Here is a 53,904-nt window from a genome sequence, read left to right on the forward strand (position 1 = left end):
CTGTTGTGGAGAGTTCACCCTGTTCAATCTCGAAAACAATCTGATGTTTAAGGGATAAGGAATAGTCCTTTTGGGTACGCTTTTGGTAACCCGAACTTATAATAATTGTCATAACGATTTATTTTTGTATCGCTATTTCAGGACTAGACATATTTAACATAAAAAAAGCCCCGACTTTTAATCGGGGCTTTGATTTTTTTTCTTTTGATGTTATAACTCTGGTTTTGGTGGATCTACCGGGCCAACCACTTTACCTTTATTTCTTAATACTGAATTTCCTTTACCATAGAAGAAATAAATCGCTATTCCAAGCGCCATCCAGATGGCTAACCTGATCCAAGCTTCAAGAGGTAAGGATGACATCAGGTAAACACAAACGATTATGCCCATAATTGGTACGAAAGGAACTAAAGGCGTTTTGAAAGGACGTGGCCTGTCAGGATCTGTTTTACGTAATAACATTACACCAATACAAACTAAAGAGAATGCAAACAACGTACCAATAGAAACCATATGGCCTAAATCGGTAACCGGAACGAAACCAGCAAAGATGCTTACAAAAAACATGAAGAAAATATTGGTTTTGAAAGGCGTTCTAAATTTAGAATGGATACTGCTGAAGAATTTTGGTAGCAATCCGTCTTTAGACATGGTATAGAATACCCTTGATTGGCCCATTAACATCACTAATATTACAGAGGTATAGCCCGCTAGAATGGCGATGATTAAGCCCATTTGCAACCAGCTGTATCCGGTTACTTTAAAAGCTGTAGCAGCAGGAGAAGCATCACCTTTGAAAATAGAGTAAGGTACCAAACCTGTCATCACGTGCGCAAACAACACATATAATATTGTACAAACCACTAAAGAACCCAATATACCGATTGGCATGCCTTTTTGTGGATTTTTAGCTTCCTGAGCTGCTGTAGAAACCGCATCAAAACCAATAAATGCGAAAAACACTAACGCTGCACCCGCTGCAATACCAGAAATACCAAACTCTCCTTTAACACCTGTGTTTGCAGGGATATAAGGTGTGTGGTTAGCCGGGTTAATGAATTTCCATCCTAGCGCGATGAAAATGATTACTACAGCTACTTTTACAATTACTAAAATATTGTTAAGGCTTGCAGATTCTTTAGTACCGCGGATTAACATTAATGAAAGTAAAGAAACGATTACTACGGCAGGAAGGTTAATTCCTCCTCCATCTACTTCTGCAAATGATTTAGTTAAGAAGAGCGGCATTTCGAGCCCAAACTCATGCAATAGTTTATTAAAGTATCCAGACCATGAAACACCCACGGTTGCGGCCCCTAAAGCATATTCAAGAACAAGATCCCAGCCGATAACCCATGCCATAAACTCGCCCATGGTAGCATACGAATAGGTATAAGCACTTCCTGCTACCGGTATCATCGATGCAAATTCAGCGTAACATAATCCGGCAAAAGCACAGCCAACTGCGGCTAATACAAATGATAAGGTTACAGCAGGTCCAGCATGATCAGCAGCTGCAATACCAGTTAACGAAAATAAGCCTGCACCAATAATAGCTCCAATGCCCAACGCAACAAGGCTCGTACTGCTCAGTGTCCGTTTCAGCGTGCCTTCACCGCTTTCAGCAGATTCTGCTATAAGCACATCAATAGGCTTTTTTAGATTCATAAGTTGTTTAGTCTTTTATGTTTGTTGATTTTTATGATAATAAGCAGTAAACCTAAATAAAAATTACCAAAAAGAAAAAGGGATTGTGTTAAAATCCCTTTTATTGATGTTTATATCTATGTTTTTACAACTAACGGCTTAATGTATCAGTCGTATTTATTAAAGTGTCTGTTTTTGTGTTGCCCGAAGCATCGGTTTTTTGTTCAATTCGGATTTCTTTCCGAACTTCCTGTCTGTGTTCACCTGCAATTGCCTTAACTGCGATATAAGGAGCAATAACCAGTGATACGATAGACATTAATTTGATCAAAATATTCATCGAAGGGCCAGAAGTATCTTTAAAAGGATCGCCAACAGTATCTCCTGTTACTGAAGCTTTATGCGGTTCTGATTTTTTGTAGTACATTTCGCCATTGATCAGTACACCCTGTTCGAAAGACTTTTTTGCATTATCCCAGGCACCGCCAGCATTACTCTGGAAAATACCCATCAATACGCCCGTTACGGTAACGCCAGCCAATAATCCACCTAAAACCTCCGGCCCAAAAGTAAAGCCTACAATTACAGGAGTGATTAAAGCAATAGCGCCGGGCATCATCATCTCGCGGATAGAGGCTTTGGTAGAAATGGCCACACATTTTTCATATTCCGGTTTGGCTTTGTATTCCATAATGCCTGGTATTTCACGGAATTGTCTGCGCACTTCCTGTACCATATCCATTGCGGCTTTACCAACCGCCTGTATGCATAAAGCGGAGAAAATAAAAGGAATCATGCCGCCAACGAATAATCCCGCCAATACAGGTGCTTTATAGATATCTATCGCAGAGATGCCGGCAATACCCACGAATGCGGCAAATAAAGCTAATGAAGTAAGCGCAGCAGAGGCAATGGCAAAACCTTTTCCTGTGGCTGCGGTGGTATTACCCACAGCATCTAAATTATCGGTGCGTTCACGTACTTCTGGAGGTAACTGGCTCATTTCTGCAATACCACCAGCATTATCCGCAATGGGTCCGAAAGCATCAATAGCCAATTGCATGGCTGTAGTAGCCATCATTCCGGCGGCGGCAATGGCAACCCCATATAGGCCTGCAAAATGGTAAGATGCCATAATTCCTCCAGCTAATACCAGAATAGGGATTACGGTAGATTTCATCCCTACAGATAAACCTGCAATAATATTGGTGGCGTGCCCGGTAGATGATTGTTGAATAATTGAATTTACAGGACCCTTCCCCATTGCTGTGAAATATTCTGTAACAACACTCATAATGGTACCTACTACCAGGCCTACTATAATGGCATAAAATACGTTGATGCTGGAGAATTCATATCCACGTAGTTCAAGCGTTTCGGGCAACATCCATTTTACAATAAAGAAAGAAGCTACAGCAGTGATTACAATGGACGACCAGTTACCCAGATTCAACGCATTCTGTACATTCGATTTTTCATCTTTAATGGTTACAAACCAGGTTCCGATAATCGAAAATATAATACCCAGCCCACAGATGACCATAGGTAAAAGAATGGGAGACATTCCTCCAAAATTATCTTTCACATCAATCTCCTGTCCTAAAACCATGGTTGCTAAAATGGTCGCAACATACGAACCGAATAAATCAGCTCCCATCCCGGCAACATCACCAACATTATCGCCCACGTTATCGGCAATGGTAGCCGGGTTGCGCACATCATCTTCAGGAATACCAGCCTCTACCTTTCCCACTAAATCTGCACCAACATCGGCAGCTTTGGTATAGATACCACCGCCAACACGGGCAAACAGGGCAATAGATTCGGCACCCAATGAAAATCCGGTTAAAACTTCAATTGCGGTTTTCATTTCCACACTATTAACCGAAACAACATTAAAATGCTTGAGAAATACAATAAATAAGCCACCTAAACCTAAAACAGCTAGCCCGGCAACGCCCAGGCCCATTACTGTACCTCCGGTAAATGATACTTTTAAGGCTTGTTTTAAACTCGTTCTGGCCGCCTGTGTGGTTCTTACATTGGCTTTTGTGGCCGATTTCATACCAATGTAGCCTGCTGTAGCAGAGAATACCGCTCCGATAATGAATGAGATAGAGATAATCCAGCTCGAGTGCATCGGAATACCTTTAATTTCGGTAATCGTTCCGGAATAGGCCAGGAGTGCTGCTGTAAAAACAGCAAAAATACTGAGCACCCTCCATTCCGCTTTTAAGAAAGCCATAGCACCATCGGCTATATAGCCTGCAAGTTCCTGCATGTTCTTATCGCCTGCATCTTGCTTGTTTACCCAGGCGCTTTTAATCATCATAACTATAATGCCGACAAGCCCCAGCGCCGGAATACAGTAAATTAAATTGTTTTGTAAAAAGTTCATAGTTAATAATTGGTTTTTATATTTGGTTAGTGGTTATTTAATTGGTTAACTGTATGAATCCGTTAATTGTTTAGCTGTTTCCTCGGCAGCAATTACCTACGCTAAACTTCAAACCTGGCCAATCCATTAGTTCACTGTGTACTCCGTAATCCATCCTTCGGACTTATACTTAGCAAGTTAATAAAATATTCTTTTTGTGATTAAAATTTTCAATGCCTTGGTGAAAAATTTTTATTCAATTAAAATAATACATGCGAAGCGCACCGATTCTCTTTTTTTTAAATAAATTAGCCACAAACTAAACCAGACTAAAAAATGAAAATGGAGAAAGAAGATGGATCTTCTAAAAGAAAATTAAGCCTTTTTGATGCCACCATGTTGGTGATGGGCTCAATGATCGGGAGCGGTATCTTTATTGTAAGTGCCGATATCATGCGTAATTTAGGTTCTGGTTATTGGTTAATTGTAGTATGGATCATAACAGCGGTAATGACTGTTGCAGCAGCAATTTCTTATGGTGAGCTTTCTTCAATGTTTCCTAAAGCGGGCGGGCAATACACTTATCTAAAAGAGATTTTTGGTAAAATGATGGGTTTTCTTTATGGTTGGGGTCTTTTTACCGTTATCCAGACCGGTACGATTGCAGCTGTTGCAGTGGCTTTTGGTAAATTTACGGCCTACCTTATTCCTGCTTTAAATAATGCCGCGCCAATTTTTCAAAGTGGTGGATATAAAATTACCTGGATCCAGATTTTAGCTATCGGCGTTATTCTGCTATTAACTTATATCAATACAAAAGGTGTTGAGGGCGGTAAAATACTGCAGAATATTTTTACAGGTTCTAAAATCGTCGCTTTAATCGGTCTGATTATTCTGGGTTTTCTCTTGGTGAAAAACAGTTTCTGGACAGGAAATATGAGTTTTGGCTGGAATGCTTTTAATAATCTTAAAACAGACCCAAGCGGTAATTTCCTGAAATCGGGATGGGAATCTATCTCAGGAATGACCATAATGGGCGGAATTGCAGCAGCAATGGTGGGTTCTGTATTTTCTAGTGTGGCCTGGGAAAACGTAACCTTCGTTTCCGGAGAAATCGAAAACCCAAAAAAAAATGTAGTGCGTTCGATGGTTTTAGGCACCTCGGCCGTAATGATTCTTTATTTATTGGTTAATTTTGTCTATCTCAACACGCTAGATAGAGATAGTATTGCTTTCGCCCTTAATGATCGGGTTGCGGTTGCCGCTTCGGAGCAGATTTTTGGCAGTGGTGTTGGTACAGTAATTATCGCATTGCTGGTGATGATTTCTACTTTTGGTTGTGTTAACGGAATCGTATTGGCAGGGGCAAGGGTTTTTCAAACCATGGCACAAGACGGCATGTTTTTTAAAGCGGCGCTTAAGAACAATAAAAACGGCGTTCCCGAAAGGTCGCTCTGGATGCAGGGCATTTGGGCAGCCGCTTTATGCTTAAGTGGTCAATATGGTAATCTTTTAGATATGATTTCCTTTGTTATCGTGCTCTTTTATATGATCACTGTTTTTGGTGTAATTTACTTGCGGATAAAAAAACCTGGAATAGAGAGGCCTTACAAAACCTGGTTGTATCCAATCACACCGATTATTTACCTGTTAATCGGCGCAGCATTTTGCATTCTGCTTTTAATTTACAAACAACAATATACCTGGCCTGGACTTATCATTGTTTTGCTCGGCGTACCTGTTTATTTTCTGATCAATAAAAAAGAGCAAGAGGTTTAGTTATGCTCCATTGCTAATCCTATAGCTATCAGATTTATTTTAAAGGTAGATACAGTGTTTTTAATTGCCTGGTATCGATATGGCCAGCATCTTAATTGCAGGGTAGGCCCTGGAATAAGTTGCCTGTAAAACTGTTGCACCCCAAGCCCAAACCGCTAACCGCTCTCAAATCTCGCATCTGATGTCCGAAATCTCAAAACTCACTCCACGTCTCAAACAAAAAGCGTATTTTTGTAAATAATGGGAACACTAGTAGATTCAGGGATAAAGGGTTATAAAAATTACGGAACTTACCTGCGCGAAAAGTACAAAGGACAGCGCGTGTTTAAAGTAATTGTAGATGGTGGTTTTACCTGTCCCAACCGGGATGGAAGCAAGGGGTTTGGCGGCTGTACTTATTGTAATGTAGATTCATTTACGCCAGAGCCTTCGCGTCAAAATCCGAATATTAAAGATCAGCTGGCCGAAGGGATGCTCAGGGCTAGAACCTCTTATAAGGCCGATAAATACATTGTTTATTTTCAGCCCAATACCAATACCTATGCGCCTGTACATTATTTAAAGATGATGTATGATGAAGCCTTATCTATCAATACTGAAGATATTGTGGGTTTTGCAGTGGGTACCCGGCCAGATTGTATCGATGCCGAAAAAGTAGCATTGTTAGAAAGTTATACTGATCGTTTCGATGTAGATTTGGAAATGGGTATGGAATCTATCTATGATGAAACCCTCGATCAGATTAACAGAGGTTGCAGTCATGGCGAATTTGTGGCTGCAGTAGAACTTTTAAAAGACAGTAAACTCGATCTTTGTGTACACACTATTTTTGGTTTCCCCTGGGAAACGAGAGAGCAGATGTATGGTTACATTCACGAAATTAACCGTTTTCCGCAGATCAAGTTTGTAAAGTTTCACCACCTTCATGTGGTAGAAGGGTCGATAATGGGTGCTAAGTATAAAAAAGAACCCTTCAAATTATTTTCGCTCGAAGAATATACTGATTTGCTTTGTGAGTTAATCCCTTTATTGCGTCCGGATATTGTTATCCAACGGCTGTTTGGTATTTCGGATTGGGATTTGTTGATTGCGCCTAACTGGGGGCTTAATAAATCGGCAATTCAGACCTATATGGATAAAGAAATTGAAAAAAGAGGCGTTGTTCAGGGGTCTGCATATTTTGATAGATAAATCGAATTTTTAGATATTTTTATTAAAAATCCGTGAATTTTCATGGGTTTTTTGGTTTTTAATCATTTTTTGAATTGATTATTGACAAATTTTTGGTAAAATAATGTCAAATAGGGTTAATATTTGATTTTATTTTTCTTAAAAACTCGTATTGAAAACACTCGTATTTTTCGTTATTTTTATTTTAAAGGTTGTTTTTTGTTTTGTTTTATAAAAATTTATCATTTTTATTAAAAAAATTCAATTGAATAGTGCATAAAAATACAATATGTCGTATTTTTATGAAATGAATCAAGCATATTTTTAATTATTTAAATATTACAAACAAATTAACCTAAAAACTATGAGTAAATTCTCCTTTAAACAGTATGCGCCCTTTGCGATATTGATGATTGTCGCAATTTTCGCTCTATTTATTCCACTTCTTCCTAATTTTGATGAAGGAAAATATAGTGGGCCAGACATTGCATTTATTTTAATCGCAGCTGCGCTTGTGTTTTTAATGACTCCGGGCCTTGCATTCTTTTATGGTGGAATGGTTCATCGTAAAAATGTATTGTCTACCATGATTAAAAGTGTGGTAGCAGCAGGCGTAATTACCGTGTTATGGACAGTAGTGGGTTTTAGCTTGGCTTTCGGAGATACTATTGGTGGTTTTATCGGAAACCCATCAACGTTTTTGTTTTTTAAAGGTGTAAATTCCGGAGCACCACATCTTCAGGGAGGAGCAGACTTAACTATTCCGCTATCTTTATTTGCTGTGTTTCAATTAATGTTTGCCATCATTACACCAGGTTTAGTAGTTGGTGCTGTGGCAGAGCGTATCCGCTTTACCTCTTATATTTTGTTTATTGTCTTATTCGCCATATTTGTTTATTCACCATTAGCACACTGGACATGGCATCCACAAGGTTTCTTGTTAAAAATGGGTGTATTGGATTTTGCAGGTGGAACAGTGGTACACATTTCTGCAGGTATGGCTGCTCTGGCAGGTGCTTTGGTACTGAAACGTAGAAAATCCCACTTAGAGCACAAAGAAGTTCCGCCAGCTAATATCCCTTACGTATTAATTGGTACTGGGTTATTATGGTTTGGGTGGTTCGGTTTTAATGCCGGTTCTGCATTAAGTGCTGGTAGTTTAGCTGTTTCTGCATTTTTAACAACAAATACCGCTGCAGGCGCTGCAGGTTTGTCGTGGATGTTCTTTGATGTTGCAAGAGGCAAAAAACCATCTGTATTAGGTTTTTGTATTGGAGCAGTAGTTGGTTTGGTAGCCATTACGCCAGGTGCAGGTTTTGTAAGTATTTCATCAAGTGTATTTATTGGTGCCATTGCCGCAGTTATTTCCAATTTAGTGGTGTCATGGAAACAAAAAACCAGTTTAGATGATACATTAGACGTTTTTCCTTGCCATGGTGTTGGTGGTATTGTAGGTATGCTTTTGACTGGTGTTTTTGCAACCAAAACCGTTAACGCTGCCGGTGCAGATGGCTTGTTTTACGGCAACCCAGCTTTTTTTGTAACCCAATTAAAAGGTGCTTTAATTGTAATTGCATTCAGTTTTATTGTATCATTCGTAATTTTCAAATTGGTAAATCTGATTAATCCAATCAGGGTTTCTGAAGAAGAAGAAGAACTTGGTCTTGATGCTTCTCAGCATGACGAGAAATACTCTCAAGGTACCTTACTGGTAGAGGAGCGGGCCATTTACATCGAAAGAAACAGTGCAATAACAGAACCAATTTCTTAAAGACTTTATATATCTAAACTCAAATCAAGCTCAAACATGAAGAAACTTTTAACCGCTATTTTTACAATGGCAAGCACTACGTGTGCCCTCGCTCAAGAGGTTGCATCATCTCCACTTGAAATTTCAGGATCGGTAGATACCTATTTTAAATATGATTTCGCGAAAAATCCTTTAAATGCCAAAACATCTTTTGTAACCGATCACAACTCTGTTTCCCTTGGAATGATTGATATTGCATTGAAGAAAAAAACAGGTAAGGCCTCATTTGTAGGCGAACTTTCTTTTGGTCCAAGAGGACAATCGCAATCTATACCGGATGCCGCGGCTGGTGGTTCATCCTTTAATATCCAAAACTTGTACGTTAACTATGATTTTACTGATGAATTTAGTATGACGGCTGGTTATATGGGTACATTTATCGGATATGAAGTAATCTCACCGGTTGGAAACTTCAACTACTCTACCTCTTATTTATTCACCAATGGTCCATTCCAAAATGCGGGTATTAAAGCAACCTATAAGTTTTCTGATAAAGTGAGTTTAATGGCGGGTGTATTTAATGATTGGAATGTTTATAGTGCAACACGTGGTGTATCTGCAGTGGGCGGGCAGTTAATGGTTGCGCCGGTAGAGGGCTGGACTGCTTACATCAATGCCTTATCAGGTGCTGGTTTTGGCGGATACGGCACTATTGTAGATTTAACTACTTCATATCAAATTACGGAGAAATTTAAATTGGGTTTGAATGCGGCCAATTACGATATTAAGGATAGTTCGGTGCCGGGAAGTTATGCGGGCGCAGCATTGTATCCTCAATATGCAGTGGCTGATGCTGTTACAATAGGTTTAAGGGGCGAATATTTTAAAGTTAAAGAAGCAGGGGCAGTTCCGGAAACAGCTTTCACTGCAGTTACGCTTACTGCGAACATTAAATCTGGCGGTTTAACTTTTATCCCGGAAGTTAGGTTAGATCATAATAGCGACAAACCTTTCTTTAACAAAAGCGGAGCAGCTGCACCAAATGGTGGTCAGTTTTCGCTGGCAGCAGTTTACGCTTTTTAAGAAAATAAAGTTGAAAAATAGGAAGCCGTCCTGGGGTAAAATCAGGATGGCTTTTTTTATCTTTAACATTTAGTTTATCTTTTAGATCCTATTCATGAAATACATTCTTTTTGGCTTTCTTGCCATTTTTTCAGTTAAATTATCTGCACAGCAAAAACAGTTTTCTAAAGATGATAACGGAAAATTTATCTATTATCAGGTGGTAGATTCGCAATTGGTGAGCAAAGATACTTTACTGCAAAGAGCCAGATCTTTTGTTAATGTGGTTTATAAAAAATCAATGAAACCAGAAGGTAGCACTGACTCTTCCGTTTTAGCTAAAGGAACAATGGTAATCGATAAGACTATTTTGGTTGCCAGCCACCCTAGCGGGGAGGTAAGCTATAATTTTGTTTTCGAGGCCCGTCAGGGAAAATATAGGTTTTGGTTAACTGATATGTTGTTTATTCCTTATCAGAGAGATCGCTATGGTAATTTTGTACCTGCCACAACAATTGGTGTACCTTTAGAGCGTACACCTGGTAAACTCGGTGCTGGTGCATGGAAAGACATTTTAAACAGTACCTACAATAAAGTCGAAAAATTCGGTGATGAATTTAAAAAATATTTAGCCACGAATAGGGTAGAGAAAACCAAAAAGAATGCCGAAACCATTTCAACTAAAAAGTGGTAAGTAAAGCTAAAACCTGCCAAATAATTCTTCAACCTTTTGATAACGGAATTTAAAAATTTCGTTTATTTTGTTGTTCACCAACATTGCATTTGCAATAGCACCAATTGGTCCCCAGCCAATGCTATAATGTAAAACATCGCGCATAAATACACCGCCATCTATTTTTTCGAAATGATGTTGATGGTGCCAAAACGCAAAAGGACCAAAGCGCTGTTCATCGATAAAATATGCCTTATCCTGAACATGCGTAATCTCTGTTACCCAATTCAATTTAATTCCAAATAAAGGTGAAACTTTATAGGTGATGATTAAACCCGGATACATTTTGGTGTTGGCCATATTTGGCGAGGTCACATCAAAAGTCATATCTTTTGGGGTTATTTCGGCCAGGTTCATTGGCGAAGAAAAAAAGTCCCATGCAGTATCCAGATCGATAGGCAATGTTTGGGTGAATTCTAATCTGTACGTTTTCAATTTGTTATTTTAAAGCACAACAACAAAGATGCGGTTTTGTTGGGGATATTTTAGGTTTAACCGCAAAGTTCGCAGCGTGAAGGCAGAGATCCCAGCGTTGGATGTGCTAATCTATTTTACATTTTCCTCTTTTTTAGCACGAAGGCCACAAAGATAAAGAGTAAGTTTTATTCGTCATCAAAAGGTGCGAAGCAATCTTATTACTATGGGATACCAATAAACATTAAAGTATAGCGAAAGCATTAGGGATTTCTCTGTGTGAAATAAAAAAGAACTGCCCTAAAAACGATCTGTCAACGCATCGATTATCAGCCTAATTCACAGATTTCTCGACTGCGCTGCGCTTCGCTCGAAATGACGATTATTCGAAAGGATGGCTTAGGCTCGTGACTTCCGACCCCAGACTTCCGGATTAAACCATCATCCTCTTCCATCCCCACATCTTCCGCCCTAATGCACCATTTTATCAGCACAGGTAGAGCTGGCAAATGCTTCGGGTTTGGCTTTGAAAATAAAGCCCATGCTTAAAATATAACCCATAGCATCATTGAGCGCTTTATTGGATTTAAATGATGGATTAGTATTGATATCGGCATGTACTTCCAATGCTACATCGTAAATATCGAGTAAATCGCAAATGGAATAGGCAGTTTCAATAGATTTCTGCACTTCCATCAACATTCTTTCTTTGATGCTTACCTGCTGCGTACTTTTTTCCTGGTGGATGTACATAAAACCGCCATGATGTTCTCTTAAAAGTACAATTACCGTTGCAAAATCAGTTATTGCACCTTTTACCTGCGAATCGGTACCGATGCAGACCTTAAGTTTAAAGCCTTTTTCGCTTTCTCTGATAATTGCATTTTCTATTTCTTCAAGGATTGAAGACTGAATAATTTCGCCACTAAATTTTTTCCACGTCATACACTGTGTTTTTTGAGGTTAACGAATGGTAATCAGGTTTTTATAAAAATAAGCGCTAAAAATTAAATAAATGTTAAGTCATGATTGTTTATTTGCTAACAAAGTTAGTTATCAACAAGTTAGTCAAAATAATTTAGATGAAATCGAATTAGGTGAAACAAATCATTATTCGGTCCGTTAATATTTATACATTCATTAAAATTTGTTAATTATGAGAGCAGAATTAATTCAAGAGCTCCAGTTATTACAAAATAGCAGAGCGAATAAAATTGTAGATGAACTAACTGACAGAATCTTATCTTCAGTTGATGCCGTTAACGAAAAGGTATTATCTTCTATGTCTAAACGTGGTAAGATGTTAATGTTGCTGGATAAAAGGCTCAATTTTTCTACGCTCCGTAAACTGCGGAGAAAATTTTTCAAGGCCTAACAAAGGGTGTCGTTTTTGCCCTGAAGAGAAATGATTACCTTTATGGCGGAATGATAGAAAATGCCTTAAAAAAATTAAACATTTCTGCACTGAACGAAATGCAGGAGTCTTCTGTAAAAGCAGCCAAGACCGGTAAAGATGTCATATTAATAGCGCCAACGGGTTCAGGGAAAACGTTGGCCTTTTTGTTGCCATTACTATCCAATTTAAAGAGCGGGGTGAATGGCGTGCAAGCTTTGGTTTTAGTCCCATCAAGAGAACTTGCCTTGCAAATTGAGCAGGTTTTTAAGCAAATGGGCACTTCATTCAAAGTAAATTGCTGTTACGGTGGGCATGCGGTAAGGATAGAAAAAAATAACCTTGCACATCCACCAGCCATCCTGATCGGAACACCCGGTAGAATTGCTTATCATTTAGAGCATCAAAACTTTGATGAATCTTTTATCGAAACCTTAGTTTTAGATGAATTTGATAAAGCACTCGAGTTTGGTTTTGAAAGTGATATGTCGTACATTATTGGCAAATTGCTATCACTAAAACAGCGCATACTTACTTCTGCTACTAAAATGGAAGAAATTCCGGCTTTTGTAAAGTTAGATGCCCCCATTGAAGTTGATTTTTCAAAAAATATCGAAGTAAAACCAGATTTAAAACTCAAAAAAATAACAGCACCTGCAGCTGATAAGTTAGATTACCTGTTCAGGTTACTCAGTAAAATAGGCAATAAAAATACATTGGTTTTCTGCAACCATAGAGAAACGGTAGATCGGATTAGTGATTTGCTTTTCGAAAATGGTTTAGGTCACGATGTTTTTCATGGTGGAATGGAGCAGTTCGATCGCGAAAAGGCGTTACTAAAATTTAGAAATGGGAGCCATCGGATTTTAATTACAACAGATCTGGCTGCCAGGGGACTTGATATACCCGAAGTGGAGCATATTGTACATTATCAATTGCCCTATACCGAAGACGCCTATGTTCACCGGAATGGCCGCACTGCACGTATGCATGCAAAAGGAACAGCATATGCCATTTTAACCACAGAAGAAAACTACAAATATCTGCCCGATGATATTGAGGAAGAAGTTTTAGAAGACCGGTATGCCTTACCCGAGGCGAGCGATTGGGTAACCTTATACCTGGCGCATGGTAAGAAAGATAAAATTAATAAAATTGACATTGTTGGTTTGTTTTTACAAAAAGGGGATTTAACGAAGGATGATTTAGGATTGATAGAAGTTAAAGATTCAACCAGCTATATAGCAGTAAAAAGAAACAAGATAACCCAATTGTTAAAAAAACTAAATGGTGAGAAAATTAAAGGAAAGAAACTTAAATTAGAAGTGGCCAGTTAGAAGATGAGTCCGGAGTCTGAATAGCTAAATCAAAAATTTTCAGCATTTTACAACATTAAAACATTCCACCATTATAATCCTTACAATTAGCAAATGAGTAATAACGATATATTAAAGAAACTTAGAGTAGCCCTATCCCTTAAAACAGAAGATATTATAACCATTTGCGACCTTGTCGGATTTAAGGTAACCAAGGCAGAGCTTGGCGATATTTTTAGAAATGAAGACCATGAGAATTTTAAACTTTGCGGCGATCAGATTCTGCGTAATTTTTTAAATGGTCTTGTCATTTACAAAAGGGGTCCGAGGGATGAGAAAAAGCAATAATTTATGCTTTTTATTATTTTTTATACTGATCATATTTTCCTTTAACGCTCTCGCACAGTCTTCGTCTAAAATAAGTGGTCATGTAATCGATTCTTTGAAGAAACCTATTGAAGGTGCAAGCATCCGATTGATCAACGGCCACGATACCCTCCGAACTAACGCTGATGCGAAGGGAAACTTTGCATTCTTAAAAGTAACCCGAAATAAGTTTTATATTACCATTACTGCATTGGGCTACAAGCCTTTTACTACTATTTACGAAATTGAATCTTCGAAAAAAAATATTGTTTTAGATCCTGTTGTGCTCCAGATCGAAACCATCCGCCTGGAGGACGTGCAGGTTAAAGTAAAAGTAGATCCCATTAAAATCAAAAAAGATACCATCGAATATAATGCAGGCGCTTATACGGTGAGGGAAAACGATAAAGTGGAAGACCTGCTAAGGCAACTGCAAGGGATTGAGATTGATGAAAAAGGTGCTGTTACTGCTATGGGGAAAAAAATGACCAAGCTGCGGGTAAATGGTGAAGATTTTTTCACTAACAATGTAGAGGATTATATTAGACAGTTGCCTGCAGATATTATTGCCAAAATACAGGTTATTGAAGATTATGGTGACGAAGCCAATTTTACAGGTATCAAAACGGGTACACCACAAAAAATGTTAAACCTGGTCATGAAGCCGGGGAAGGATAAAGGCATTTTTGGCGGAGTAAACGTGAATACTGCTACCAATAACGCACATAGTTTAGCAGGTAAGGGAAACATTTGGAAGAAAACAAAACAGATTGGTTTTGGAGGTCGTTATGGGATAACCAATAATGAGTTTACCAAATCGAATAATGGCGCCTTAAGTGGTAATATTAGAGATAAGATTTCAAAAGAATTTACGGTTAATGGTAGTTATGATTTCAGTGAGGGAACCAATAAATCTATCCAGAGCAACTACCTTGAAACATTTAATCCGCAAGGCACCATCTACGATTTACGGGAAAGTATCAATAATTCCAATTCGTTAACCAATAACATCAACCTTGGCTTAAACGGTTCCACAAAGAAAAATTATTTTAATGTTATGCTTGCGGGCGCACTGGCCGATACCCGTAATGATGCTTTTTCTACTTCAAATAAAACCGGAATCATCAGGCAAGACCTGAGTTCTAATTTAGGCTCGAGGAATAGCAATCCCAATCTTAATGGAAGCATCAACTGGTCGCGACGGTTATCCAATAATAAACGTTCATTATCTATGGGCTTCAGCTTTGGTAACAGTGGCGGAAATACCAATAGCAGCATTAACGATATGATCCGTTACTATAACGAGACTACCAATATATTGCTTAAAGATTCAATTTTGAATCGATTGGTAGATAACAATACCTTAAGTTCTAATTTTGGTGGCAATATTCAGTTTTCGAACTCCCTAAAAAAATCGAAAGATAGTACCGGATATAATTTTATCAATGTATCATATCGCTTTATGGTAAGCCGAAGCCGCAATCTGCAAACTACTAAGGTTAACAGTCCGCTTGGGAACAGTTTTGTAGTTGATTCACTCGGGCAGGATTATGTTTCGAATTTTATCAACCAGAACATCAGTATCGGTTATAATGCCAACAAAAACCAGCTTAGTTATAATTTTGGGGTTAATTTTTCTCCAAGCATCATTATTGGTCAATACCGCAATACCGGGCAGAAACTTAAAAACTATCAGTTAAATTTTTCGCCATCGGCTAATTTAAGCTATCAGATGAAGGAAAATGAAAGTTTTAGCTTTGACTATAGTGGCGCTACCAATTCGCCCGATTTTAATAAATTACAGCCCATTAGGAACAACAATGATGTGCAAAACCTCATTATCGGTAATCCAGATCTTAAAACAACAGCGAGCCATACGGCTGATTTTAGCTATAATAAATTTGGGATCAAATCGGGTTTGAGTATTATGGCAGGCTTATCAGGTACCTTTGCGATCAACAGTGTGGTCAGCAATACGGTATTTCTCAGGGACACACTAAATAGTTTAAAACAGCAAACCACATTCGAAAATGTGAACGGTATTTATAATATTGGTGCAAATTACTCCGCAAATAAAAGAATGCTGGACAATAAGTTTTCCCTATCCATAAACGGAAATATTGCTTATAGCCACAATGTTTTTTATACCGATAATGTACTAAACCGAAGTAGAGGAATTAACGTTTCTAATGGTTTTAAATTTAACCTCAACCAGAAAAAATACGCTTTTAATACCAGTGCATCGTATAGTTTCAGTTCCAATACTTATTCGGTAATGAACCAGAATATCAAAAATGTGCAGGTGGTGGCCCTGAGCGGAAGTGCAAGTTGGATTCCTAATAAACACTTCAGGGTAAATGCTTCAGCCTCTAAAAGCTTAAATTTCGGATATAGCTTATATGCCGGGAATCCTTTGTTGGTAAATGTGGGAATGAATACATCTTTTCTGAAAGGAAACAGGTTGCTTTTCTCTGTCCAGGCGAACGATTTGTTTAATCAGGGTGCATTATTTAGCACCAGTATTACCAATAATTCCATCTCAGAGAACAGAACGAGGTTTATCAGTCGTTTTATACAAGCAACATTAAGTTATAACCTCAGCCAGTTTGGTGGTAAAAACAGCAAGTTAAATAGTAACATTAATGTTGATGAATAAATATTTATACCCAGATTATTTAGTTTAGTGTTTAGTTATTTACTTTATGAATAAAATCCTGCTTTTTATTTTATTGCTTTCTGGCGGTGCTGTATTCGCACAAGATCAGAAAGCAGACTCATTAAATACCAAGCCTGAAAAAGAAAATTTCAGCGACGATTGGGCTGCGCTAACGAAGTATCAGAAGGAAAATGAACTTCTGCCACCGCCAGCCAAAAAAGAAAAAAGGGTAGTGTTTTTGGGGAGTTCTATTTTCGAATTCTGGAAACAGAAAGATCCTGAATATTTTAGCCGGAATAATTATGTGGATAGGGGAATAAGCGGACAGATTTCGCCACAGCTGCTTATCCGTTTTCGACAGGATGTGATTAACCTAAAGCCAAAAATAGTGATTATTTTGGCGGGTAGTAATGACATTGCAGGCAATACGGGCCATGTTAGCCTAGATAAGATTATGGATAACATTAAATCTATGGCAGAACTGGCGAGGTTACACCGTATTAAAGTTATCATTTGTAAATATCTGCCAGTTTACGAATATCCATGGAATAAGCGCATTAAAGCAGCAGATAGCATTGTTAATTTAAATGAAAAGATTGAGACTTACGCCAAAGCGCAGAATTATACCATTTTGGATTATTGGACGCCTTTGGTAGATGAAAAAAAGGGGCAGCGTGCCGAACTGACTGTTGATGGTGTTCATCCTAACCTGGCTGGGTATAAAATAATGGAAGAGGTGACGGATGCTGCAGTCAAAAAAGCCTTGAAAAATAGGCACTAAACCGGTAAATCCCCTTCGGCTCCGCTCTGGGTGACAACCGTATGGGGTTTTTCATTACTTCTGTAAATCTATGACCGGAAAGTTCATTGGCCATTAGTGCATCTGTTAGCATAATGCAGAAAATTAGACACTGTAAATCAAAACCACCTTTCCTCTGCTGTCAATTCTGAACACAGTGAATAATCTTTAATAAATTGAGAACTAATAAAAATAAGATCCCTCATTCCCATTCATAATCATAAATAATTTGTTTATTAATTTTCAGTAATATTTGAAAGTTTAATAAATTTAATTTACTTTTACATCGTGAGAGAGAAATAGTGTATAAACATTTTAAAGAATGCCTCCGAGAGGCGTATTTTTTTAATTTGTATTTTCAATTTTTCCTGAAAGTTAAATAATTAAGCTGATGGTTATGGATTACAATATATTCGGTTATGGCATTTTTATTACGGTTATTGCATTCGTCATTGTGGTGGTTGGCAAAATCTGTTATCGAAACGGGAATATCTTTGTCGCCGAACTCATCCCTGATCATTTAGACCTTTGCCAGCAGATCAATAAATCGTTACTGGTTTCTTATTACCTGGTAAACATTGGCTACGCTGCCATGACATTGGTAGGGTGGGAGACGATTATTTCCCTGCAACAATTAATAGAGGTAATGGCTGTAAAAGTAGCCACTATTGTGTGTATCCTCTCCACGCTTCATTATTTAAATATTTATCTGCTTACCAATACTATACATAAATTAATTAAATAACAATCTAAACTTTTCAGTTATGGAAACGACAAAAATTTTAATCGGCTATGCAGTTTATTTACCAGTTGCACTTTTTTTGACTTTTTATGTTTCAAAAACGCTGTTCAAAAACAGCAAAGTATATATGATGGATATTTTTAAGGGAAGGGAAGAGATTGCCAATGCAACCAACAAACTTTTTGAAACGGGTTTTTACCTGTTGAATATTGGTTTCGCGCTGCTCATTATGAAAATTACCATCAGCGCTAATGATTACCGTAATTTAATTGAGGCCTTAAGTTCTAAAATTGGCGGTTTTGCCATTTACCTCGGTATTATGCTGTTTATCAACCTGTATTTTTTCTTTAGGGGAAAACGCAAAGCAAAAGAAAACCAAAGGCCAAATCCTTTTCAACCTGCATAAAAAGAAAAATTGTCATTCTGAGCTTGTCGAAGACCTCTTTTAATGTATAAAAGGCGTTCGACAGGCTCAATGTGACAAATTAGAGGTGAAATTACAAATACAATGCAGCCTCTTTTTTTTAATCTAATTTTTTATATCTAATGCGTTTTGGGGTGACATCACCCAATCGTTTTTTGCGGTTTTCTTCATAATCTGAATAGTTTCCTTCAAAGAAATAAACTTCGGAGTTACCTTCGAAAGCCAGGATGTGTGTACAGATTCTATCCAGAAACCACCTGTCGTGACTAATCACTACGGCACAACCGCCAAAATTTTCTAGCGCCTCTTCCAGTGCACGTAAAGTATTTACGTCGATATCGTTGGTTGGCTCATCCAGTAGCAATACATTGGCTCCTTTTTTCAAGGTAATGGCTAAGTGTACACGGTTACGTTCACCACCTGATAGAATGCCAACTTTTTTCTGCTGATCGCCACCATTAAAGTTGAACTTAGAAACGTAAGCACGGCCGTTAACCGCTTTAGTTCCTAGTTGTATATTGTCTAATCCATCAGTAATGTTTTCGTATACCGTTTTATCGGCATCTAAATCATTGTGCATCTGATCTACATAACCCAGCTCAACGGTTTCACCTACACGGAAGGTACCAGCATCTGCTTCTTCCTGTCCGGTAATTAAACGGAATAAAGTAGTTTTACCTGCTCCGTTGGGGCCGATGATGCCGACAATGCCTGCAGGAGGAAGAGAAAAATTTAAATTATCGAACAATACTTTGTCGCCATATGCTTTGGTAACGTTCGTGGCTTCGATGACTACATTACCCAAACGCGGACCTGCAGGGATAAAGAGTTCTAACTTATCTTCTCTTTCTCTGCCATCTTCAGAAGCTAATTTATCATAATTAGCTAAACGGGCTTTAGATTTCGCATGACGTGCTTTGGGCGCCATACGTACCCATTCCAACTCGCGTTCTAATGTTTTCTGGCGTTTGCTTTCTGTTTTTTCTTCCTGCGATAAACGTTTTGCTTTCTGGTCTAACCAGCTGCTATAATTTCCTTTCCATGGAATACCTTCACCACGGTCTAATTCTAAAATCCATCCGGCAACATTATCAAGGAAATACCTGTCGTGGGTAACCGCGATAACCGTTCCTTCGTAATTTTGTAAAAACTGTTCTAACCAGTCGATACTTTCTGCATCCAAGTGGTTGGTAGGCTCATCCAATAATAATACATCAGGATGTTGAAGCAATAAGCGGCACATGGCCACACGGCGGCGCTCACCACCCGATAGTACACCTATTTTAGTTTCGGGATCAGGACAACGCAAGGCATCCATCGCTCTTTCTAATTTAGAATCAATTTCCCAGGCACCTAAAGAATCAATTTTATCCTGAAGTTCACCCTGTCTGGCCATTAACTTATCCATTTTGTCCGGATCAGAATAGTTTTCTTCCAAACCAAAGGCCTCATTCACTTCCTCGTATTCTTTTAAAATGGCCGTAACTTCGGCAACTCCTTCTTCAACCACCTCGCGAACGGTTTTTTCCGGATCTAAGATTGGTTCCTGTGCTAAATACCCTACTGAATAACCAGGCGAGAAAACGACTTCACCCTGATAAGATTTATCCAGGCCGGCAATAATTTTTAAAAGAGATGATTTACCTGAACCGTTTAAACCGATAACTCCGATTTTGGCTCCATAAAAGAAAGAAAGGTAAATATTTTTTAAAACCTGTTTTTGTGGCGGGTAAATTTTATTTACCCCTGCCATTGAAAATATTATTTTCTCGTCAGACATGTTAATTTCTTATGTTAAATATTTAAATGCACTTTGCTTTGAAATGGGATTTTTTATTGCTAAACACTGCTTTTTTAAATTACCCAGGTCTCCAATTGGCAGTGCTAAGGCCGGCTACAAAGATAGAAACAAGAAGCCCATTACAAAATGGTTTATGAAGTATATCATCACTTTTGATGCTAGGGTGTCGCTACACTTTGCACCATATTTTAAGTTAAGAATTATTGCCTTTTAAATGTAAACAGATAGCTGACTAAAACTGTTCCTAACGGCTATTGTCTGGCTAACTTTCTTTATTCATTTCTATCAGGATCTTGATCAGCATCCAGCTGGATTTCAATGCCTTTAAAGCCGCAAATATTTAAATTTCAACAAGGTATAATTCAACTAATTTCCGAATTTCATAGGTTATTATTCGTTCTTGATAATCTTTCATGAAGATAAAGATTATCGTCATGCTGACGTTTAAGAAGGGGAAAAACCATCAAATTAAGTTGTTTGGCAGGCTTTCTTATCAATTTGGCCCCTAATAATTACCATAATGCCCCTCACTCGTATAGTGATTTTAGTGGTTAATTTGTTACAACCAAATATACTATTGAACATATGAAGAAAGCCAGACGCTCAAGAACATTCGACTAAACATCTGCTTATAGCTATCTCTATAAAGGATGATTATTACCTAATTTATCATCAGGCTTTTTCAGTAACTAGAAAGGGCTTTCAGCTGAGTTTTGCAAAGTAAGAATATCTGCCATCATAAGGTTTTTACCATATGATGATTGGTACGCTCATGAATAAACTAATAAACAAACAATTTCAAACTAAAATCAAACAATGAGAAAAATCTACAAAAAGAAGGCTCAGATGATGGGCTGTTTATTTTTCCGTGGAAGTGTATTCCGATTGCTCGTGGGCATAATGACGCTCATGGCCCTGGGTTTTACTGCTTCTGCACAAAATGAAGTGACCGTTAAAGGGGTAGTGAAGGATACCGTAGGCGGTTTACCTGGGGTAAACGTGAAAGTTGCCGGATCAAGCCGTGGTATATCCACAGATGATCAGGGGCGATATACCATTAAGGTTGCAAGATCGGGTAAATTGCTTTTTAGCTTAGTAGGCTACAAAGCAGTAACCAAAAATGTTGCTGACTATGAGCGCGGAAGTGATGGTACATATATTATTAACGTGGTACTAAAATCAGACGCAAACACACTGAATGATGTTGCTGTGGTTGGTTTCGGAACTCAGAAAAAAACCAGTGTAATCAGTTCCATTACTTCTATAAATCCTAAAGAATTGAAAGGACCAACAAGTAACCTAACCACCATGATGGCGGGTAGGGTTGCAGGTATGATCGCCTACCAACGAAGCGGGGAGCCAGGGGCAGATAATGCTTCTTTCTTTATTCGTGGATTAGGGAGTTTCGGTTCAGGAAAGCAGGATCCATTAATTTTGATTGATGGAGTAGAATCCACTCAAAACGATATGGCCCGTTTACAACCTGATGATATCGCGTCATTCAACGTTTTAAAAGATGCAACAGCTTCGGCGGTTTATGGGGCCAGAGGTGCAAACGGTGTTCTTTTGATTATCACTAAATCTGGACAGGCCGGTGAAACCAAATATTTTTTCCGTGCTGAAACTTCAGTATCCGGTAATACCAAGAATTTCAAATTTGCAGATAATATTACCTATATGAAGCAGGCGAATGAAGCTGCTTTAACCAGAAACAGGCTTGGGATATTACCATACCTGCAATCTAAAATCGACGCTACGGCAGCTGGTGAAAATCCGCTTATTTATCCTAATAATAACTGGATTAAAGAGTTGATTAAGGACTATACCATCAACCAACGTTATAACCTAAATGTACAGGGTGGTGGCAGTAAGGCCAGCTATTATATTTCAGGAACTTATAACATAGATAATGGTGTATTGAAGGTGGATAATCTGAATAATTTTAATAATAATATTAAACTAAAAAATTATTCAGTTCGATCAACGGTTAATATCAATTTAACCAATACAACTGAAGCTATTATTAGGGTTTATGGTCAGTTCGATGATTATACCGGACCAGTTGGCGGTTATGATAGTAACGGAAATAAGATAAATGGTGGCCAAAAAATATTTAATCAAGCGCTTTGGTCAAATCCGGTTATGTTTCCGGCCGTTTATCCGGCAAGTTATCAGCCGTTTGCCAAACACCCTTTATTTGGTAATGCCATTTCTCCAAGTGGATCATTATATGTAAATCCCTATGCTGAAATGGTAAAAGGATATCAAGATAATAACTCCTCTACGCTACAAACCCAGATTGAATTGAAACAAGATCTTAAAGGCGTATTGCCGGGTTTAAGTGCACGTTTAATGTCGTATGTAATCAGGTATTCCTATTTCGATATTGCACGGAGTTATAATCCATTTTATTATTCTTCAGTGCCAGATCCGAATGGAGGCATTATGTTAAATTTACTGAACAGTGGAGCACCGCCAACATACGGACTTACAGGATCTGAGTATCTTAATTATGCTGAGGGAAGTAAAAATTTAAACTCTACTTTTTACACAGAGGTAGCTGTAAATTATAATCATACTTTTAAAGAAAAACATGCAGTTAGTGGGATGTTAATTACCACCATGCGTAATTTTCTTGCAGCCAATGTCGGTGATTTACAATCATCATTACCATCAAGGAACCAGGGTGTATCGGGTAGGGCCACTTATGGTTATGATAACCGTTATTTAGCTGAATTCAACTTTGGTTATAATGGATCTGAGCGTTTTGCAGCTAACAACCGATTTGGATTTTTTCCATCTTTTGGCTTAGGTTATTTGATCTCGAACGAAAGATTTTTTAAACCATTAAGCAAAGTTCTTACCAATGTTAAATTAAGAGCTACTTATGGTATTACGGGTAATGACGGAATTGGAGATTCTCGAGATCGTTTCTTCTATCTTTCACGGGTTAATATGACCGATCCTAATTTTGGATCTTCATTTGGAGAAGATAATCTGTTTTACAGAAGTGGAATTTCAATATCCCGTTACGCAAATCCGCTAATTACCTGGGAAAAATCAAAACAACTCAATCTTGGCCTGGATTTAACCCTATTTAATGACTTAAGCCTTAATTTCGACATATACAAGCAAAACAGATCAAATATTTTAGCCGATAGGGTATATGTTCCAAGTACAATGGGGCTTCAGGCAGCGATAAAAGCAAATACAAACGAGCTGGAAAGTAGGGGGGTAGATTTTGCTGCTAATTATAATAAATCCTTTGGCAATAGCATGTTTTTGCAATTAAGAGGAAACTTTACCTATGCAACCAACAAAGTACTAATTAATGACGAGCCATATTATAATGCAAATGAAGCTTACAGAACCCGTGTAGGATTACCAAGTACGCAGGCTTTTGGATTTATAGCAGAGCGTTTGTTCGTTGATGATAATGAGGCCAGGAACTCCCCGGTTCAATTTGGTCGTAAACCAGGTGATGCCTATGGCGGAGGTGATATTAAATACAGAGATGTAAATGGGGATGGTATTATATCAGAAGCAGATGCAGTACCGATTGGGTTGCCTCAGGCGCCAGAAATTATATATGGTTTTGGAGGAACCTTTGGGTTTAAAGGCTTTGATATATCTGCTTTTTTCCAGGGCTCTGCACGATCTTCTTTCTTTATCAATCCTCAAAACATGTCTCCTTTCGTATTTAATGGGGGCTCACAAAATGGATTACTCGATATAATTGCCAATAGCCACTGGAGTGAAGAAAACCGCGATATATACGCATTTTGGCCACGTTTAAGTGAACGTTTTATTGATAATAATAATGAACAAAATTTTGATGGTCGTAAATATCAATCAACCTGGTGGATGCGTAATGGTGCCTTTTTAAGGCTAAAAAGTGTGGAGCTTGGATATAACCTGCCTAACAAATTACAAAACAGGTTAGGCTTAAGGGCCACCAGATTTTACGTTAATGCAAGCAATTTAGCTGCATTCAGCTCATTTAAATTATGGGATGTTGAAATGGGTGGTAATGGTTTGGGTTATCCTGTTCAAACGGTATATAATTTAGGTGTGAGTGTAAGTTTTTAAAGTCGCTAAAGAAATGAAAATGAAAAATATTAATATAATATTCCAAAGTAAAGAGAAGCCTGGATCGTTAAAGTTTGCTTCGATCCTGGTGCTAATACTTGTATGTATGAGTTCATGTAAAAAGTACCTGGATATTGTACCAGATAATGTAGCTACGATAGATAATGCATTTACTTTAAGAAATGAGGCGCAAAAATATTTATTTACCTGTTATTCATTTTTACCTAAAGATGGAGATCCAATTACCAATCCAGGTTATATGGCTGGTGATGAAATCTGGTCAAATATTGAAGAGCGTGAATTTATTTCTCCGAGCTGGCGCATTGCCAGAGGCAATCAAAATTCAGATAGTCCATTAATGGATATGTGGAATGGATTAAACCAGGGCGGTGGTGGTCTTTACAGGGCGATCAGGACCTGTAATATTTTCCTTGAAAATGTTCAGGACCTAAGTAAAGTTTCAGATCTTAAATTGGATGAAAGACAACGCTGGATTGCTGAAGTGAAATTTTTAAAGGCATATTATAATTATTTGCTTTTAAGAATGTACGGACCTATACCTATTGTAGATAAAAATTTAGATCTTGATGCAACACAGGAAGAGGTTAGGATTAAACGTATGCCATTTGATCAATGTGTAGATTATGTAAGTAACCTTTTGGATGAAGCAATACCGAACTTGCCCGTTATTATAACCGATCGTACAAATGAATTAGGAAGGATTACCAGGCCGATAGCCCTTGCTATTAAAGCTAAATTATTGCTTACCGCTGCTAGTCCATTATTTAATGGTAACAGTGATTATGCAGGATTTCGGGATAAAGATGGTATTGCTTTATTTAATGCAGTATATGATGCCAATAAATGGGTGAAAGCAGCTGAGGCTGCAAAGGCTGCAATTACAGCAGCTGAGGGCGCAGGATTTAAATTGTATACATTTCCAGGGTCGCAGTTTAAGTTATCAGATACAACTACCTTACAACTTACTATTAGAGGCTCATTAACAGAAAGAGTAGCACAAAATCCAGAGCATGTTTGGGCAAACTCGAATAGTTTAGCTGTTTTTTTACAACAGGTTGCGATGCCACGTTTAATGAAAGGTACTGATCCAATCCCTGTTGGGGTAGCCAGGCAGCAATTGGCCCCACCAATAAAAATTGCCGAGATGTTTTATACCAAAAATGGTGTGCCGATCAATGAAGATAAAACACTGGATTTTTCTAATCGGTACTCACTTAGAAAGGCAGTAAAAGCAGAGCGTTTTTATATCAAAGAAGGATATACTACAGCCAGATTAAACTTTGATAGGGAGCCACGCTTTTATGCCGATTTAGCATTTGATGGGGCAACCTGGTATAAATATGATAGTCCTTCAACTTCTGATGAAAATACGTTTACTGTTGAAGCCAAATCTACACAATTGGCAGGCGCAAATAACTTTGGCTGGTATAATGAAACAGGCTATTTTGTTAAAAAAGTAGTGGATTGGAATATGACCCAAAGCGGAAGTGGTGCAACATACCGTACTTATGCGTGGCCTGAAATCCGTTTAGCAGACTTATACCTGATGTATGCAGAAGCGAAAAATGAAACCCTGTCGAGTCCTTCTTCTGAAGTATACGAATACATCAACAGAATAAGAACAAGAGCCGGTTTGCAAAGTATAGAAACTTCATGGACAAATTATGCTACTAACCCTACTAAATACACGACTAAAGATGGCATGAGAAGTATTGTTCAACAGGAACGTTTAATTGAAATGGCTTTTGAAGGTAGCCGCTTTTGGGATATTTTAAGGTGGAAGCGTGCAGCAGAAATGTTTAATCAGCCAATCACAGCCTGGAGCGTTACTCAACCAGATGAGCAGTCTTACTATCGCGTAAGAACCGTTGTAAATCAAAACTTTGTAGCACCACGTGATTATTTATGGCCGATAAGATCTTATGATTTGACGGTAAACCCGAAGCTTGTTCAAAACCCGGGGTGGTAATATTATTAATTAATCAGAAAATATGAAAACGATTAGTAAACTATTTTTAATGCTATTGTTAGCTATAACAGTGTCCATAACTGGATGTAAGCAAGATGAACTCAAACCATTTGAAAAAAATGATACCCCTCCGGGGCAGGTTTCCAATATCTCGGTAACCAACGGACCGGCAAATGCAAAAATAACATACACTTTACCTATTGATAAGGATCTTTTGTATATCAAGGCCGTGTACACTTTAAAAAGTGGTGTTCAGGCCGAAGTTAAGTCATCATACTACAATAACAGCTTATTGGTTGAGGGTTTTGGTGATACTGCTGTTCATGAGGTTAAAGTTTTCTCCGTAAACAGGAGCGAAGTAGAGTCGGCACCGGTAATTGTTAAAATCAAACCATTGGAAAACCCTATTTGGAGCGTTTATAGGAATTTAAGAGTTATTCCTGACTTTGCCGGTGTCAACTTTACTTCAACAAATCCAGCAAAGGCAGATTTATCAATTGAAGTGATGATGTTTAAAGATGGAAAGTACCAACAGATAGGGAAAAACATCTATACCGCTGCAGCTGATATTAACCAATCTATCCGTGGCTTTGATACTCTTGAAAACAAATTTGCCATCACCATCCGTGATAGATGGTTGAATTATAGTGATACATTATATACTAAAATAAAGCCTTTATATGAAACGGCCTTATCAAAATCTCTTTATAAACCTTTAAAACTCCCTACCGACGTTGGACAGACTTATTCATCAACTGCATTGGAGAATATGTGGGATAATGGATTTATCGACTGGCCTAGTTGTTCATTAACAGATGTAAGCAAAGTTACCTCTCAATGGGTAACATTTGATATTGGCAAACCTGCTATTATGAGCCGTATAGTGATATGGAATTACCCTGAATATTTAAACGCTGGAAGGATGTACTATTATGGTGGTAACTTAAAAGATTTTGAGATCTGGGGTTCCGATAATCCACCGGCTGATGGAAGTTTCAATAATTGGGTGATGTTAGGCTCATTTAAATCAACCAAACCATCTGGAAGTCCGTATGGTGTGCAAACTTCTGAAGATTATGCATTTGCTAATGCAGGAATTAGCTATACCTTATCTTCTGCCGGAAAGAAAGTTCGTTACCTGCGTATCAAAACTAATAAAAACTGGCAGGGAACAACTTTTATGTCTATTTCTGAAATACAATGTTATGGAGACCCTCGATAGATCTTATACCTATTAAATTATAAATATGAATAATTACAACATAAAATATAGCAAGATTAAAGTGCTTTTTGCGCTCCTACTTGCTGCCATATTATACTCCGCTTGTACTAAGCAGGATGATTTTAAGAAGTTTGTAGAGGGCGGTGAAATATCTTATACCGGAAAACTGGATTCTGTTAAGATGTTTTCTGGCGATAGCAGGGTATTGCTTACAGGGCTATTTTTAGCAGATCCAAAAGTTGTTAAGTGTAAAATAACCTGGAACAACGGTAAAGATTCAGTTGTCCTGCCAGTAGTTAAAAAAAATGCAATTGATACCTTAATTTACTCCATCCCGAATGTAGCGGAGGGTTTGCAGAATTTTACGATTTACACCTATGATAAAGTGGGAAATAAATCCGTTCCGGTTTATGCCAATGCGCGATCTTATGGAGATCGTTATAAAGCGTCTTTAAGTAACAGGCCAATATCTTCAGTGACGGCAGATGCCAGTACCGGAAAAGGTATTATATCATGGCTAGGAATGGATAAACTCACAGGAGTATTTGCTACTGAAGTACAATATACAAGTACAAATAATGTAATTAAGAAGATTAGAACCAAAATCGATTCTACGAGTACAACAATTCCTGATTTAAAAGCGGGGACTGACATTCAATACCGTACGCTCTTTTTGCCAGATACATCATGTGTGGATACTTTCAGGACTGCCTTTCAAACGCAGCGTGTATTGCTTGATTATACCGGATATTTTAAAAATAGTGGAAATCCATTTGTATCTGATGGTGGTAGTGGCCGATGGCGAGTTCTAAAAGATTGGGTTGTTTCTGCCAGTGTTAAAAACCATGGTGGTTATGGTAGCTGGTGCTCAGATCAAGGTGGAACTTTGGCGATGGAAATGGGATGGAGTAATACTGCTGCAATCGTTGACGGTAAAATCTATCAATCGTTAACTTTACCAGCCGGTAAATATAATTTTGGAATTGATATAGGCGCAAATGAAGCGATTGATCCGGTTTATATTGTTGCCGCCGTTGGAAATACACTTCCTAATGTAAATTCGATATCGACTGCAATAGCCTACACCAACTTTGCAGATAAAAATCTTCAATTTACGCTAACACAACCGACTACGGTGTCAATTGGCTTTCTCGCTACTATGACAACAGGTAATCAATATTGGGTGGTAAAAGGAATATCCCTGAAAACACTTTAATTATGAAATAAACATCATTGAATAATCCTCGAATCTAATTTAGCTTTGAGGATTATTCATTTTTGGACCACTTTACTTTTCTTACCATATAGAATCTCAAAACTTTTAACTCTCACTTCAAATGATCAATCAATCAAAAAAGTATCTTATATCTGCGTGCACCATATTTGCTCTATTCGGCGGATGTAAAAAGGCTGAAAAAGTACCAGAAACTACAATACCCAAAACGGAGACAAGTGGTGCTGTTGCTACAGTTACTACCACTGCTTTTACAAATATTACCACTAATTCTGCCATGAGTGGCGGAGTCATAACCGGCAAAGGTGGGTCGCCAGTTACCGACCAGGGGGTTTGTTGGAGTACATCTCCCAAACCAACCATAGATAGCAAAAAGGCTGGCGTAGTTAGCATTAATGGTTCCGGTGTTTTTGTTAGTCAGCTTGGTGGTTTAACTGCTTCAACCAAATATTATGTAAGAGCTTTCGCCGTAAATAAAGCTGGCGTAGCTTATGGTAACGAAATGGAACTCACTACCGCCAATATAGCTGGTGCAACTTTTGGTTTTTCTCCCATGTACATTGTAGGCTCAACTGTAGCAGCGGCTGATATAGAAGTGTTAACGGATGGTGGTGATGCCATTACAGAACGAGGCATTGTTTATGCTTCAGCAACAGGTCCTACTGTTAGTAACAATAAAGTTAAACATAACAATGCCGGACTTGGTAAGTTTAGGCTGAGCCTGAAATACCTTACACCAAAAACGACTTATTATGCACGTGCCTATGCAATCAATTCAAAAGGAGTAAGTTACAGTAGCGAGGTTACGTTTAAAACCATTGCAAAAGGAAATGTTATCTATACGATCAATAAATCATCAAATCCTACCAGTGAGGAGATTGATGTCTATGCACGTATAAAGATAGCTGCTGATAGTGCTTGCTAGTACTTAAACAATTATACATCGGCAACAAAGAATATTACCTTAAATTACGTGCCAGACGTAGCAACAGCCGATGCAACCAATACCGGATGGGTACGTTATGGAAGTAATGCCACCTATCAAAAATTACGTACCACACTGCACGAGTTCAACCACACTTTAGGTACGGGAACTACCGACTGGTGGACGGGTACGGCAATAGTTAACGGAGTTTATACCGGCAACACGGTAAATACTTTACTGAAAAAAATAACGGGTAAAGACGCACCTCTTAATGGTGATAAACAACATTGGTGGCCATACGGCTTAAATCAGGATAGTGAGGTTTCTTCAAGTTGGGATTATGTATACAATTGCTTAATCATAGAAGCCATGCGAAAAGACGGCTTGCCAGAATGGAGTAGCGGCACCTATACACCATAACCATACATTTGGATGAAATGGCCTAACCAATTTTCAATAACAAGATAAGAAGAGGCTATGTCATAATAGTAACCCCAAAAGTTTTAGTTTAACTTTTGGGGTTTTTTACTTAAGATAATTTTCTCCAAAGGTTGTAACCCGCGGTTAACCCATATTGAAATTAACGGGTTATTGATATACCTTAAAATCTTTACAGTAAATCTATCAACAGGCTTAATAGGTTATTTTAAAACTTATCTACCCCAGAGGCCTGATATAAACCGATTTTTGTCTGAAGTCTTTGCTATTAACGTGCAGAGCCAGCTAAAATCCTTCCTTTCTGAATAGGTAGATTTATTGTTTTTTTGTAAAAGTTGTTCTTCGGATTCTCCCCAAAACATAATTTAATTCTTTCCAAAAAATTGTTGTTAATAAGCAAACAAACAATTATTATAGATTTTCGCATTTTGACTAATCAAAAGCTAGCTTATTCCTAAAATCTTTCTATTTAATCATGTATGTCAAAGTTAAAATCTTATTTTTAAGAGATATCATCCCTTTATTCCTCATTGCAATACGAAAGCACCTTTAATATGCGGAAAAATCAGACAACTGATCCGGCTAAATAATAAAACCGATTTATTTAACTCAAATTTTGGGCGGTTCATATTTCAAGTTGATTTTTTTCAACCAACTTGTTGATAATAATCAATAGGTTTTTTTATTATTTTAACAACCTTTGAGAATGTCTATCCTAAGTCTATAATATTAATGCAATGCAAACCCTTTGAAATAAATGTGATCAAAAAAAATATAAGCCCAAATAAAAAAAAATGTAAAGCATCTGAATTTTTAATATCACAATCGGTGTGTCTGATCATCAGTAGATTATTGGGTGTTTGTTTGGTGCTCGGCCTTTTGACCTGGAATTGCTACCAGATTGCGCGCATTGTTTGGTGGGTTACTGATCAATTATTTGATCAGGGATAATGAAGATAGCCGTAGGGTTTACATGCTTTTGCTATAAAATTCCCTGTTTCCACCCAGTTTCAAAGCTATTAAATTCTTTGGCTGGGTAACCCTCTTTCGTAAAAGCTGGATAAGGAATAGATTAACAAACTTAGATATCCAACAGGGAGCAAATAGTTTTCTGTAGGAAAAAATTACATTTGAATGGAAGGCTCTAAGATATTGATTATATTAAAGGACGCCAAGCTCAGGGCGAAGATTTCTGATATATTGGTCATGGGTAAATACTTGGTTGAGTTTACTGATAATGGGAAAAAAGCGATGGAATTAATCAGGAACCTACCGGTAGACCTGATCATTTGTGGCATGGATCTATATGGGATCGATGGGTTTGGTGTACTGCGTATGGTAAACAAGTTTATCGATACGGTTAGCATATCTGTTGTAATGATTGTAAAGGGGGATGATCAATACGCGATAAGAAGATTGATGGAGATAGGTGCAGATGGATATCTTAATGATGATTTTGACGATGCGGAACTACTGAATCAAGTGGAGGCCCGGTTAAGGAAAAGACGACTTCGGTATGAGTTTTTCCTGCAGCAGCAGTTTCAGCAGAAAAGCCATACCGGGATAGATAACGGCCTTTTTTGGTTGGATGCCATGCGCGAAACATTGGTGCCGAGAATTTTTAAGAAGAAACAAATAATCTTTTATAGGGGAGAACCTTGTATAGGGATTTATTATGTGCTGTCAGGAAAAATAAAAACTTTTATTGCAGATTCTTCCGGACATGTATTGATTACGGAGTTATATTACGCTGGCGAATACTTTGGATTTCAGGATTTTATCTCAGGATCGCATTCGTCAAATACGGCAATGGTTATTGATGATGCACAGGTGGTGGTTATTCCTTTGGGGATGATTAATAAATTGGTTCAGGAGCATCCTGAAGTGACAAACTTTTTTGCGAAAAAATTGGCAAAAGTGGCGCATGAAAAGGATGATCAGACATTGGAACTTGCACATGCTCCTGTACGGGCAAGAGTATCCAGGTCGATTGTAAGATTGGCGAAAAAGGAAAGCAATATACCAGATAATACACGGCTTACGCTTCCAAGAAACGACCTTGCAAATGTAATTGGAATTGCCTCAGAAACGCTTAGCAGAATTCTCAGTGATTTTACAAAGGAAGGGCTCATAGAAAAGGATGGGAACGATATCATTCTAAAAAAAGTTGAGCGGTTAAAAAAAGTACATAATTGACCTTTGACAAAAGATTTAATACAAGCCTTTTGTTTCGGGCCTGATCTTATTATGTGGCTGGTTTAATAGCGCTCGGCCGGTACTTATATAGCAGGTTTTCTGTTTTTTTATTGGGATGCAAAAAGAACAATCCTGTTAGCTTTTTCTCTTCATCAAGGTATGCCAATAACAATCTAAATAGATATATCAATCACTTTCAGGATGCTGCTCTGTGTATGGAGTAGCAAAAGTCAATCCGTACTGATGACGATCAAGGGATGGCCTGTCTATAGTCAATGGAAATAAAGTGAATTACAACCAACTTCGAATTCCGTTCAGATCAACATGATTTTAAAACTAAAATATGAAGATTCATCAGCATTTATCATTTTAAATAAAGCTAAAAAATGTCTGGTAAAGCTATTAGTCTCATCATGTAGCTGACTGCTTTTTTCATGGTGTACCTATTAAAATATGTATAAAATATGTTAAGAATGTTATTTATCTACTTACTTTTTTGCCTCCTGTTTTTGTTTGCCTTGAATGCAGTTGGAGAGTTATATTATTACCATAATTTTAAAATTGATATACTAAAATTGGAGGAGTTGACCCATCTTCTGGTTTCTGAAAGGATTTTCACTTTGATGCAGCAAGTTCTTCTTGTGTTGCTGGTTCCAATTTTACTTTGCTTGATATTTATTTTGTGTTCCTGGATGAAAGATAAATGTTCGGAACAGGTGTTACGTTGGTTGTTTCTCTTTATCGGCTTTGCACCGTACCTATTATCCTATCCCTACATATTCGAATACAGGTTTGCTGGATTGATCCTAACTCTTGTCTGTCTAATCCTAGCACTAGTATTCTGGTTAATGATATTCCATATCAGGTCATTTGAGCTCAATTATATGAGTATTCATCTGTTATTGACCATATTTACATTGACAGCTTTTTTTGGTCTTACCAGGATCGAACAGCAGGTGAATATGCGATATTATTCTGAACTGGGAGCGGCTTCGCAAGGAGATGGTATCGAAAATACTGGATACAAGAAATTCATTTATGTAGGGAGTACAGATTTTTTCAATCTATATTATAATCTGTCTGAGAACCGGGGAGAAGTGGTGCGTAAATAAGTTTTATCAGCGTATGGCAGTCTGTAGAAAATCTGCCATAGCTAAGAAGCAAATATCTTATCCTTTTCAGCAATTATCCACATAAAGCATAAGAAAGAAGCAAATCTTTTGGCAGGCGTTCGTATACCCCAGGATAAAATTTTCGGAAACGGTTAATTCTATAGGCTACATCAGGCAGACGGAAGATTATATTTCTTTCGCTGGCATCGCTCATGGCACAGGGAAGAAAGTAGTTGTAGAATAACTCTGCTAATTCGGGATGCGATTTATAGCTGGTTTCGAGTTCTTCATAATCTATTAAAAAAATGATGGCCTCCTCTATAGCCTCCAGATTAAGATTTTCTGTTCGGGGGCTGTTCTGGCCTTGACAAATATAAATACTACCTTTTTGTCCCAGCCAGATATCCGTCTTTTCCCATTCGTTATCCTGCAAAAAACCGTTAATCAGCCCACTGCATACCACTATAATCTGACCAACTGTACCCGGAATATTTTTCGGAAAGAGCGTTTCTCCTTTCTGTAGGGTAAATGCAGTGGTATGTCTGAAGAGGCACCTTAGCGCCGCGCGGCCTTCTCTTCGGTTAATTAATGGTAGGAACACTTTTAAAAAAAACTTAATTTCTATTTTTTCCATTTCCAATTATTCTTATGCTTACAACAGCTTACTAATCTTTTTTACAGCTTTTAACAGGCTACTAACATGTTATGGATCTAAATTCACAATTAAAAAGCATCACTCTCTTGATTTTGCTCAACACGATCATTGATTTATTTCAATTACGGCGCAACATTAATTCTTTTGGTTACAAGTCATCCAATCCGTTACATTTCTTACATAAGCATTTTAGTTGAATACTGAATCGTAAATATGCGAACCAGACAGTCTATCACTTAAAGGCCCTTTAAAGGTGGCAGTTCAGCAAGGGTATATTACGTTTGGGTTGCTATTTTCTACGCTTGAGTATCATTTCAGGCAAGAGTTGCATTACTGCCTCTTTATTTTGTAGCCAAACAGGTAATAGGACCTGTTTCTATTTTGAAGATTATCATGAAAATGAGCATAACAAAAAAATCCTTAAGCTGGCTCTTCTGTTCTTTATTATGGTTTGGGTGCGGCGAAGGACTTCAAAATGCTTCTACAGAACAGGTACAGGTTTTGGAAACTGACTTTATCACTTTAAATCCTGGTGGCACAACAATTAAACAAACATATCCAGGTAACAGGCTTACTTGCTAAACCTCGACATCTTCTCTTCCTGGTGTTATTTTAATATTATTTTTCGTTCAGTATGGGGATTTAAAATCATAAAAATATTATATTCGTGCAGCAGTTCTTTTTTTTGGATCTGCCGAAAAATTAGCAAACCATCAGTTTACGCAACGCTCTCAGAACATCAATCTTTCTCGTTGCAACTGTATTGCCCGGGCCAATCTTTTTAGCCATAAAATGGCTAAGTTTTTTGTGCCTAAAAAATGGATTTAACACCATAATATAGTTGATATGCAAAAAACAATAACTTCAATGTCGGCTTTGAGAAGATCAGCCAAAGACAAACCTAATAGTAAGCCAACCTTTACAGGTTCATATCCCTTGCTTTTAACTGTAGCCAATTAATTAATCAAAGTATTAACGATGATGGAAGACTTGAACAATCTGCATCAATCGGCTAAATAATCTGATCAGAATCAAAGTGGAGACCAGAGACCACAAGAGCAAACGGGGCATCGTCCGAAAAGCCAAAAGAGTAGGAAAAATTAACAATTTTAAAAAAAAATGAGCGACATGAGTCTTCAATTGGGCGTACAGTTCCAATTACTTAAAACCAAATTAGTAGCAATTTATGAGAAAGCTGGAGAGAAAGCTGGAGATAAATCTTCTTTTCTTTTAGCGCCGACAAATCCAGATGAGGTAGGTAGTGCCACCTTAGGTGAAATGGTAAAAGATTTAACTGAAGCGTTTGGAAGTGAGGTTAATACGGATGATATAAAAAACAATCTTAAATCATTAAATTCTGGTGAAAAGCCAAATGCCAAGTTTGATGTGGAGAAGCTTATATTTAGCTTAAAAACCGCTTATATTTATGTTAAAGGAGATGTTAAGGAATATGCTTTTGCCATTGAAGTAGATTGTGGAGGTGCCGTTCCTGATTTAGGATTTATAAAAATTGAGAAACTAGCCTTTAAAATCTGGAATACCAAAAGAAATAAGATATTACAGCAGCTAAATTTAGATACCATTGACAATTTGGTTGAGAAACTAAATGCACCTGAAAAAAAATTAACGGAAGCAGCAGGATAAAGAGATGATAAGATAGTTAAATGATTAAGGGATGAGTACAACTAAGTTGATCTATTATCGATTAAGTACTGGTGCGAGAGCATAATTTTTGATTTCCAATGAGCAACCATACCAACTTCGCTTTTTCGGCTGCCGGGAAGATTTTTGAGTTAGATGCATCAATAACTATTGTTGTAAATAACAATGAAAAATTGATTTTAGGAGAGCTCGATACCAGTCGGGCTAAAATCAAAGATTTATTAAACAACAATGAATTAGGCGTTAATGGGCTGTCCGGGCAATTTACGCTGTTTAATAGCTTACCAGGAACCTTCAAAGCACAGGTGCTTAAATCTGCTGCTATCTGGTCGGTAGTTATTCAGTATAATAAAAATGTGGCGGGTGTTAAGGCTTCGCTGTATGTCAACGCGGTTGTGCTGGCAGATACTAAACAGTTGGCGCTAAGCATAGATACCAATTTTTTTCGGGATGGAAACGTATTAGAGCAGTTCATTTACGACACCATGACTTTTTTTGCCATAAAAAAAGTAGCATTAATCGTTAGGAACAAATCTTCACTTGCCATAAACCAATATTTGAAGCGAACGGCATCGGATTATTTTCCCGAAATGATCTTGTCAGATCGCTTTAATAATTACCAATTGGTTGCCAACTCACTATTTGATTTGAAAAATAGTGATAGTGCATTTGGAAAAGGACTTTATCAACTAACTGGTTTGGATCATATCGATCTGATTATAGGTGCAGCGCTGAACACTTCAAAATTTGAGGCGATGCTCGTTAGTGCAAATATCAAAAAAGAGGGTTATGAGATTGAAAATTTATATTTCGGGATCAAAAACGATAATGGGTTCTACCTGGAGGCAGGAGGGAAGCTCAATTTTCCGCTGAAAGATGATGTGTTAACCTTTGTGCTTGCCGGAAACTTATCTGTTTCCTCTTTTACCTTATCTGCTTCATCAAACTATAAGATACCATTAAACACCAGGATCAGCCTGAGCGATTTAGGCTTGATGATAGGCGTAGGAGCCACAGGCGTTACTTTTGGGATGACTGGTCGGGTAACGACCGATAATATTTCCATTTTTGCCGGGTTTATTGTGAGCCAGGCCAATATCGGACTCATCACAGCAGCCATTACCTCTACCAAGGGAAGGACCTCCCTAAAAGACATTATTGTAGATATCGCGGAAGTTGATTTTCCTGGAATAGAATTCCTTGATGTGGTAGCTTTAGCTGATTTTGAAATCAATAATGCTAAAATGCCTCAATGGAATCCAGAAAATGCCAGTAAAGCAGAAATCTTAAATAATTTTAATTCAAACCTGCCCACGGAACTCGCTATACCTGGCGTAGAAAACCTCCAGGTTTCTGCGTTGGGAAACAGCCGTCAAGCCATTTTTACCGATACTTCAACCATGCGGCATTACCGTGTCGACTCATCGGGAGCTATTTCCTTAAACTGCCAGCTGTTTATATGCACTCAGCCTACCAGAATTGGGAACTATCAGATGAATATTGGTTTTTTTCTGTGTGGTACTATCGAAATCTTTAATGTAAAGGCTAGAGGACTCTTTCTTATAGAGCCTGGTAATGCTATTCTGGCATTAATCGAAATTTCAAAAATTGAGATCAAGGGAATATTTGAACTGACAAGGTCCCGAAAAACAATGCCTATGGAACCTGTAGAAGGTGGACTGGCTGGTGCCTTGATAAAAGCAGATGCTCAAGGCCCTGTACTGTATTTGAACATCAACAGAGCATCAAAAAAACTCGAATTCTATTTAAGTGCTTATGTCAATATTTTAAATATCTTTCAGTTGGATGCCTTGATTCTTCTTAAAGACAGAAAGGTGTACATTGATCTTGAACTGCAATATGTTGGCTTTAAAATCTTATTTCATTTAGATGGAAACTACGCAGATTTTTCGAGCAGTGGGTTTAATTCACGTTTGGTATTCGATACCAGTGGATTTATTAAACTTTTGGAAGAAGCCCAGAATGCCGTGCGTGATGCGGCAAAGAGCGTTCAAAACTCTATAGAAAATGCAAACCGGAAATTGACTGAAGCGCAACAACAGATTTTAAATTTGAGTAACACAATAAATGAATATAATAATTACATCCTAGGTTATATTGATAGAAGAGAAGATGCTTCCTGGTGGCGAGTGGATGAAAAAATTTATTATTCAGCTCAGATTTTATATTATGAAACCTTAAAGGTGGGTGTTAATGTGGCTATTGGCGTTGCCTATGGTGCTTTGGAAATAGCGAAAGCAGCATTAACCCTGGGAGGAAAGATCGCATCAGGAGCTTTAGAGGCAGTAGCTAATATCTTAGGTGCCATTACCAAATTACTTTGGATCAAATCTTTCGTATTGAGTATGGAATTTACCGCTAACGCCAGAAAAATAGAAGCAGAGCTTGAGTTAACCGTTTTTGGAAACGATATCACGTTAAAAGGTTCGTTGGATATCGATAAAGCGATGAATGATATTGGTGCTTTGGTTACTGGTTTTGTGAAAGATAAACTATCTGCTAAAACGCAGGAAGTGACCTCAAATATCGGTAACGGTATTTTTAGAACTTTAAGTTCAGAAACAGATTATAATTTATTAACGCCTAAATTGCAAAGCATTGCGCAAAATAAAAAGGACTATTATGACTTACTGGAATTTCATGACATGATAGAAGATTTTTTGATCGAATCGAATAAGAAATACGTGGATGAATATGAAAAACAGCCCGAAGATTGGCAACAAAATATTTGCGAAATAGAAGAAGTGAAACTCAAGAATGAAGTGATACAGCGCCAATGTGTAGAAGCCTTTGATGATGAGTTTGTAAGTTCATTGGACGATGTAATTACCTTGGTACGCGATAACCAGGTTAGAGCCAGCATTTCCAGTGAAATGGATCAGCAGATGACTGATCTCTTAGGCCTTGTTAGGGATATAAATAATCAGAAAACAGTTGCAAGAAGTTTAAGGAGCGAAAGACGTTCCTTGTTTTCAAGTGTAGAGAATGTTATTGAAGACAATAATGAAGTTAAAAGATCATTTAAGGCCAACAGCGATTTCGATATCGATCAAGCCAATGAGAATTATGCAGATGGTTTATCAGAATTGTTAAAGAAAACATTCCCGGATACGACGAATGAATATGGCGAGGAATTTAAGGATGCTGTGGCCGCAGCCATTTATCAATTTAGAAACCCTCCACAAGTTAATCCGAGAAGATAATGGGCTTTATTAGCAAAAGTCGCCATTTACTGTTCATACTGGCTGGACTAATATTTTATGCTGGTACAACCCATGCGGAAAACCTGGAGCCTAAACGCAGTTTTGTGCTACTGATTTATATGAATGGATCAGACCTGGAAAGCAAACATCAATTGGCGAGTGAAGACATTAATGAAATTATCCATTCCTATAAAAACGTTGATGATCATTTTGCAACGGTGATTTTGCATGGCGGTACTAAAAAATGGCATTTTTCTGAGCCGATTTCCAGCGATAGCCTAACCTATAGTAAGGTAACTAAAGATGGTTTTGAAAAAGTAAACGTTACTACAAATAAAAGCATAGGAGACCCATCTACCCTGGCTGATTTTATTGCTTTTAGCAAAAAGAACTTTCCGGCAGAAAGATATGGATTGATTTTTTGGAATCACGGAAGAGGCAGTGTGCATGGTTTTGGATATGATGAGCTATTTCCTGAAGATATTTCCCTTTCATTGCGTGAAATGGGTGAGGCTTTTGCTGATTTGAAACGTAACGGAAATGATTTGAACCTGGATTTTATAGGTTTTGATGCCTGTTTAATGGCAACCATTGAAACCGCCACGGTACTGGCACCTTATGCTGAATACATGGTGGCCTCACAAGAACTGGAACCTGGCAACGGCTGGAATTATCAATATATCATCAATTCGTTATCTACCAATCCAAACCTAAGTACAACTCAACTTCTTGAAGGAATTGCAAAATCGTATATTGATACTTATTCGTCTCAACCTTATCTCCAGGCCACATTATCTGTAATAGCGCTTCATAAAGTTGATGCATTAAATACAAGTGTCGGAAAACTGATCAGCAATATTGCTACAAATCTTTCAACATACCCGCCAAAAGAAGCATTTAAACAGAAATCGAATTACCGGGCCAAGTCCAAATCATTCGGATTGCCTTCTTTTTCATTCGCGGCTGAAGATATGATTGATATTTTTAGTTTTTTTAAGTTAGCCACTAAAAGTACAGACACCTTATTTACCGATTTCGAAAAAAAGTTAAGAGATGCAGTTTTATTCAATGCTTATTCAAAAAATTTAGATAAAGATGCCATTTCAGGGCTTTCGGTATATTTCCCATATTATAATAGAAAAACAGCCAGCCAGTTAAATGATTATTTTCAAATTCCTTTTAATACAGCATTTGAAAAATTTGTTGAAAATTATGTAGCTGAATGGATAGGTGGAGGTGTAGATAGTGTTTTTGTTAGTGATTCTGGAAGAAAGCTAAACGCAGCCATGTTGGTTAATACCAATAAGATTTACCTAAATATTAGAAAATTAACAGGGGATAGTACGCTGGTGTCGTATGGTTTGGATGCCTATGATACAAATGTGGATTATCGTGGAAATATTACCTTGTATGGGGGTAATAAAAAATGGGATGCCAGGTGGATCAGTATTAACGGTATCAATGTTTGTGTATTTATGGGGCTTTCCAATCAACTGGGTGTATCTTACAATGTACCAGTGCTTTGGAACGGAAAACAAGCAGAACTAATAATGAAGTATTTTAATGTTGATGGGGAAAATCTGGCTAAAGTGATCGGATTTCGGGAGATCTCTGCCGATGGGATAACGGATAAGATTAAGGACCTGCAGGCACATGATGAAATTGTTTTTCTGGGTCAAAATGCCCTGGATGAATCAATGAATATTGAATTGGGTAAAATTACGATCACTGATCCTTCAGCTTTAGACATCAAGCTTTCAACTATGCCAAAAGGGAATTATCAGGTAGGATTTTGTATGGTTGATTTCTATGGAAATAAACATTATACCAAATTTGAAGATTATGTTATTAATTAAAATACTACATTACAATGTACATAGTAAATTAATAATCAGATGATCAACCTGAGCTAAAACATTCTTAGTTCAGTATTAAATTTTTCATCATTAGATTAAAAAAATAAATGGAATTAACGACTCAACAAGGCAACGAGCGCATGTTTGCCGCAACTAATGTCTTACTTTTTGAAGACGACTATCTGCAGATTAAAAATGCAATTGAACAGCTGCACTTACTTTTTGCCGGCGCAACCGGTATAAATGCTGGTAATATTACAGATGAAGACATTTATCTGCCAAATGGTAAAGCAGTTTCATCCATTAAAGCGGCGCATTGTCTTAAAGAACTAGAACGCACACGTAGATTTATCAGAGGCATTAATCAGGCAATTAATCAATTATTAAATGCTATGCCGGGGCAAACCGTCCATATATTGTATGCGGGTTGTGGTCCTTACGCCACATTGCTTACACCTTTAACTTCCAAATTTACTTCGGCACAAATCAATTTCATTTTATTGGATATTAACCCTGATTCGTTGGATGCGGCAAAAGCACTTTATGAAGAATTAGGCTTGTCAGAATATGTGATCGACTATGTTTGTACGGATGCCACTACTTATGAATTCCCCAATCATATTCGTATAGATATGGTCATTTCAGAAACCATGTTAAATGCTTTAAGGAAAGAACCTCAGGTGGCCATCATGAACAACTTAATTCCACAGATGCATCCGAAAGCTATTTTTATTCCCGAAAATATTACTGTTGAAGCAGTATTAACCCGTTGGGAAGAGGAATATAAATATTTTACCATACCTGAATACCTGCCGAAAAGGATAAAAGCAGGGTTGGTGTACAGCGCTAGCCGTGAATTTAAACTTCCGCAACCGGTCGTTTTACAGGTGCCGGCTTCCGAAACCCATAAACAGCTTAGTTTATTTACAGAAATAACAGTGTTTGGTAAGGAAGTGCTAACTACTTACAACTGCAGCTTAACTTTGCCGTTAGCCATCTGTAAATTACAAAACCAAAAGGGGGATATGACAATTACATTTGAGTATGTAATGTCGGATAAACCTGGCTTTGTTTATACATATTAAAACTACGTTTAAAACACTATGAATAACGATAACAAACAGATAGTTAACACTGCCACATTTAAATCCGTTTAGCCTACAGAAAGCATTATGTACAGTTCTTTTGTTAGTCTTTACCGCGTTTATCATAGCCGTCAGAAATCTGAGGTCAATATCAATCAGGATTTTTTTAGGATGGAAGAGGTATTTCTTTCTGTTTTTGGTATTGGAATTTTTGAAACTTACGATTTTTTATATGGGCACTGCGAAAGTGATGACGAGTTTAAACAATGGATTATGCATCGAATGGGCAAAAAAGCCTATCTGGAAGCTGTAGAAAAATTTAATTCATGGTGTGATCGTGCGATAGATAAACCAGATCAGGATTTTTTAAAGGTGTTAGATGCCGATCAATTGAAATTCTGGGATAAAAATGGCTACATCAGGATATCAGGTTTGGTCAGTGAAGATGATTGTAACCATGTGGTTGATGTTATTACAGAAATGCTTGGAATAAATCTGGAGCAACCATCTAGCTGGTATACCCAACATAGTCTGCTTCAAGGTATCATGTTGCAACTTTATCAGAATGAACATATTGCCAAAGTCAGAAATTCTGAGTTAATCAGACAGGTATTTGCACAATTGTATCAAACTAATTCTATTATTGCTAAAACGGAAAAGCTCGGGTATAATCCGCCTGAAACAGATAGTTTCAATTTTAGTGGTAGTCCTTTACATTGGGATATAGATTTTTCAAATGGCATTAAGTATTATATACAAGGTTTGGTTTACCTTAATGACGTGCCAGAAGATAGGGGAGCACTGAATTTAATTCCCGGCTTCCAGCATGAGATTGATTCTTTTCTGCAACTGTATCCCAATCCCGATCAAGCTATTGATGTTTTAAGGCAGCAAAATCGTCAAATAGCTGTAGCAGGAAATAAAGGCGATTTAATTTTATGGTTAGAAGCGCTTCCTCATGCTGCAACTGCAAACCGATCTGATTACCCTCGGTTTGTACAGTACATCAGCTTTACAAAGCTTTAATCCTATTAATAAATTTTAGGGTGATTAAAATATTTGTTAACCTCATTATTAGTAAAAAAAAATAATGCTCTTACTACAATTTACAGGTTTATCCGGCGCTGGCAAAACCACGCTTGCCCGATTAGTTGACCAACAGCTTACGGCGCTTGGTTATTCCATTAGGATAATTGATGGTGATATTTACCGCAAAACATTAAATCACGATCTTGGTTTTTCGCATGCTGATCGGCTTGAAAATATCCGTCGTCTTGGTCATGTCGGCTATGAATTTGTGCAACAGGGTATTATTGCTGTAATTGCGGCTATCAATCCATATGAGTCTGGCAGGCAGAAGCTGCGGGAACTTTATAATGCGAAAACAATCTGGATTGATTGCCCGATTCAACAGCTTATTCTGCGTGATACGAAAGGATTATATCACAAAGCACTTTTGCCAGATGGGCATCAGGATAAGTTATATCATTTTACAGGAATAAATGATGTGTATGAGAATCCTTTAGAGGTGGATCTATACCTCAATACGCAACAACTTACCGAAGAAGAAGCGTGTAAACAGTTAATTCATTTTATTCTTTCCCAAGTTGAATCGATTACGAGCCCGGGTGCAAATCAACATATTTAAGCTACGGCTGATCGATGATGGGGGAATATCTATCCCGGTCTATTTATGCAAAGCCACTTTTGCATGGCAGGGTAAGGGGCTACTCCATGAATTTTTGCCTGATTTTCATCATATGTCATTCCAAGCCATTGCAGTAAAGGAACACCTATATACCTGCCTTCGCTAAAGTTTTCGATTATTGATTTTGAATTATCTTTATATCCATGTTCGTGAAATACGAAAGTCGCCTCAATCCCCAGATAAATACAGGCGGCATAAGACCAGCCAATAGCCATAAGCTCGCCGCCGTTATGTAAGTCGCCACTTTCAAGGTTGTCGCTCATCTTATTTCTAATGGCAGGAGGCATACAGGCCAGGTGTCCGGCCTCATGTAAAATATCGCCCGGGTAAGTCAGTTTCTCCATATCAATTAACAATGTACCAGCATGTAATTTAAGTCCTGGTAAAAACGTTTCGGTGTCGATTGATTCAAGCCTATAACTGATGCCAATCTCCTTTAAAAAGCTAAGTATGTGGTTCGTATTCTGATCCATATTGATTTAAGTAGTTGCAATTTGCGCAATCCGTAATTTTTCGAGTTCATGATAATAGTTGAACGCTTGTTGCTGGTAGGCGGGTGTGGTTTCATCTGGTTGTTCCTCATGAAAAACCTGATTGGGGTATTTTGCATTAAAATGGCTGCGGGCTTCTATCTGTACCCAGTCAGCTTTATTCAGTACTAAACCGGTAAAATTGCAGAACCGTTGCATCATATTGATAATTCCTTCATTATAATTAAGCAATAAAGTTAGCGGATCTTGCTGTGAAGCCCGTATAAAAGCCTCGAAATAATTTTCTAATACTTTGATGGTATGACCATCGAAATCAGCATGGTCAATTTTCCCATTTTCTATGCCTAACAATTCGTTTGGAATCACTCCCGGAACGGCTTGCATCCCTCTTAATTTTTGATGCGAACGGATAATTTCGTCAGGTTTGCGATACAGCAGGATAAACGGGACATCTGGATAGAGTTTTCTAAGCAGCGGCATAAAATGAATGTGCCAGCTATCGGTTTTGATAAAAAGATGTTTTCCTGCTCCTTCGGCGGTTTGGCCATAAATTTTGATCACCGCTTTAATCAGTTCTCCCCGGTTTAGTGGTAAAGACCAATCATCAATTTTGCTAAGGCGTAATAATTCATCAATAAAAGGAACTTCAGGAAGTACAATATGATTATTGTTAAGGCAGAGCGATTGAGAAATTAGTGTAGATCCACATCTAGAGACATGAAAAATGAATGCGGTAGGCGCAATGCTATTTAAACCCGATGCCCACGCGGATAGTATACTAAGGTCAGATGATGGTTTAAAGGCCGATGAGTTATAGCGGTGGCTCATGCATTTATTGATGGATTCGTTAAAGAATGGTCCGGTAAAGGGATCTCCGTTGGTGTAAAGCCATTGGCAACTGTAGTTTCCCTCCTTTTTAATAAGCCGATACGGAATCCAGTGCTTTAAATATGATTCGTTCATGCTTTGCTGTTGATTAAATCATCATACTCCTTTTGAAATTCAGTGGCCATTTTAAATGAGTGCGCAGTTTGGTGCATTTTCAATGCAGCAATCATTTGTTTTAATAATTCAGGATCACGTTTTTGATCAGGCGCATGAGCAATGAGTTTGCTGTCTAAAATGAAATGCTCCAGCCAGGAGTTAACTTTGCAGTCGACAACCAGGTGAATTCTGTCGCTATGCCCAAAGTTGGTCACCCGATGGGGCAGGTTCGCATTGATGTACCAGCATTCGCCTTCGTTCATAATTACACGATCATTATTGACATAAAATGCTACATCAGGGTTAGTCTGTAAAGGGAAATGTAGTCTGGCTTCGCCTTTTTCGAAGGCTAGGTCGGCATCGCAATGTTGTTTAATCACGGCGCCGGCAGCAAGATTGAGCAATCTTACCGCCATAATTTCGCAGCGCATTTCATTTATCAACTGTTTTACAGCAGGAAATAACAACATGTTAGGATGGTCCTGATAATGGTCGGCCGCCCCAAGGTCTGGAATTATACTATCTGCGCCACCTGGTGTACGTAGGGGGAAAACTGTCCACGACCCCTGATAATGAGCTGTATTGAAATGATTTATCCAATCTGACTTTATCTGTTTAAGTTGATCTTGGATCTGGGAGGTCGGAACGGCTAAGTTGACCTTTGAGTAGATTACCATTTGGAAAGCGGATTTTAAGATTAAGATTGTCGAATTTAGTATTAAAGTTGATACAATGTATACTCAAAAATAAGTATTTGAAAAATACTATTTGATGTTAGTAATTTATTACATAAATTTACTTCTAATTAACAACATCTCAATCTTCCATCAGTGAAAATCATCCTTTTTTCTAACCATCGCGCTACGCTGTCTGTAATAGATTATCTTAATACATTAGGTTATCTGGAGGCAGTTGTATCAACTGATAAACTAAGAGATAGCCATCTGGAAATCGAAAATTTCTGCGATATCAAGAACATTCATTTTCTTAAAGTGAACAAACATGATCTCGCGATCCGTGTTGGAAAACTTTTTACCGAAATACAACCTGATGTTGCCGTCATGTTTGGTTTCTCGTACCGCATTCCTGCCAGTATATATGATTTTCCAAGGCTTGGTTTTTATAATGTGCATTTTAGCATGCTGCCTGCCTATGGCGGGCCAGATCCAATTTTCTGGCAACTGAAAAACGGTGAGATTAGTGGTGGAGTAAGTATTCATCAAGTTGATAAGGATTTTGACACTGGTCAGGTAATGATGCAAATTGCTTTGCCTTTTATTCCTGGCGAGACTTGGGGCATAGCAGAGGGACGGCATGGAGTTCTAGCTAATGATATGGTTTTGAGATTTATTGAGCAGTTAAATAAAACTGACCATCATTCCATAAATCAATCAAACGCTTTCAGTTATTATAAGAAAATTACAGTTGAAGACCTTACTATTGATTGGGAGCGGCAGACAGCGGTTCAGATTGAATGTTTGATCAATGCCGCAAACCCCGTTTATGGCGGTGCTATAACCACTTACCGCAAACAACCTGCAAGAATTTTAGAGGTATCTCCTGTGGAAGGGAAGGGCCAGGCAGGAGTAGTTCCCGGTACAATAATTCATACTGATCATAGTGGTCTGTATGTGCAATGTATGGATGACAACCTGCTTCGTATTAATGTTTTAAGTCTTAATGAGGGAGTTGTTTCAGGATATAAAATGGTTATGCTAGGTGCAGAAAGAGGCGAGCGCTTCGAAGTAGGGCAGCTGGTGGCTACTGTATTGGATGTAAATTAATTAAATATAAATCAAATCTAAACAAATCTAAACAAATCTAAAATTATGGAACTTTATTTGGGAACTATTGTGTTATGGGCAGGAAACTATTCGCCTAGGGGTCTATTACTTTGTAATGGACAATCTTTAAATATTAATATGTATACAGCTCTATTTGCTGTTATCGGAACAAGTTTTGGAGGTAATGGAAGTACAACTTTTAACATACCTGATTTTAGAGGACGTGTGCCTCTTGGTGCTAACGGCGTTGCTCCGGGTATTCCAATTGCTTTGGGTGGGGTAACGGGAAGTGCAGCTGTAAATGTTAATTCAGTTGTTGGTGGTACCGTAACTGCTGCTATCGGTGCAGGAGCAACAGCCTCTGGAAGTATCACGCTTGCAACTAATCAACTTCCTTCGCATGCACATGATATTCCTTCGCTAACCGTAAACATCAGCATACCTGTTAACAGTGCCAGTACATTAGCAAATTCTACTTCAGTACCAACTTCCAGTAATGTTCTTGGACAGGGGTTTATCGCTTCAGGATTAAGTAGTGCTCCAGCAAAAATATATGGTCCAACACCGTCTAATGCCACGCTATCACCATTTAGTGCAACCACTACGGCAGGAACTTCCGGCAGCACGGGTACGGGGGCCGCAATACCAGTAAATTTACCTGTTACCGGAACAGTCTCAATACCATTAGCAGGAGCTGTAGCTACTGCAGCAAATGTTTCTGTTGCGCAGCCATCTTTAGGTATCAATTATCTTATTTGTGTGGAAGGCTTGTATCCGAGTCGTAATTAATGCAACAATTGAAAAAAATTGGATTATTAATTCCTTATTCAGGAGAGTTTCCCGCATTGAGGGAGACCCTCCTGAATCCTTTGAAAAGCTATTGTAATAATAGGGGTATCGAACTGTTCCCCGAATTTATTGGCAATGGAAGTCCTAAAGTAGTTGAAACAGCTATTGAAAAGTTATATTATCAGGAAGATGTAGATGTTATTTTAGGCTATGTGTCTTATCATGTAATGGTGGGCTTATTTGATAAGGTAAAAAAGTTCAGGCCTAAAAAGTTTATAAACATCAGTTTAGGAGAAGTGATAACAGATGATTTTCAATTGCTACATCCTGAAAACTATATTCTGATTGGTTATCATGCCTGGTGGATGCAGTCTATGTTGGCCTATTGGCTGGCAGATCAACTTCAGCCCGAAAGCTGTCTAGTTTGCACCTCTTTATATGACGCAGGATATAGTTTGCTGGAATGTTTCCGGATTGGCTACCACAGTGGATGCTCTAACAAACTGGACTATTCGATTTTAAAAAACAATCCCGGAGTCTTTAGTGCTGATCCGTTAATTGCAGAAATTAAGCGTACAAATCCATCTCATGTACATGTGTTGCTTTGCGGACAGGAGCTTGATGATTTTATTAAGAAGTTTGAACAAGAAATTACTTATGAACCTACCATTTCATTTGCCTTTCCTGTTGAAATTAAAAGTAAATTAAGTCATCCGGCTTTCAGCAAATGCTATCTTGTTGGAGATCTCCATTTATACAATAAGGGTAACGTTTTATTTGAGTCACCCTATAAACATATATTTTCAAACGTAATGGACTCTATATTACGCTACCTGAATGGTGAAGATCCAATAATAAATCACCTAGTCATTTTTATGGCCGATTTATGTGATCAGACTTTCAAGCCTGTTGAACAACATATCCAATTTCCGGATATGAGCAATGCATTTAAAGAAAGTGCCCAATCTGTGCCTGTATGGCAAAACCCTTACCTGTGTATTTAAACTTTATGATATGAAGAAAATTTTACTCTTTATTACTGTCCTTTTTTGTTTGTGTAGCTTTAAAAGCTATGCTCAGGTAGGATACAAATTTACGAGAGCACAAGAGAGCATAGTTACATCAGGTGATGTAGGTAGTTACATCTCTAATCTCAATAAATTTACGGTTGAATTTTGGGCCAGGCCATCTGCCAATAGTAACCTGATGTTTGCCAGTATTTTTGTTCCTGGTTCCTCAGGACAAACCGAATTAGGCGGATTTGGACTTTATCAAAATACCCTGATTGTATCCATTGGCTCTGATTTTGCAGGGTTTTCACAATCGATTGATTTAGGGAACAGACTATCAACTGTTGGATGGCACCATTTCGCTTATGTATATAATGGTGCCGATTGGCTTTTTTATGTTGATGGTGTGTTGATAAGTTCAAATCCAGATCAGGAAGCATTAAGCGGCGCTACACCGAATTACAGTGGTTCTGGTTTAACTCAATTTACAATTGGCGGCCTGAGTGATGGTTCGACTGTTGTAGGTGCATTGGATTATTTTGATGGCAATATGGATGATTTTAGGGTTTGGAATACTGCACGTACTCAGGCTCAACTTTCATCCAATAGGACCATTGAATTAACCGGTTCAGAAACTGGTCTTGTACTTTATTATAAATTCAACGAGCAAAGTGGTCAAGTGGTCAGCAATTCAACGGCACTTTCATTGAATGGTTTGCGTGGCGTAACTTCAGGAACAGAAACTAGAGATCCTGCAATTAATCAATTGGGAATTGTTACCGGGCCTCCAATAACTACTACTACTGCGGCAACAAATATAACTGGGTCGGGTGTTACTTTAAATGGGACGGTAAACGATAATGGTGCAAATACTACCGTAAGTTTTGATTACAGCACAAATGCTACATTGAGTAGTGGTGTTATTACGGCAAATGCTACAACTGGAGGTACAGTAAATGCTGGTTCAGGGAATACTTCAGTTAGTGTATCACTTTCAGGATTAACTGGTAGTACAACTTATTACTATAGAGTAAAGGGAAGCAATTCGGGAGGTTCAACGATAGGAAATATACTCAGCTTCACAACACCTGCAAGTACCGCCGCTCCAGTTGTTATTGTACCTGCCAATGGCAGTTTTGTAATTACACCCACCCCAACCTACGGAGGTACGGCCCCTGCCGGTTCTGCCATTAAGGTTTACGTAGATGGAACAGCTTTAAGCAATACCACAACTGCCAACTCAGCAGGGAACTGGGCCATTACCCAGCCAACTGCACTTGCACAGGGTTCGCACACGGTTTATGCTACTGCGCAGATCAGTGGAAATTCAGTGAGTGCAAACAGCTCCACCAATACTTTTACAGTTGACTCGCAGCGCCCATCGGTGGTGATCAGCAGTACGGCCGGTGCATCAGGGGGATCGACGGGTACTTCACCAATTCCATTTACGGTTACCTTTTCAGAATCCGTAACCGGATTTGTGGCAGGAGATATTACACCTGGAAATGCCACAATCACTGGATTTTCGGGCAGTGGAACTACCTATACTTTTAACGCAACACCAACAGCGAATGGTGCGGTAACCGTGAATGTTGCAGCCAATGTGGCACAGGATGCTGCCGGAAATGGCAATACGGCTGCCAGTCAGTTTTCGATTACTTATGCACAGGCCGTGGCCGCACCAACGGTAACGGCTTTGAGCCCAACCAGCGGCCCGACCAGTGGAGGCAATAGTGTAACCATTACCGGCACCAACTTCACTGGGGCGACCGCGGTAACCTTTGGCGCTACGGCGGCTACAGGCTTCACCGTTAACTCGGCAACACAGATCACGGCGACCGCACCGGCAGGAACAGGTACCGTTGATGTCCGCATCACTACAACAGGGGGCACCAGCGCAACCAGTGCCAGCGACCAGTTTACCTATGTCGCGGCACCAACGGTAACGGCTTTGAGCCCAACCAGCGGGCCGACCGGCGGAGGCACTAGCGTGACCATTACCGGCACCAACTTCAGCGGAGCGACCGCGGTGACCTTTGGCGCTACGGCGGCTACAGGCTTTACCGTTAACTCGGCAACACAGATCACGGCGACCGCACCGGCAGGAACCGGCACCGTTGATGTCCGCATCACTACAACAGGGGGCACCAGCGCAACCAGTGCCAGCGACCAGTTTACCTATGTCGCGGCACCAACGGTAACGGCTTTGAGCCCAACCAGCGGGCCAACCGGCGGAGGCACTAGCGTGACCATTACCGGCACCAACTTCAGCGGAGCGACCGCGGTGACCTTTGGCGCTACGGCGGCTACAGGCTTTACCGTTAACTCGGCAACACAGATCACGGCGACCGCACCGGCAGGAACAGGTACCGTTGATGTCCGCATCACTACAACAGGTGGCATCAGTCCGACTAGTGCTAGTGACCAGTTTACCTACACGCAAGCGGTAACTGCTTCACCAGTTGTTATTGTACCTGCCAATAACGGTTTTGTAATTACACCCACCCCAACCTACGGAGGTACGGCCCCTGCCGGTTCTACCATTACGGTTTACGTAGATGGAACAGCTTTAGGCAATACCACAACTGCCAACTCAGCAGGGAACTGGGCCATTACCCAGCCAACTGCACTTGCACAGGGTTCGCACACGGTTTATGCTACTGCACAGAGCGGTGGAAATTCAGTGAGTGCAAACAGTCCCACCAACACTTTTACAGTTGACTCGCAGCGGCCGTCGTTGGTGATCAGCAGTACGGCCGGTGCATCAGGAGGATCGACGGGTACTTCACCAATTCCTTTTACAGTTACCTTTTCAGAATCCGTAACCGGATTTGTTGCAGGCGATATTACACCTGGAAATGCCTCAATCAGTGGATTTTCGGGCAGTGGAACTACCTATACTTTTAACGCAACACCAACAGCGAATGGTGCAGTAACGATGAACATTGCAGCTAACGTGGCACAGGATGCTGCGGGCAATGGCAATACGGCTGCCAGTCAGTTTTCCATTACCTATACGCCAGTGGTAACTGCTTCACCAGTTGTTATTGTACCTGCCAATAACGGTTTTGTAATTACACCCACCCCAACCTACGGAGGTACGGCCCCTGCCGGTTCTACCATTACGGTTTACGTAGATGGAACAGCTTTAAGCAATACCACAACTGCCAACTCAGCCGGCAACTGGGCCATTACCCAGCCAACTGCACTTGCACAGGGTTCGCACACGGTTTATGCTACTGCGCAGAGCGGTGGAAATTCAGTGAGTCCAAACAGCACCCAAAATAATTTTACAGTTGACTCGCAGCGTCCATCGGTGGTGATCAGCAGTACGGCCGGTGCATCAGGAGGATCGACGGGTACTTCACCAATTCCGTTTACGGTTACCTTTTCAGAATCCGTAACCGGATTTGTGGCAGGAGATATTACACCCGGAAATGCCGCAATCACTGGATTTTCGGGCAGTGGAACTACCTATACTTTTAATGCAACACCAACAGCGAATGGTGCGGTAACGATGAACATTGCAGCTAACGTGGCACAGGATGCTGCGGGCAATGGCAATACGGCTGCCAGTCAGTTTTCCATTACCTATGTACAAGCCCCTGTAGTTACCGCCACCGGTGGTTCAACTGCATTTGCAGGTTCGGCTATAGCAATAGATAACGGGTTAACGGTTACCGATGCTGATAACACCACACTAAGTTATGCTACGGTTGGTATCACTGGAAACTTCATTGCCGGAGAAGATATGTTGATTTACTTGAATAATTCTTCATCGCTATATGGCAATATTACCGGTAGCTATAATGGCGGCACAGGTGTACTAACATTAACGTCAAATGGTGCTACGGCAACGGTTGCGCAATGGCAGGCTGCTTTAAGATCAGTTACCTATAATAATACGGCGGGTTCACCAAATACCGCAACAAGAACAATAAGTTTTACCGTAAATGATGGTACGGCAAATAGTAATACGGCTACCAAAAATGTAACGGTTATCAACCAGGCCACAGTAACTTCAATTGTTCGTGCGGCGTCAAATCCAACTAATGCTGCTGCAGTAACCTATACCGTTACTTTTAATAAATCGGTAACAGGTCTGAGCACAACTAATTTTTCCATCACCACAAGTGGTACCATAAATGGTATTTCGCCTTCCATATCTGGTTCAGGTACTACTTATACCGTTACCATTAATACGGGCACAGGTTCTGGAACAATTAGGCTAAACCTTGCTAATTCTACCGGTATCTCGCCTAGCGCAATTACTAACCTGCCCTTTATTGGAGAAACATACACTATAGATAAAATTGCACCTTCCGTTACCTCGGTAGCTGTTCCGGCTAATGGTACTTATACCGCTTCACAAAATCTTGATTTCACGGTTAATTTTTCAGAAGCGGTTACGGTTGATGCCACAGTTAATACACCTTTTATCGCTGTAACATTAAATACTGGGGGTACTGTACGTGCAAACTATATTTCAGGTAGCGGCACCGATGCACTTGTATATCGATACACAGTTGCCAGTACAGACAGAGATTTGGACGGCATTGTTATAGGTGCGTTAAATATCAATGGTGCTACCATCAGGGATGCGGTAGGTAATAATGCAAATACCACGTTAAATAATGTGGGCAGTACTACCGGTGTACTGGTAGATGGGACCCCAAACACTTCTCAAACGATTACATTCAACACCTTGCCTGCAAAAACTTATGGTGATGTAGACTTTGATCCGGGAGCTACGAGTAATAACTCGGGCATTCCGATTACCTATACCAGTAGCAATACCAACGTTGCAACTATTGTAAATGGTAAGATTCATATCATTGCTGTTGGCTCGTCAATAATTACGGCCAGTCAGGCAGGAGATGCTTCTCATAATGCAGCAACAGATGTGCAGCAGACACTAACCGTTAATGCAAAAACCATTACGGTAACGGCTGCAGCGAAGAGCAAAACCTATGGAGATGCCGATCCTGCTTTGACCTATACCTTTGCTCCGGCACTGGTAA

At 38.8% G+C, this 53,904-nt stretch carries 39 protein-coding genes; 30 read left to right on the forward strand and 9 right to left on the reverse strand.

Features of this window, described 5'->3' with window-relative positions:
- Positions 1-210: 210 nt before the first annotated feature.
- Both BLR60_RS22970 and BLR60_RS22975 read right to left on the reverse strand, forming a co-directional pair.
- Positions 211-1,668, reverse strand: a complete 1,458-nt coding sequence (locus BLR60_RS22970) for an amino acid permease (RefSeq protein ID WP_090504356.1) — start codon at positions 1,666-1,668, stop codon at positions 211-213.
- Positions 1,669-1,798: 130 nt separating this feature from the next.
- Positions 1,799-4,045 (reverse strand): sodium-translocating pyrophosphatase, encoded by a 2,247-nt coding sequence (locus BLR60_RS22975; RefSeq protein WP_090504359.1) that lies wholly within the window; start codon positions 4,043-4,045, stop codon positions 1,799-1,801.
- Between the two features lie 315 nt (positions 4,046-4,360).
- On the opposite strand from BLR60_RS22975, the gene BLR60_RS22980 reads away from it, so the two are divergent.
- From BLR60_RS22980 to BLR60_RS23000, 5 genes are all read left to right on the forward strand, one after another.
- Entirely contained in the window at positions 4,361-5,803 is a 1,443-nt protein-coding gene (locus BLR60_RS22980; protein WP_208600708.1) for an APC family permease, read from the forward strand.
- 240 nt (positions 5,804-6,043) lie between these two features.
- On the forward strand, positions 6,044-6,994 hold the full coding sequence (locus BLR60_RS22985) for a tRNA modification radical SAM protein MnmL/YtqA (RefSeq protein ID WP_090504362.1): 951 nt from the start codon (positions 6,044-6,046) through the stop codon (positions 6,992-6,994).
- Positions 6,995-7,337: 343 nt separating this feature from the next.
- The gene (locus tag BLR60_RS22990) at positions 7,338-8,744 is read left to right on the forward strand and encodes an ammonium transporter (RefSeq protein ID WP_090504365.1); all 1,407 of its coding nucleotides are present in this window, start codon (positions 7,338-7,340) and stop codon (positions 8,742-8,744) included.
- 36 nt (positions 8,745-8,780) lie between these two features.
- A complete protein-coding gene (locus BLR60_RS22995; RefSeq protein ID WP_090504368.1) occupies positions 8,781-9,806 on the forward strand; it encodes a porin in 1,026 nt (341 codons plus the stop codon).
- A gap of 94 nt (positions 9,807-9,900) precedes the next feature.
- Positions 9,901-10,479, forward strand: a complete 579-nt coding sequence (locus BLR60_RS23000; protein WP_090504371.1) for a DUF4468 domain-containing protein — start codon at positions 9,901-9,903, stop codon at positions 10,477-10,479.
- A gap of 6 nt (positions 10,480-10,485) precedes the next feature.
- Here BLR60_RS23000 and BLR60_RS23005 read toward each other — a convergent pair whose 3' ends face one another.
- Positions 10,486-10,953: an SRPBCC family protein gene (locus tag BLR60_RS23005; protein WP_244155732.1), complete on the reverse strand. Its 468-nt coding sequence runs from the start codon at positions 10,951-10,953 to the stop codon at positions 10,486-10,488.
- Between the two features lie 450 nt (positions 10,954-11,403).
- Positions 11,404-11,877, reverse strand: a complete 474-nt coding sequence (locus BLR60_RS23010) for a ribonuclease H-like YkuK family protein (RefSeq protein ID WP_090504373.1) — start codon at positions 11,875-11,877, stop codon at positions 11,404-11,406.
- 211 nt (positions 11,878-12,088) lie between these two features.
- On the opposite strand from BLR60_RS23010, the gene BLR60_RS23015 reads away from it, so the two are divergent.
- From BLR60_RS23015 to BLR60_RS23045, 7 genes are all read left to right on the forward strand, one after another.
- Entirely contained in the window at positions 12,089-12,307 is a 219-nt protein-coding gene (locus BLR60_RS23015; RefSeq protein WP_090504376.1) for a hypothetical protein, read from the forward strand.
- A gap of 50 nt (positions 12,308-12,357) precedes the next feature.
- Positions 12,358-13,662: a DEAD/DEAH box helicase gene (locus BLR60_RS23020; RefSeq protein ID WP_090504379.1), complete on the forward strand. Its 1,305-nt coding sequence runs from the start codon at positions 12,358-12,360 to the stop codon at positions 13,660-13,662.
- Between the two features lie 93 nt (positions 13,663-13,755).
- On the forward strand, positions 13,756-13,989 hold the full coding sequence (locus BLR60_RS23025) for a DUF1456 family protein (RefSeq protein ID WP_090504382.1): 234 nt from the start codon (positions 13,756-13,758) through the stop codon (positions 13,987-13,989).
- Complete coding sequence (locus tag BLR60_RS23030) at positions 13,973-16,663, forward strand: TonB-dependent receptor (RefSeq protein ID WP_262502349.1); 2,691 nt, start codon at positions 13,973-13,975, stop codon at positions 16,661-16,663. The genes BLR60_RS23025 and BLR60_RS23030 overlap by 17 nt, the downstream gene beginning before the upstream one ends.
- A gap of 46 nt (positions 16,664-16,709) precedes the next feature.
- Positions 16,710-17,444: a GDSL-type esterase/lipase family protein gene (locus tag BLR60_RS23035; protein ID WP_090504388.1), complete on the forward strand. Its 735-nt coding sequence runs from the start codon at positions 16,710-16,712 to the stop codon at positions 17,442-17,444.
- Positions 17,445-17,859: 415 nt separating this feature from the next.
- Complete coding sequence (locus BLR60_RS23040; protein ID WP_090504480.1) at positions 17,860-18,207, forward strand: hypothetical protein; 348 nt, start codon at positions 17,860-17,862, stop codon at positions 18,205-18,207.
- A 19-nt stretch (positions 18,208-18,226) separates the two neighbouring features.
- Entirely contained in the window at positions 18,227-18,610 is a 384-nt protein-coding gene (locus BLR60_RS23045) for a hypothetical protein (protein WP_090504391.1), read from the forward strand.
- Positions 18,611-18,728: 118 nt separating this feature from the next.
- Here the strand turns inward: BLR60_RS23045 and ettA are convergent, their stop codons facing one another.
- Positions 18,729-20,408 carry an energy-dependent translational throttle protein EttA gene (gene ettA, locus BLR60_RS23050; RefSeq protein ID WP_090504394.1) on the reverse strand — a complete coding sequence of 560 codons (1,680 nt, stop codon included), beginning with the start codon at positions 20,406-20,408 and terminating at the stop codon, positions 18,729-18,731.
- Positions 20,409-21,245: 837 nt separating this feature from the next.
- On the opposite strand from ettA, the gene BLR60_RS23060 reads away from it, so the two are divergent.
- From BLR60_RS23060 to BLR60_RS24725, 8 genes are all read left to right on the forward strand, one after another.
- Positions 21,246-24,518 (forward strand): SusC/RagA family TonB-linked outer membrane protein, encoded by a 3,273-nt coding sequence (locus tag BLR60_RS23060; RefSeq protein ID WP_208600709.1) that lies wholly within the window; start codon positions 21,246-21,248, stop codon positions 24,516-24,518.
- A gap of 19 nt (positions 24,519-24,537) precedes the next feature.
- On the forward strand, positions 24,538-26,508 hold the full coding sequence (locus BLR60_RS23065; RefSeq protein ID WP_090504400.1) for a RagB/SusD family nutrient uptake outer membrane protein: 1,971 nt from the start codon (positions 24,538-24,540) through the stop codon (positions 26,506-26,508).
- Positions 26,509-26,530: 22 nt separating this feature from the next.
- On the forward strand, positions 26,531-27,730 hold the full coding sequence (locus BLR60_RS23070) for a DUF5000 domain-containing lipoprotein (RefSeq protein ID WP_090504404.1): 1,200 nt from the start codon (positions 26,531-26,533) through the stop codon (positions 27,728-27,730).
- A gap of 25 nt (positions 27,731-27,755) precedes the next feature.
- The gene (locus BLR60_RS23075) at positions 27,756-28,946 is read left to right on the forward strand and encodes a DUF4998 domain-containing protein (RefSeq protein WP_090504408.1); all 1,191 of its coding nucleotides are present in this window, start codon (positions 27,756-27,758) and stop codon (positions 28,944-28,946) included.
- 121 nt (positions 28,947-29,067) lie between these two features.
- Complete coding sequence (locus BLR60_RS23080) at positions 29,068-29,889, forward strand: hypothetical protein (protein ID WP_143009134.1); 822 nt, start codon at positions 29,068-29,070, stop codon at positions 29,887-29,889.
- A gap of 48 nt (positions 29,890-29,937) precedes the next feature.
- On the forward strand, positions 29,938-30,309 hold the full coding sequence (locus tag BLR60_RS23085) for a hypothetical protein (protein ID WP_090504414.1): 372 nt from the start codon (positions 29,938-29,940) through the stop codon (positions 30,307-30,309).
- A gap of 1,152 nt (positions 30,310-31,461) precedes the next feature.
- On the forward strand, positions 31,462-32,523 hold the full coding sequence (locus BLR60_RS23095; protein WP_090504420.1) for a cyclic nucleotide-binding domain-containing protein: 1,062 nt from the start codon (positions 31,462-31,464) through the stop codon (positions 32,521-32,523).
- 884 nt (positions 32,524-33,407) lie between these two features.
- Positions 33,408-33,635, forward strand: a complete 228-nt coding sequence (locus BLR60_RS24725) for a hypothetical protein (RefSeq protein ID WP_143009135.1) — start codon at positions 33,408-33,410, stop codon at positions 33,633-33,635.
- A gap of 73 nt (positions 33,636-33,708) precedes the next feature.
- On the opposite strand, the gene BLR60_RS23105 is transcribed toward BLR60_RS24725, so the two are convergent.
- Positions 33,709-34,269 carry a cyclic nucleotide-binding domain-containing protein gene (locus tag BLR60_RS23105; RefSeq protein WP_090504426.1) on the reverse strand — a complete coding sequence of 187 codons (561 nt, stop codon included), beginning with the start codon at positions 34,267-34,269 and terminating at the stop codon, positions 33,709-33,711.
- A gap of 1,140 nt (positions 34,270-35,409) precedes the next feature.
- Between BLR60_RS23105 and BLR60_RS23115 the strand changes: the two genes are divergently transcribed.
- The 6 genes from BLR60_RS23115 (at position 35,410) to cysC (ending at position 43,765) form a co-directional block, all read left to right on the forward strand.
- Complete coding sequence (locus tag BLR60_RS23115; RefSeq protein ID WP_090504432.1) at positions 35,410-35,934, forward strand: hypothetical protein; 525 nt, start codon at positions 35,410-35,412, stop codon at positions 35,932-35,934.
- A 98-nt stretch (positions 35,935-36,032) separates the two neighbouring features.
- The gene (locus BLR60_RS23120; protein ID WP_090504436.1) at positions 36,033-39,176 is read left to right on the forward strand and encodes a hypothetical protein; all 3,144 of its coding nucleotides are present in this window, start codon (positions 36,033-36,035) and stop codon (positions 39,174-39,176) included.
- Positions 39,176-41,032, forward strand: a complete 1,857-nt coding sequence (locus BLR60_RS23125) for a clostripain-related cysteine peptidase (protein WP_090504439.1) — start codon at positions 39,176-39,178, stop codon at positions 41,030-41,032. Before BLR60_RS23120 ends, BLR60_RS23125 begins: the two co-directional genes overlap by 1 nt.
- 107 nt (positions 41,033-41,139) lie before the next feature.
- Positions 41,140-42,117, forward strand: a complete 978-nt coding sequence (locus tag BLR60_RS23130; RefSeq protein ID WP_090504443.1) for a methyltransferase domain-containing protein — start codon at positions 41,140-41,142, stop codon at positions 42,115-42,117.
- 87 nt (positions 42,118-42,204) lie between these two features.
- Positions 42,205-43,143, forward strand: coding sequence for a phytanoyl-CoA dioxygenase family protein (locus BLR60_RS23135; RefSeq protein ID WP_090504446.1), 939 nt, complete (start codon positions 42,205-42,207; stop codon positions 43,141-43,143).
- Between the two features lie 64 nt (positions 43,144-43,207).
- On the forward strand, positions 43,208-43,765 hold the full coding sequence (gene cysC / locus BLR60_RS23140) for an adenylyl-sulfate kinase (protein WP_090504449.1): 558 nt from the start codon (positions 43,208-43,210) through the stop codon (positions 43,763-43,765).
- 29 nt (positions 43,766-43,794) lie between these two features.
- Here cysC and BLR60_RS23145 read toward each other — a convergent pair whose 3' ends face one another.
- From BLR60_RS23145 to BLR60_RS23155, 3 genes are read right to left on the reverse strand one after another with little or no spacing between them, the layout of a single operon-like run.
- Positions 43,795-44,298 carry a hypothetical protein gene (locus BLR60_RS23145; protein ID WP_090504452.1) on the reverse strand — a complete coding sequence of 168 codons (504 nt, stop codon included), beginning with the start codon at positions 44,296-44,298 and terminating at the stop codon, positions 43,795-43,797.
- A gap of 6 nt (positions 44,299-44,304) precedes the next feature.
- Positions 44,305-45,279, reverse strand: coding sequence for a hypothetical protein (locus tag BLR60_RS23150; protein ID WP_090504455.1), 975 nt, complete (start codon positions 45,277-45,279; stop codon positions 44,305-44,307).
- Complete coding sequence (locus tag BLR60_RS23155; RefSeq protein WP_090504458.1) at positions 45,276-45,977, reverse strand: aspartyl/asparaginyl beta-hydroxylase domain-containing protein; 702 nt, start codon at positions 45,975-45,977, stop codon at positions 45,276-45,278. Before BLR60_RS23155 ends, BLR60_RS23150 begins: the two co-directional genes overlap by 4 nt.
- A 153-nt stretch (positions 45,978-46,130) precedes the next feature.
- Between BLR60_RS23155 and BLR60_RS23160 the strand changes: the two genes are divergently transcribed.
- The 4 genes from BLR60_RS23160 to BLR60_RS23175 form a co-directional block, all read left to right on the forward strand.
- The gene (locus tag BLR60_RS23160) at positions 46,131-47,084 is read left to right on the forward strand and encodes a methionyl-tRNA formyltransferase (RefSeq protein WP_090504461.1); all 954 of its coding nucleotides are present in this window, start codon (positions 46,131-46,133) and stop codon (positions 47,082-47,084) included.
- Positions 47,085-47,129: 45 nt separating this feature from the next.
- Positions 47,130-47,873, forward strand: coding sequence for a phage tail protein (locus tag BLR60_RS23165; RefSeq protein ID WP_090504464.1), 744 nt, complete (start codon positions 47,130-47,132; stop codon positions 47,871-47,873).
- On the forward strand, positions 47,873-48,877 hold the full coding sequence (locus BLR60_RS23170) for a type 1 periplasmic-binding domain-containing protein (RefSeq protein WP_090504467.1): 1,005 nt from the start codon (positions 47,873-47,875) through the stop codon (positions 48,875-48,877). Before BLR60_RS23165 ends, BLR60_RS23170 begins: the two co-directional genes overlap by 1 nt.
- Before the next feature lie 10 nt (positions 48,878-48,887).
- Positions 48,888-53,904, forward strand: a 5,017-nt coding sequence (locus BLR60_RS23175; protein ID WP_090504471.1) for a beta strand repeat-containing protein, incomplete at its 3' end; no start/stop codon positions are given.

Origin of the sequence: Pedobacter terrae (assembly GCF_900100705.1) — a bacterium.
GTDB classification, from domain to species: domain Bacteria; phylum Bacteroidota; class Bacteroidia; order Sphingobacteriales; family Sphingobacteriaceae; genus Pedobacter; species Pedobacter terrae.

Bases quoted from the DNA above. Each gene is read 5' to 3' on its own strand.
- BLR60_RS23155 (WP_090504458.1), bottom strand. From the start codon at position 45,977: ATGGTAATCTACTCAAAGGTCAACTTAGCCGTTCCGACCTCCCAGATC.
- BLR60_RS23045 (WP_090504391.1), top strand. From the start codon at position 18,227: ATGGAAACGACAAAAATTTTAATCGGCTATGCAGTTTATTTACCAGTT.
- BLR60_RS23010 (WP_090504373.1), bottom strand. From the start codon at position 11,877: ATGACGTGGAAAAAATTTAGTGGCGAAATTATTCAGTCTTCAATCCTT.
- BLR60_RS23130 (WP_090504443.1), top strand. From the start codon at position 41,140: ATGGAATTAACGACTCAACAAGGCAACGAGCGCATGTTTGCCGCAACT.
- BLR60_RS23135 (WP_090504446.1), top strand. From the start codon at position 42,205: ATGTACAGTTCTTTTGTTAGTCTTTACCGCGTTTATCATAGCCGTCAG.
- BLR60_RS23015 (WP_090504376.1), top strand. From the start codon at position 12,089: ATGAGAGCAGAATTAATTCAAGAGCTCCAGTTATTACAAAATAGCAGA.
- BLR60_RS23165 (WP_090504464.1), top strand. From the start codon at position 47,130: ATGGAACTTTATTTGGGAACTATTGTGTTATGGGCAGGAAACTATTCG.
- BLR60_RS23070 (WP_090504404.1), top strand. From the start codon at position 26,531: ATGAAAACGATTAGTAAACTATTTTTAATGCTATTGTTAGCTATAACA.
- BLR60_RS23035 (WP_090504388.1), top strand. From the start codon at position 16,710: ATGAATAAAATCCTGCTTTTTATTTTATTGCTTTCTGGCGGTGCTGTA.
- BLR60_RS23025 (WP_090504382.1), top strand. From the start codon at position 13,756: ATGAGTAATAACGATATATTAAAGAAACTTAGAGTAGCCCTATCCCTT.
- BLR60_RS23030 (WP_262502349.1), top strand. From the start codon at position 13,973: ATGAGAAAAAGCAATAATTTATGCTTTTTATTATTTTTTATACTGATC.
- BLR60_RS23145 (WP_090504452.1), bottom strand. From the start codon at position 44,298: ATGGATCAGAATACGAACCACATACTTAGCTTTTTAAAGGAGATTGGC.
- BLR60_RS22990 (WP_090504365.1), top strand. From the start codon at position 7,338: ATGAGTAAATTCTCCTTTAAACAGTATGCGCCCTTTGCGATATTGATG.
- BLR60_RS23040 (WP_090504480.1), top strand. From the start codon at position 17,860: ATGGATTACAATATATTCGGTTATGGCATTTTTATTACGGTTATTGCA.
- BLR60_RS23065 (WP_090504400.1), top strand. From the start codon at position 24,538: ATGAAAAATATTAATATAATATTCCAAAGTAAAGAGAAGCCTGGATCG.
- BLR60_RS23105 (WP_090504426.1), bottom strand. From the start codon at position 34,269: ATGGAAAAAATAGAAATTAAGTTTTTTTTAAAAGTGTTCCTACCATTA.
- BLR60_RS22995 (WP_090504368.1), top strand. From the start codon at position 8,781: ATGAAGAAACTTTTAACCGCTATTTTTACAATGGCAAGCACTACGTGT.
- BLR60_RS22970 (WP_090504356.1), bottom strand. From the start codon at position 1,668: ATGAATCTAAAAAAGCCTATTGATGTGCTTATAGCAGAATCTGCTGAA.
- ettA (WP_090504394.1), bottom strand. From the start codon at position 20,408: ATGTCTGACGAGAAAATAATATTTTCAATGGCAGGGGTAAATAAAATT.
- BLR60_RS22975 (WP_090504359.1), bottom strand. From the start codon at position 4,045: ATGAACTTTTTACAAAACAATTTAATTTACTGTATTCCGGCGCTGGGG.
- BLR60_RS23170 (WP_090504467.1), top strand. From the start codon at position 47,873: ATGCAACAATTGAAAAAAATTGGATTATTAATTCCTTATTCAGGAGAG.
- BLR60_RS23115 (WP_090504432.1), top strand. From the start codon at position 35,410: ATGAGCGACATGAGTCTTCAATTGGGCGTACAGTTCCAATTACTTAAA.
- BLR60_RS23125 (WP_090504439.1), top strand. From the start codon at position 39,176: ATGGGCTTTATTAGCAAAAGTCGCCATTTACTGTTCATACTGGCTGGA.
- BLR60_RS23150 (WP_090504455.1), bottom strand. From the start codon at position 45,279: ATGAACGAATCATATTTAAAGCACTGGATTCCGTATCGGCTTATTAAA.
- BLR60_RS22985 (WP_090504362.1), top strand. From the start codon at position 6,044: ATGGGAACACTAGTAGATTCAGGGATAAAGGGTTATAAAAATTACGGA.
- BLR60_RS22980 (WP_208600708.1), top strand. From the start codon at position 4,361: ATGAAAATGGAGAAAGAAGATGGATCTTCTAAAAGAAAATTAAGCCTT.
- BLR60_RS23080 (WP_143009134.1), top strand. From the start codon at position 29,068: ATGATCAATCAATCAAAAAAGTATCTTATATCTGCGTGCACCATATTT.
- BLR60_RS23020 (WP_090504379.1), top strand. From the start codon at position 12,358: ATGATAGAAAATGCCTTAAAAAAATTAAACATTTCTGCACTGAACGAA.
- BLR60_RS23000 (WP_090504371.1), top strand. From the start codon at position 9,901: ATGAAATACATTCTTTTTGGCTTTCTTGCCATTTTTTCAGTTAAATTA.
- BLR60_RS23120 (WP_090504436.1), top strand. From the start codon at position 36,033: ATGAGCAACCATACCAACTTCGCTTTTTCGGCTGCCGGGAAGATTTTT.
- BLR60_RS23075 (WP_090504408.1), top strand. From the start codon at position 27,756: ATGAATAATTACAACATAAAATATAGCAAGATTAAAGTGCTTTTTGCG.
- BLR60_RS23060 (WP_208600709.1), top strand. From the start codon at position 21,246: ATGAGAAAAATCTACAAAAAGAAGGCTCAGATGATGGGCTGTTTATTT.
- BLR60_RS23095 (WP_090504420.1), top strand. From the start codon at position 31,462: ATGGAAGGCTCTAAGATATTGATTATATTAAAGGACGCCAAGCTCAGG.
- BLR60_RS24725 (WP_143009135.1), top strand. From the start codon at position 33,408: ATGAGTATTCATCTGTTATTGACCATATTTACATTGACAGCTTTTTTT.
- cysC (WP_090504449.1), top strand. From the start codon at position 43,208: ATGCTCTTACTACAATTTACAGGTTTATCCGGCGCTGGCAAAACCACG.